This is a genomic window from Nocardia sp. NPDC102475 (genome assembly GCF_055584605.1).
In genome coordinates, this window is sequence record NZ_JBVJLS010000028.1 from 60270 (window position 1) to 117940 (window position 57671).

The 57671-nt window shown below is 66.8% G+C and carries 27 protein-coding genes, 1 tRNA gene and 1 pseudogene (2 of these 29 cut by a window edge); 18 read left to right on the top strand and 11 right to left on the bottom strand.

Annotation, left to right across the window (positions count from 1 at the left end; translation table 11 throughout):
* From ACZ60G_RS36550 to ACZ60G_RS36575, 6 genes are all read left to right on the top strand, one after another.
* A protein-coding gene (locus ACZ60G_RS36550) for an MlaD family protein (protein ID WP_465816157.1) crosses the window boundary here: on the top strand, positions 1–176 show its 3' portion. 832 nt of this gene lie to the left of the window's left edge; 176 of the gene's 1008 nt are visible here — the last part of the coding sequence; its start codon lies beyond the left edge, outside the window; it ends in the stop codon at positions 174–176.
* Entirely contained in the window at positions 176–1264 is a 1089-nt protein-coding gene (locus tag ACZ60G_RS36555) for an MlaD family protein (protein ID WP_465816159.1), read from the top strand. Before ACZ60G_RS36550 ends, ACZ60G_RS36555 begins: the two co-directional genes overlap by 1 nt.
* Entirely contained in the window at positions 1261–2298 is a 1038-nt protein-coding gene (locus tag ACZ60G_RS36560; RefSeq protein WP_465816161.1) for an MlaD family protein, read from the top strand. Before ACZ60G_RS36555 ends, ACZ60G_RS36560 begins: the two co-directional genes overlap by 4 nt.
* Positions 2295–3251 (top strand): MlaD family protein, encoded by a 957-nt coding sequence (locus ACZ60G_RS36565; protein WP_465816163.1) that lies wholly within the window; start codon positions 2295–2297, stop codon positions 3249–3251. The genes ACZ60G_RS36560 and ACZ60G_RS36565 overlap by 4 nt, the downstream gene beginning before the upstream one ends.
* A gap of 116 nt (positions 3252–3367) precedes the next feature.
* Positions 3368–4087, top strand: coding sequence for a hypothetical protein (locus tag ACZ60G_RS36570; RefSeq protein WP_465816165.1), 720 nt, complete (start codon positions 3368–3370; stop codon positions 4085–4087).
* Between the two features lie 46 nt (positions 4088–4133).
* Positions 4134–5015, top strand: coding sequence for an aminoglycoside phosphotransferase family protein (locus tag ACZ60G_RS36575; RefSeq protein ID WP_465816167.1), 882 nt, complete (start codon positions 4134–4136; stop codon positions 5013–5015).
* A 133-nt stretch (positions 5016–5148) separates the two neighbouring features.
* Here the strand turns inward: ACZ60G_RS36575 and ACZ60G_RS36580 are convergent, their stop codons facing one another.
* Positions 5149–5706, bottom strand: a complete 558-nt coding sequence (locus ACZ60G_RS36580; protein ID WP_465816169.1) for a TetR/AcrR family transcriptional regulator — start codon at positions 5704–5706, stop codon at positions 5149–5151.
* A gap of 180 nt (positions 5707–5886) precedes the next feature.
* Between ACZ60G_RS36580 and ACZ60G_RS36585 the strand changes: the two genes are divergently transcribed.
* Positions 5887–7140 (top strand): cytochrome P450, encoded by a 1254-nt coding sequence (locus ACZ60G_RS36585; RefSeq protein WP_465816171.1) that lies wholly within the window; start codon positions 5887–5889, stop codon positions 7138–7140.
* A gap of 13 nt (positions 7141–7153) precedes the next feature.
* On the opposite strand, the gene ACZ60G_RS36590 is transcribed toward ACZ60G_RS36585, so the two are convergent.
* On the bottom strand, positions 7154–7522 hold the full coding sequence (locus ACZ60G_RS36590) for a DUF5313 family protein (RefSeq protein ID WP_465816173.1): 369 nt from the start codon (positions 7520–7522) through the stop codon (positions 7154–7156).
* On the bottom strand, positions 7519–7989 hold the full coding sequence (locus tag ACZ60G_RS36595; protein WP_465816175.1) for a MarR family winged helix-turn-helix transcriptional regulator: 471 nt from the start codon (positions 7987–7989) through the stop codon (positions 7519–7521). Before ACZ60G_RS36595 ends, ACZ60G_RS36590 begins: the two co-directional genes overlap by 4 nt.
* 263 nt (positions 7990–8252) lie before the next feature.
* On the opposite strand from ACZ60G_RS36595, the gene ACZ60G_RS36600 reads away from it, so the two are divergent.
* A complete protein-coding gene (locus ACZ60G_RS36600; RefSeq protein ID WP_465816176.1) occupies positions 8253–9200 on the top strand; it encodes a DUF418 domain-containing protein in 948 nt (315 codons plus the stop codon).
* A gap of 262 nt (positions 9201–9462) precedes the next feature.
* Here the strand turns inward: ACZ60G_RS36600 and ACZ60G_RS36605 are convergent, their stop codons facing one another.
* Complete coding sequence (locus ACZ60G_RS36605; RefSeq protein WP_465816178.1) at positions 9463–9654, bottom strand: hypothetical protein; 192 nt, start codon at positions 9652–9654, stop codon at positions 9463–9465.
* A 143-nt stretch (positions 9655–9797) separates the two neighbouring features.
* Between ACZ60G_RS36605 and ACZ60G_RS36610 the strand changes: the two genes are divergently transcribed.
* Positions 9798–10289, top strand: a complete 492-nt coding sequence (locus ACZ60G_RS36610; RefSeq protein WP_465816180.1) for an OPA3 family protein — start codon at positions 9798–9800, stop codon at positions 10287–10289.
* An 11-nt stretch (positions 10290–10300) separates the two neighbouring features.
* Positions 10301–10459 (top strand): DUF6131 family protein, encoded by a 159-nt coding sequence (locus ACZ60G_RS36615; protein WP_169814592.1) that lies wholly within the window; start codon positions 10301–10303, stop codon positions 10457–10459.
* A 51-nt stretch (positions 10460–10510) separates the two neighbouring features.
* Here ACZ60G_RS36615 and ACZ60G_RS36620 read toward each other — a convergent pair whose 3' ends face one another.
* From ACZ60G_RS36620 to ACZ60G_RS36635, 4 genes are all read right to left on the bottom strand, one after another.
* Positions 10511–11233, bottom strand: a complete 723-nt coding sequence (locus tag ACZ60G_RS36620; protein WP_465816182.1) for a VIT1/CCC1 transporter family protein — start codon at positions 11231–11233, stop codon at positions 10511–10513.
* A gap of 10 nt (positions 11234–11243) precedes the next feature.
* Positions 11244–12836 carry a GMC oxidoreductase gene (locus ACZ60G_RS36625; RefSeq protein WP_465816184.1) on the bottom strand — a complete coding sequence of 531 codons (1593 nt, stop codon included), beginning with the start codon at positions 12834–12836 and terminating at the stop codon, positions 11244–11246.
* 62 nt (positions 12837–12898) lie between these two features.
* A complete protein-coding gene (locus ACZ60G_RS36630; protein ID WP_465816186.1) occupies positions 12899–13471 on the bottom strand; it encodes a YdcF family protein in 573 nt (190 codons plus the stop codon).
* A 490-nt stretch (positions 13472–13961) separates the two neighbouring features.
* On the bottom strand, positions 13962–16847 hold the full coding sequence (locus ACZ60G_RS36635; RefSeq protein ID WP_465816188.1) for an AfsR/SARP family transcriptional regulator: 2886 nt from the start codon (positions 16845–16847) through the stop codon (positions 13962–13964).
* Between the two features lie 304 nt (positions 16848–17151).
* On the opposite strand from ACZ60G_RS36635, the gene bla reads away from it, so the two are divergent.
* Positions 17152–18060, top strand: coding sequence for a class A beta-lactamase (gene bla, locus ACZ60G_RS36640; RefSeq protein ID WP_465816190.1), 909 nt, complete (start codon positions 17152–17154; stop codon positions 18058–18060).
* Here bla and ACZ60G_RS36645 read toward each other — a convergent pair.
* On the bottom strand, positions 18049–19071 hold the full coding sequence (locus tag ACZ60G_RS36645; RefSeq protein ID WP_465816192.1) for an AraC family transcriptional regulator: 1023 nt from the start codon (positions 19069–19071) through the stop codon (positions 18049–18051). The two genes, bla and ACZ60G_RS36645, sit on opposite strands and share 12 nt — an antisense overlap.
* A gap of 96 nt (positions 19072–19167) precedes the next feature.
* On the opposite strand from ACZ60G_RS36645, the gene ACZ60G_RS36650 reads away from it, so the two are divergent.
* Positions 19168–20706 carry a flavin-containing monooxygenase gene (locus ACZ60G_RS36650; protein WP_465816212.1) on the top strand — a complete coding sequence of 513 codons (1539 nt, stop codon included), beginning with the start codon at positions 19168–19170 and terminating at the stop codon, positions 20704–20706.
* Between the two features lie 19 nt (positions 20707–20725).
* Here ACZ60G_RS36650 and ACZ60G_RS36655 read toward each other — a convergent pair whose 3' ends face one another.
* Complete coding sequence (locus ACZ60G_RS36655) at positions 20726–21910, bottom strand: FAD-dependent oxidoreductase (protein WP_465816194.1); 1185 nt, start codon at positions 21908–21910, stop codon at positions 20726–20728.
* An 80-nt stretch (positions 21911–21990) separates the two neighbouring features.
* On the opposite strand from ACZ60G_RS36655, the gene ACZ60G_RS36660 reads away from it, so the two are divergent.
* Both ACZ60G_RS36660 and ACZ60G_RS36665 read left to right on the top strand, forming a co-directional pair.
* The gene (locus ACZ60G_RS36660) at positions 21991–22458 is read left to right on the top strand and encodes a MarR family winged helix-turn-helix transcriptional regulator (RefSeq protein ID WP_465816196.1); all 468 of its coding nucleotides are present in this window, start codon (positions 21991–21993) and stop codon (positions 22456–22458) included.
* A gap of 50 nt (positions 22459–22508) precedes the next feature.
* Positions 22509–23222 carry a hypothetical protein gene (locus ACZ60G_RS36665; protein WP_465816198.1) on the top strand — a complete coding sequence of 238 codons (714 nt, stop codon included), beginning with the start codon at positions 22509–22511 and terminating at the stop codon, positions 23220–23222.
* Position 23223: 1 nt separating this feature from the next.
* On the opposite strand, the gene ACZ60G_RS36670 is transcribed toward ACZ60G_RS36665, so the two are convergent.
* Positions 23224–23637: a VOC family protein gene (locus ACZ60G_RS36670; protein WP_465816200.1), complete on the bottom strand. Its 414-nt coding sequence runs from the start codon at positions 23635–23637 to the stop codon at positions 23224–23226.
* 100 nt (positions 23638–23737) lie between these two features.
* On the opposite strand from ACZ60G_RS36670, the gene ACZ60G_RS36675 reads away from it, so the two are divergent.
* From ACZ60G_RS36675 to ACZ60G_RS36690, 4 genes and pseudogenes are all read left to right on the top strand, one after another.
* A tRNA-Met gene (locus ACZ60G_RS36675) sits at positions 23738–23811 on the top strand.
* Positions 23812–24645: 834 nt separating this feature from the next.
* Positions 24646–39183: pseudogene (locus tag ACZ60G_RS36680) on the top strand (SDR family NAD(P)-dependent oxidoreductase); the annotation flags it as partial.
* A gap of 52 nt (positions 39184–39235) precedes the next feature.
* The gene (locus ACZ60G_RS36685) at positions 39236–50110 is read left to right on the top strand and encodes a type I polyketide synthase (RefSeq protein WP_465816202.1); all 10875 of its coding nucleotides are present in this window, start codon (positions 39236–39238) and stop codon (positions 50108–50110) included.
* Positions 50107–57671: part of a type I polyketide synthase coding region (locus ACZ60G_RS36690; protein WP_465816204.1), annotated on the top strand (this coding region is incomplete at its 3' end). 2010 nt of the annotated region lie beyond the right edge of the window; the window shows 7565 of its 9575 annotated nt. The genes ACZ60G_RS36685 and ACZ60G_RS36690, both read left to right, overlap by 4 nt.

Here is a 57671-nt window from a genome sequence, read left to right on the forward strand (position 1 = left end):
AGCAGTTGGCCGATGCGCTGCCGCGGCTGGAACAGATGGGCGTTCAGTTGGAGCCGATCATCTCCTCCGCACATGACCTGAGCCAGAAGTTGCAGGGCCTGGTTATTCCTGAGGCCGGGGTCGTGGTGGACCAGTCCGATGCAGTGTGCGTGCCGCTCCCCGGGAAGGCGTGCTGATGCTGAATCGGGTGCTCGGCTCGCAGGCGTTCATGTCGATCGCCGGTGCCGTTGTTATCGCCGCGCTTGCGGTCGGCGGGTATTTCATCGCCTGCGATCCGTTGCGGAAGACGGAATCCTATTGCGCCATAATGCCCGACAGCATCGGACTGTATCCGGGCAATCAGGTGACGATGCGCGGCATCACGGTCGGCACGGTGACCTCGGTGCGGAACCAGGGCAAGAGCGTGCGGGTCGAATTCGATGTCGATGCCGACTATCCGGTGTACGCCGATGCCTCGGCCACCACCGTGTCCGACACCGTGGTCGCCGATCGCAATCTGGCCGTGCTGTTCAGCGGTAAGAACATGCAGCGCTGGGACAGTGGTCAGTGCATCACCAAAACGCTCACCCCGAAGAGCCTCACCGAAACGTTGATCGCGCTGTCCTCGCTTTCCGATCAGCTCAATGGATCCGATCAGAATTCGCTGGCCAAGGGACTCGCCTCGATCGACGCGGCGACCGCGGGCACCGGACCTCAGGTCAGCGAGCTGATTCGTAAACTCGGCTCCGCACTGAGCTCCCCCGATGCCGATATCGGTCATCTGGCAGGCATTTTCGATGCGTTCGCCTCGGTATCGCAGAAGGTGAACCAGTATTGGGGCGACCTGCAATCCATGCTGGTTCGTATCGGCCCCGCACTGGATCAGGCGAGTACCGAATTGCTCGGTCCGGCAGTTCAACTCTTCGACGGACTGCGCCAGATCCTGCCCATGCTCAATGACATCACCACCATGTTCGGTGATCCGATGATGCGCGCGCTCGACGCCAGTGTGCCGCTGATCAAGCTCTTGCGCGCCGATGTCGGTTCGCTGCGCGATGTCGTGCTCATGACGCCCGCGCTCACCTCGGCATTCCGCACGGTGGTTTCCGATGGTGCGCCGGGCATCAGCTACGCGCCGCCGAAGGTGGCCATTGCGCAGCAGAACGCCGAAGAGGTCTGTGCCGCGGTCAATGCCGTCACGCCGGGCAAATGCATGGGTGCCGCGGACGGCATGGTCGATATGCAACTCGTCCCGCTGGTACTGGGATTGGCAGGTGGACGATGAGAAAGCGCCTCGTGGTGACGGTGCTGACGGCCGGAATCGCCTTGGGCGGCTGTGCTTTCGATCCGTCATCGGTGCCGGTCCCCGGCACATCGGTATCCGGAGCCACCTATCGCGTCAAGATCGAATTCGCGAATGTCTTGAACCTGCCCGCCAAGGCCAAGGTGATCGCCAATGGTGCGCAGATCGGCACGGTAGACAAGGTGACCGTGGTCCCCGCGGCCGACGCGCCCGCGGGCCGCGGCGGATTCGTGGTAGTCGACGTCGAGATCGCGCATTCGGTGCAACTGCCCACCACGACCATTGCGGAGCTGCGGCAGAACACCGTGCTCGGCGATATCCACATCGCATTGACTACGCCGCCCAATGGTTTCGGTTCGCTGCTCGGACCAGACGGCACGATTCCGGTCGAGCGGACCAAACCGCCGGTACAGCTCGAGGACACCATGGCCGCCATGGCCTTCTTCGTCCAGGGCGGTGCGATCGGCCAGCTGCAGGACATCATCACTCGGTTCAACTCCGTACTGCCGCAGGATCCTCGGGAGACCGCGCGCATTTCGAAGGTGATGGGCGGCGATGCCGCGGATCTGGCGGCGAATCTCGACCGGGTGGATTCGCTGCTGTACGGCCTGCTCGCCAATTCCGAAGTGCTGTGTGATATTCGGCCCGAACTGGACAATATCCTCAGCGCGGAGTCGGTACAGCAGGTGAATGCGGCGACGAATTCATTTGCCGGAGTTGCGAATATCTTCGGCGTACTCGGCCCGGTCGGTCGCTCGATGACCTGGCTGGCGCCGCTGATGCAGGCCGACGACGCGATGCTGCAGGCCTTCGTGCCGATGCTGACCGGCGGTCCGCTGGACCTGCGGTCGCCCTCGAATATGGCGATGCTCGTCGCGTTATTGCGCGACAAGATCATTCCGTTCGTGGAGCGCGGGCCGAAGCTGAATATCAGGACCGATGGCACTGCGGTGTCCGAACCCGAGCAGGTGGATCGGATCATCCAAACGTTGCGCATGATCGGAGCGGTCCGATGAAGCCGGGTTCGCTGGTCTCACTCGGCGGCATCGCCGCCATCCTGATCCTCGGCGCGGGCTATCTGACCTTCGGCGTGGTGCGGTTCGATCCGCTCGCCGATCACACCGATGTGTCCATGGTGCTGCGGAATTCGGGGAGTTTGGGAGTGGGTTCCCCGATTCTGCTCACCGGTATCCCGGTCGGCAAGGTTACCTCGGTGGAGAATACGGCCGCGGGCGTCGAGATCGGCTTCCGCGTCGACAAGGGCCAGCAGGTGCCGACCGACAGCACCGTCACCATCGAACAGCTCTCCGCGCTCGGCGAGCCCTATGTGCAGTTCGTGCCGAATACCGACGGCGGGCCGTATCTGAAGGACGGACAGCGGCTCGATACCAAGGACATCCGCACACCGTTATCGATTCCGGAGGTGGCGCGGCTGGTCACCAAGACCATGAACCAGCTGGATCCCACTGTGGTCGGCTCGATCGTGGATACGCTCGGCAAGTCGATCTCCGGCACGTCCGCGGTAATGCCGGAACTGGCACGCTCGGGCGATCTGCTCGCCGCCACCATCATGACCAGGGCCCCGAAAATCGCCGAACTGCTCAATAGCTTTCAGCTGGCCGCGAGCGATATCGAATGGGCCGGACCGGCCACCTCGATCGGTGCGCCCGATCTGGTGCGGTTCGGTCAGTCGCTGGATGATCTCGTCGAGGCGGTCGGTCGGTTGGTCACGGCAGGGAACAGTCCGGAGATGTATCTGGAGGGCGACGGTCTGGTGCCGTTCCTGCAGCGGGTGACCGAATGGATGGACAGGGTCGGGCCGGAGCTGAAATCGCTCATTCCGGGGTTGCGGCCGCTGGCCGACGCGGTCACCGCGAGTGCGCCGCGCATCGATCTCAGCAGTCTGATCGGTCAGGCGCTGCACGAAACCGGCGACGACGCCGTCAAGGTGCGCGTCGGCATCAAATAAGGCACTACCTGCGCAAACGCAGGTCGCAAAAGTTGATATTTCGCACTGCGATCTTCGGTAGCCTGCCAGCAGAGCTTTTCGTGAAGGTAGTCCCTACTCGGCACGAAGGCGGTGTGATGGTGGAATCCGGCGGCGGTACGACACCGGGAAACGATAGCGGGCGCGTCCTGACGATCGCGGCCGTTATCGCCGCCGCGCTCGCGCTGGTGGTCGCGATCGCGCTGCTGCGGTCGAATCAGGATTCGAACAACGACGCACCGACATCGGGCACGTCGAGCGTCAAAGCCAGCACCGCCCGTCCCGCGCCCCGGCTCGTGCCGCAGTCGAACCGCGCGACGACCTCCGCGGGGCAACCGGCGCGCAAGCGTGGTGACGATTGCTCGCACGACGGGGTCGTCGCGCAATGGGATCAGCGCAACGGCCTGTGGGTCTGCGCGCCGCAGGAACAGGCGCGCGAAGCGCACCGGATCGGCGACGACTGCTCCCACGATGGGATCGTCGCGCAATGGGGGCAGTCGCCGGATGGCCGCTGGACCTGCATACCACAAGGTCAGGGCGTCGCGGAACCGCCGCCGGTCCCGCAGAACCAGGTCCCGCAGAATCCGGTTCCGCAGAACCAGGTGCCGCAGAACCCGGTTCCGCAGAACCAGGCGCCGCAGAACCAGCCGCAGAACCCGGTGCCACAGAACCCGGTGCCGCAGAATCCAGTGCCGGAGAATCCAGTGCCGGAGAATCCGGTCCCGCAGAACCCGAATCCCAACCCGGTTCCCAACCCGATGCCGGAGAATCCGTTCCCCTTCCTGCCGCCACTGCCACCGCTGCCCGGATTCCCGTAGCCGATCGCCGGCGAAATTCGTTCGACACGGCTGAGATGCTCGATTGGTGATCGTTGTCCCCGAATACTTCGCCGATCGTCTCGTCAAGATGGAGCCTGCGGCTCGGGCTTGGCTGGATGGTCTGCCCGAACTCGCGGGTCGGTTCGCCGAGCACTGGGAGCTTCGGTTCGAGGGCGCACCCATGTATGGCTACGGCGGCTTGGTGCTGCCCGCCGTGCGCGCGGATGGCAGTCGGGTTGTGCTCAAACTCGGCCATCTCACCCCCGAGACTCGCGACGAACCGGTCGCATTGACCGCTTGGGCGGGCAATGGCGCGGTGCGATTGCTCGACAGCGACGCCGAGCACGGCGCGCTCCTGCTGGAACGACTCGATCCCACCCGGTCATTGGACTTCGAGCCCATAGACGACGCGGTTCGCATCATCTCCGTCCTGCTGCGTCGGCTCGCCATCCCCGCTCCGCCGGGAATCTCTCGCGACCTGCGTACCGAGGCCGAGCGCCTGGCCGAGCAACTGCCGAAGAACTGGCAGCGACTCGGCGGACCCTTCGCGCGCAAGATGCTCGACGCGGCCGTCGACGTCTGCGTTCAGCTCGGTCCGAGTGCGGACCGGCTGCTGGTGAATGAGGATCTGCACTACGAGAACGTCCTCGGCGGCACCCGCGAACCATGGCTGGTCATCGATCCGCAGCCCCTGGCGGGCGATCTCGAATTCACTACGCTGTCGCTGCTGTGGAACCGGCGCAGTGAATCCGCCCTCGACGATCGCTTTGCCGCCGTCGTCGATATCGCCGGACTCGATCCGGATCGCGCCCGCGCCTGGACGCTGGTCCGCGCCGTGCAGAACTGGCTGTGGTTCGTCGAAGACGAGGACACCGAGGACTTCGGCTGGCCCGCCGTCCAGGCCATTGCCCCGTGGGCCCTGCGCTGACGCTCCCGGCTATGCGAAAGAAGCGACTCCACGCCACCCGCCCCGCAGACGCCCCATGGCGAAACCGTCGGCGTGCCAGGCCGACCGAGACCAGGCCGCCCAACTTCACCGCTCGCCGCTCCGCGCGTCGTCGCTACTGGTGAATCGTGAAGGCCGGCAGGACGTAGCGTTCGACGAGTGCCCGCTCGGCGCTGGGATCGGTTGCGGGCCAGAACAATAGCGAGAGGACGACGCGGACGATCCACTGCCCGGCGAGCGGGTCACCGCCGGTTCCGGTGAGTTCCGTTGCGGTATCGGCCAATCGGGGGTTGCCCGCGAGATAGGTGTCGACTTCGTTCGGGCTGGTCGTTGTCAGGAAGGCCGTGGCGACCGGGTCGGCGCGGACCGCTGCGAGTGCGGCGAGGATCGCGTGGGTGATGCGGTCGGGGCCGGTGTGGGCGGCGACGGCGCGCCGGATGGTCTCGGCGTTGCGGGCGGTGGCTCCGGTCAATACGGCCTCGCGCAATGCCGACTTCCCGCCGACGTAGCGGTAGACCGTGGCGCGCGAGCATCCGGCCGCGGCGGCGACGTGGTCGATATTCAGTCCGGCCATGCCCTTGCGGGCGATGAGGTCGGCCGCGGCGGCGTGGATGCGTTCGATCGCGAGGTCGCGGCGGTGGCCGCCGGCGAGCCAGTCGGGGTGTCCGGTCATCGCGGCCTCCAGATACGGTTCCGGAAATTTGTCTCAGAATGAGACATTCTAGGCATGGATTCGCAGTGCGTCAGCAGGTGGGCGGCAGGCGCCGAGATATGGTCCGACCTGCGGATTCGGTATCGGAATCTCAGTTTTCCGAGGCTATTGACGAGGGCTGGTGGCACCGCGAAATCTGGTGTGTGGAAACCGAAACCGTGCCGGAGAGGCGAGCGAAGGACCCAAGTTGAAATCGACCTCTTCGACCCCGGGGTACTCGACGATCCGTATCCGCTCTACGACCGGCTGCGCACCGAATCGCCGGTGCACCGCATCGCCGACACCGATTTCTACCTGGTCAGCCGCTGGGATCTGGTCATGGCGGCGGCCACCCGCCCCGCCGACTTCTCCTCCAACCTCACCGCCGCCCTGGTGCGCCAACCCGATGGTTCGGCGGCGGTCTTCGATCTGGACGGCGGGGGACAGGCCATCCACGTCCTGGCCACCGGTGACGATCCGACCCACCAGGCGCACCGCAAACTGGTGCTGGCCGCGCTTGTCGCGAAACGCATTCGCGCACTGGAACCCACCATTACCGCTGCGGCGGATCGACTGTGGGAGGAGGGTTTCCGTGACGGACACATCGAGTGGATGTCGGCCATGGGCGACCGATTGCCGATGACCTTGGTGGCCGAGTTGATCGGCCTGCCCGATGCGGACATTACACAGTTGCTGGTCTGGGGCTATACGAGTAATGAACTGCTCGACGGCGTGGTCACCACCGACCGGCTGGTCGTCGTCGTAACCGCCGCAACCGAACTCGCCGGCTATCTGCGCCGACAACTCGTCCAAGCCTGCGACCATCCGGGCGACAACCTTCTCGGTGATCTGGCAAAAGCCTGTGCCGCAGGTGAACTCACCCGCGATGTCGCCGTCCTGATCCTCATCCAACTCGTCGGCGCGGGCGGCGAATCCACCGCGGGCCTCATCGGCAATGCGACCCGCATCCTCGCCACCGCTCCCGCGCTCCAGACCCGTCTCCGCGCCGAACCCGACATGCTCGTCACGTTCCTCGAAGAGGTCTTGCGCCTGGAGTCTCCGTTCCGCGCCCACCACCGCCACGTCGTCCGTGACACCGCCCTCGGCGACACCGATCTCCCCGCGGGCAGCCACCTCCTCCTACTGTGGTCGGCCGCCAATCGCGATTCCGCAATCTTCCCCGCGCCCAATGAAATCCGCCTCGACCGCCCGGCTCAGCGCAATCACCTGGCCTTCGGCAAGGGCATCCACTTCTGCGTCGGCGCGGCCTTGGCCCGGTTGGAGGCCCGCGTTGCTCTGCAAACCCTCCTGACCCGCAGCGCGTCATTCGACCTGTCATTGAATCCCGATGCAGCCCAATGGGTTCCGAGCATTTTCGTGCGCCGCCACCGTCGTCTGGACCTCACCATCCGCTGACAGGATTGTCTGCTCAATGCGGATGCTGCGCCGCGTAGGTCGCGCGCTCCAGCGCCCGTCGCCGCGCCCGCTCCGGATTCTGCAAATCCGCAGGCAGGCCGTGTTTGGCGAGGCGATGCGCCCGATTCATCGGCATGAAGGCCGTTGTGTAGAACAGAGCGAGCAGTAACGCCAACAGCACCATCGACCCGCGCAACCACAATTCGCCTGGGAACAAAAGGAATACGGCGAACAGTGGGGTGAACGGCACCAGCCCGCGCGCGATATGACGTGGCGTCGCGTACTTGCCGGTGAGGTCGTTGCGCACCCACTCGCGCAACGAATCCGGCAGGCGCCGCCCGAAGGCGTAGCCGATCCACTGGATGGGATTGGGTCGGGTCATGCGTGCACTCCTCCTGAGGTGGCAGGGTCACCCGCGCGACGCGCGGCCTCGTTGACCCGGGTCAGCACTTCGCGCAGTTCCTCCAGATCCGCCAATGTCACGCCGAGTCGCTCCACCACGGCGGGCGGAATCTGCTCGGCCTGCTTGCGCAGCGCTCGCCCGGCCGGGGTCAGATCCACCACGAGGTTGCGCTCGTCACGACTATCGCGACCTCGCGTAATCAACCCGGCCGACTCCAGCCGCTTGAGCAGCGGCGACAGCGTCGGAGAATCCAACTGAATCGCCTCGGCAATTGCCTTCACCGACATCGGTGCCTCACCCCACAGCGCCAACATCACCAGATACTGCGGATGCGTGAGCCCGAGCGGTTCCAGCAGCGGCCGATATACCCCGAGTACCGACCGATTGGCCACGGCCAGCGCAAAACACACCTGCCGATCCAGCCGTAACGGATCGTCGATCTCCATGGAACCTCCTAGGGTCGACATCCAACTTAGCGCATGAATAGTTAATGCACGAAGTATTAGTGCTCGATCTCACCCGCATGGGCTGCGGCAGGCGAAGGACCTCGGCTGAGCGGCGTTGCCTTCACCGGATCTGGAGCGGGCCCTCGATAGCGTGGATGTATGGATCCCGCCGGTGCGCGCCCGCGCATCCTCGAGCTCGACGCCGTGCGTGGTTTCGCGCTGTGCGGGATTCTGGTGGTGAATAGCTGTGCGGGATTCTGGTGGTGAATATCTGGCAGATCACCGATATGCGGGCGATGGTCGGGCCCGGAACTGTGGATCCGACACGGCACGTGTTGTCCGTGCTGTTCGAGGGACGGTTCTTTCCGATCTTCTCGTTCCTGTTCGGGCTCAGCTTTTCGCTGTTCCTGGATCGCGCGGCCGAGTGCAGCGACCGGCCGCGGCTGGTACTTGCGCGGCGGCTCGTCGCGCTCGGTGTGTTCGGTCTGATCCACCATGTTTTCCAGCCGGGCGAGGCGTTGCTGCCGTATGCGATCGTCGGGTTGGTGGTTTTGCTGCCCGCTGCAGGGCTACCGCGCTATGGGATATTGCTCGGCGGGTTGGTCGCGACGATCGGGGTTCCGGTCACGATCGGCGGCGGGCTCGGCCTGGTGCCCGGTCTGTTCCTGCTCGGTCTGGCCGCCGACCGCTTCGGCCTCGCGGATAACCTGCGCTATCGCGGCTGGCGGATCGCGGTGGTGTTCGTGCTGGCCGTACCCGCGGCGGTGGCCGCCGGGGTGTGGGAGTACCGCACGCCGTACAGCGCTCTGTGGACCGGCAGTGTGGCTCCGGTCGCCGGACTGCTCGGCGCGCTCGCCTATCTCACCGGATTCCTGCTATTCCTGCGCACCGAGACCGGTGAGGTTTTCGCGGAGGTGCTCGAGCCGATGGGACGGATGGCGCTGACCAATTACGTCTCGGCAACCGGACTTGTCCTGGCCGCTGATCCGTGGCTCGGCCTATCCGATTCCAATCGCTACGGCGCACTACTCGGCTTGGCCGCCGCAATTATCGCGGTGCAGGCGCTGTGGAGTTATTACTGGTTGCGCTGGTTCCGCTACGGCCCGCTGGAATGGGTGTGGCGGTGTGTGACCTGGTGGCAGTTGGTGCCCAACCGTCTGACGCGACAGGAACGCCGGAAGCTCACAGTGCCGTATGGGCGCGGTCGCTAGGGAAATCTCAGCAACTCACCGCAGACTGGGGCGTCATGGAACCAGTTGGTGCTGATTGCCTTTCCATGCGCAGGTGGTGGTGGCGCGACGAGGACGCCGACGAGCCCTACACCTGGAAGGAAACGGTGGTCACCTGGTGGGCGGGCATGCGGGGTGTCGCGACTATCGCACTGGCACTGGCCATTCCGCTGCGTCTCGCGCACCACGCTCGCCAAGCGGTTCGCCGAACTGGTCGGCGAACCGCCGCTGGTCTGTCTTCCGCCTACTTCGCGCCGACGCCCACGGAGCGGATCGCGTCGAGTACTTCACCGTCGGAAAGGGTGGAATTTACGGTGATGGTTTCCGAGGTGCGGTCGACGTCGACCGACTGCACGCCGCCGAGGCTGTAGAGCGCGCGTTCGGCGACGACGGCGCGTTCGTCGGAGTAATCGGTCATATCGAAGGTATAGGTCATCACGATCTCCTTGTAGGTGGCTGTCCTTCGATTCGGCAGATAACCGAATCGGCAGTTTCCAAACGCCGCGCCGGTCGGGTGTTTGATTACGGAATTACCGGGCATAGCCAGAAGGTAATATCAACCAGCGCAACGGGATTGTCATGATCATTATCATCGGGCTCGTCGTTCTCATCGGCGCGGTAGTTATCGGCGTTGCCGGAGTGGCGGCCAATACGGGCGAAGTTCGTACGTCATCCAGCGATTTCGGGGTATTCGACTATCACTTCACCGCTTCCGCGGGGGAGCTTTTCCTCTACGGGATCGCGATCGGAGCGATCGGGATGCTCGGCCTGAGCCTGCTACTCGCGGGCGTCTGGCGTAGCTCCCGCCGCAACAGCGCCACACGGCGCGATCTGCGGCAGTCGCGCCGGGAGTTGGCGGCCCAGGAAAAGGCCAAGGCAAAGGACGCCGGGCAGCGTCGAAGCACGCCACCGGCGGCGGCAACACCGCCTGCCGCGACCAAACCCGCCGCGCAGGTCACCCCGCCGCAGGGCGGTAAGCCGGTGTGGAGCTGGAATCGGTTCAAGCGCCAGCCCAGCGGGTCGGCACCGGTCGAAACATCCGGCCGGACAACGGTCAAGACGACCAAGTAAAGGAAAGAACGATGATCATCCTCGGCTTGATACTCCTCATTGTCGGGTATCTACTCGGCATCGGTCTGCTCACCACGGCCGGAATCATATTGCTGATCATCGGTGCGGTACTGGCCCTCGCCGGGTCGGTGGGGCGGCACCCGGTCGGCGGTCGGCGGCACTACTACTGACGCCGCCGCGCTGAATACAGGACGGGCCGAGGGTTTCCCTTCGGCCCGTTCTCATATCCCGGCGACACCCGCCAATTGACCGATGCCATAGGTGACTGCCATCGCCAGTGCACCACCGATCACCACTCGCACCACCGCGCGCCCGCGATTACTACCGCCGAGCCGGGCACTGACCGACCCGGTGATCGCCAGCGCGATCAGCACCGCCGCGAATGTGACCGGAATGCGCGCCGTGGTCGGCGGCAGGATGATCGCCAACAGCGGCAGCAGCGCACCCACGGTGAACGCGACCGCCGAGGAGACGGCCGCGGCCCAGGGATTGGTCAACTCGTGCGGATCCAGACCGAGTTCGGCCTCGGCGTGGGCCAGGAAGGCGTCGTGCGCGGTCAGCTCTTCGGCCACTTTGCGCGCCGTCGCCGGTGTCAGACCCTTCGACTGATAGATATCGGCCAGTTCGGCCAGCTCGAAGTCCGGTTCTTCCTTGAGTTCCGTGCGTTCCTTGGCCAGTAGCGCCCGCTCGGAATCCCGCTGTGCGCTAACCGAAACGTATTCGCCGACAGCCATGGAGATCGCACCCGCGGAGAGTCCGGCGATGCCCGCGGTGAAAATGGCCGCGGCGCTGGTCGTCGCCGCGGCGACACCGACAACCAGACCCGCGGTCGAAACAATGCCGTCGTTCGCCCCGAGTACGCCCGCCCGCAACCAGTTCAGCCGAGAGGCCAGACCCTCGCGATGCGGTTCATGTGGGTGCGGCGAACCGGGCGTCTTGTCCATAAGCCGCAGACTATGCGAAAGTCCGCAAAGTATCAGCTAGCCGAACCGCCAGCGCAACGATCGTCAGGGTCGGATTCGCATGGCCGGTGGTCGGGAAAACCGAACTGCCCGCGACATATAGATTGGCCATTCCGTGCACCCGGCAGTCGGTGTCGACCACGCCGTCGCGCGGATCCGCGGACATCCGGGTGGTCCCGGTCGGATGTGCCCAATCGGTGAGCACCAGCGGCAGTTTGCTGTCCATCCGCGCCCAGTCGTACAGCGTTGGGGCAGGGAATCCCAGTCGCGCGAACTCCTCGACCGCCAAGGCCGCCGCCCGGCGCACGGTTGTGCCTTCCTGCGGATTCACCCGCCAATCGATCCGGGACAGCGGTACACCGAGCCGATCGGTGCGGTCGGTCAGCGTGACGCGGCTGTCCGGGTTCGGCAGCTGTTCGACCATGCAGCGCAATTCGATTCGATCGAGTTTGTGCGGCAGTCCGGCGTGTTTGATGAGTCTGGCCCGCGCGCCCGCGAGTAGCAATCCGGCGTGGCTCACCGCGACTCGCGCATCGTGCCGATCGCCGCGTCCGCGCAGCAATTGCTTCACCGACTCCCATGGATCGTCCTCGGCGGGCACCTCCTGTAGCCACAGTGCGCAATTGAGCAGGCCCTCGGCCTCCTGGATCTTCGGCGACAGCGCGACGCCGTGCAGGAAGGTGTGCTTACCGTGCGGCGTCTTCACCACGTACTTGCCGAACCGTTCCAGCGCGCCGTCCACCATGGCCGGATCCAATGCGCCGACCGCACCGCAGCGGTGATCCATCAGATAGCGCCCGACCATGTCGTGCCGGTTGCCGATGCCACCGGGCACAATTTGCCGAGATGCCAACAGTAGCCGCGGGTTTCCGATGCCGCCGGTGGCCAGGACGAAGGCTTGTGCGCGCACAGGCCGCGGCTGCGGATCCGCACCGGCGACCTGGACTGAAACCACCCGGGTGCCTTCGGGATCGGTGTCGATATGGGTGACCGTCGCATCGACGAGCACCCGGACATTCGGCGCGACAAGATCTTTCACGTGCGCACCGAAGCGCTTGCAGTCGAATGGGTCCACTGGATCCCGGCTGATCTGCCAGAAGTACGGACGCAAGCGCGTCGGATCGAGGGCATCCGCGGGTTGGGGCCGACCGGCCAGCTGCCAGAACGCGTCATCGGTGAAGCCACTGCCGTAGCCGATGCCGATGTGTTCGGCCGCGCGCACCAGATACGGCTCGAGGTCGGCCGCGCCGATCGGCCAGCCCGAGCCGGAAACCCAAGGGCGGCAAGTGAAATCGAGATCGTCGAGCAGACCGCAGCGACCGCTCCAGGTATGGGATGCACCGCCGAGGATCCGGTCGCCCGCGACCCGATCCGACTGCGCCCGGCGCGCGCCCACGTTCTCGATATCGGCTAGTGCGTCGACCTCTTCGGTCGCGGTCAGCCCGCCGCTTTCCAGCACCAGGACGCGTAGTGGTGTTCCGGCCAGTTCGGTCGCGATGGTCAGCCCGGCGGGCCCGGATCCGATAATGACGATATCGGCGCTCAGCTCGTCGTCACCGACCGTGCGCAGCTCATCGATTCGCAACGGCGGTCCTCTCCCAACAACCGTGTCCAGGGTATGAGACCCGACATCGGTGCGTTCGCGGTTCAACAACCTCGGTTGAAGAATGCCCGCACATAGCCCGCGGACTGCCTGATGTACATCCAGGTCCAGAACTTCGGGCCGCTGTCGCTGGGACTGGCCACCATGGTCAACTCGCCGTGGAAGCATTTGCCGACGATGTACCTGGCCCGCGACACATGCGGGGTATAGGTCACCACGATGATGTGGTGCCAGCCGTAAAGGCTTGTCCGCCGGGCGATCTCACGCGCCTCACCGTCGGTCGTCCACGGATCGGGTACGAAACAGCTGACGGTGAACTCGAATCGGGGCGCGCAATACCGATCCATCACCGAATCGTTCTCGCCGGTCGATCGGGAGATCAGCAGTTGCGGTGCGTATCCGCGTTCGGCGAGATCGAGGCCGACATCGAAACGTTCATAGGCGGTGCCGCCCAGCACAACGATCGCATCGGCGCGGCGCAACGGGTCGGTCTGCGGATACACATACACCGGCAGACCCGCCACACCGAGGACCGCGACCAGGGCGAGCAGTGCACCGAGAAACAAACCAGCTCGTCGTAGGCCGGGCACCGTTCCGACGATACCCGTGTCTGACATCGGCGCAGTTCACACCGTTCATTGCCGAATCCCAGTGTGCCACAGGATGACCGCTGATCAGGACGGCGGAAACGCATCGAGCTCCTCCAATGTGATCCGTACGATCAGATGCTCGGCTCCGGTTCCGCAAATGGTTCAGTGTTCACGACTCTCTCGCTCTTCGTCAGACCTGGTGATTGCGACTCGGCGTTCTTTCAGAAAGGTGCTGGACCGGGCGCACCGGCAACCGGTGCTGCCGGGGCGACCACGGCGTGCGCGGACTGCGTGGACCGGACCCGGCGGGCCCGCAGCCGCTGTCGATGCGACGCCCACCATCGGGTGAACCTGTCGATCAGGAACCGCGGTTGGACATGTCGATACGCCTTGCGTACCCCTCGCACACAAGTCGATACTTAGCGCGCCCGCACGGTGACACCCGCGACGGCGATCGCATCGCCCCAGAGAATTCCAGGCAACCATCAGCGTCCGATAAACGTTGAATAAACGCCGCCTAATCCGCGACGTCGGCGGTCGGCGCGGCACTGAAGAGCCGGTCGATGGTGGGCGGCGCCAGCCCCGCGCGCCGGAAGATCTCGGCGGCCTCGCCGAACTCCGCCGCGGCCGGACCGGTGCGTCCCTGTGCCGCCAACGCGCTCGCGTGCAAAGCCAGGGCACGCGCCCGATCGATCGGATCGGCGGCCTTGGTGAGCAGCCGAACCGCCTCTGCGGCTTGGCTTTCCGCATCCGCCACATTGCCGGCGCGCAGCTGGATCTGCGCCAATCTTGTTCGCGCCCAACCCTCCCAGAGTCGCACACCATTGCGCTGCGCGATCCGCACGGCATCGCGGCCGAGTTCGAGTGCGCGCTCGTGCTCTTCGCGCATCGATAGCGTGGCGGCTAATTCGTGGGTGGCCCAACCGAGTGCGACCGGATTCGACGACGCCTGCGCCAGCGCGACGGCCCGGTTCGCGATATCGATCGCCTCGTCGTATCGTCCTGCCTCGCAATAGGTTCGGGTGGCCAAGGCCAGACACCAGGCCTGCATCGACCGGTCACCGAGTGCACGGGCGAAGCGCATCGCATTCTCGAAATGCCGACGCGATGTTTCGACATTGCCGAGTCGCCGATCGGCAATGCCGAGCAGTACCTCCGAAAGCACCGCGATCCGGCGATCGGCGTCGTCGGTGGGTGGCCCGGCCGCCGCGTCGAGATATTTCAGACTCGCCTCGACCTCGCCGAGCCCGACCTGCAGCAGCGCGCCGAGCGCGACCCGGATGCGGCGTTCGCTCGCGTGCGACTCGCGAATCGCGGTGTCCAGCAAAGCTGTCAGCGCCTCGGACAGTTCCCTGGCGCGGGTGCCCGCGTCCATCATCTCGGCCATCACCCAGGCCAGATCCGCCGCCACCTGCAGTGCGCGCCCACCGACCCTGGCGGCCTGCCGGTGCAGCGCGATCACCACCGGTCGCTCGACGTCGTTCCAGACCTGTCCCTCGGCGCCGCTGGTGAACTGTCGCCCTGGCACCGTGGTCGGGATCAACAGGCGCGTGATGTTGCTGTAGTCGATGGCGCTCAACAGGTTCTTCGCACCCGCGAGGTAGTAGTCCAGCAGCCGGACCAGCACCGCCGGCTCGTGCTCGTCGGCGACGCTCTGGGCGAAAAGGCGCAGCAAATCGTGGAATCGGTAGCGGCCGGGCACCGTTGTCTCGAGCAGGCTCAGGTCGACCAGCGATTCGCATATCCGCTCGGCCTCGGACTCCGTGATGCCGAGCACCGCGGCTACGCCGTCGACCGGCAGATCCGGGAAGTCGACGAGCGCGAGTGTGCGAAAAGCCTTGGCCTGCTGCTCGTTCAACTGCCCGTAGCCGAGCCGGAACGCCGCCTCGACACCGAGTTCACCGGTCTCCAGCACCGCGAGACGACCCTTCTCGTCGGCCAGTCGCGCCGCGAACGATCCGATCGTCCATTGCGGCCGCACCGCAAGTCGCGCGCCGACAATGCGCACCGCCAACGGCAGGCAGCCGCACAGCGCCACGACCTGCCGTGCCGCGTCTTCCTCGGCCGCAACGCGTTCCGGGCCGAGGATGCGGATCAGCAATGCCATCGCCTCGTCGCGCTCCAGTACATCGAGGCGAGTCCTGCGCACGGCGGGCATCTCGGTGAGCGCCGAACGACTGGTGATCAGCACGGCGGTGCCAGGTGTTCCGGCGAGCAGCGGCGTCAATTGCGCACTGCCACGGGCATTGTCGAGGACGATCAGCATGCGCTTACCAGAGAGGCGGGTGCGCAGTTCGGCCGCGCGATCGTCGACGGCGCCCGGAATCTCGCCCTCCGCGATGCCGAGCGCACGCAGGAACCCGCCGAGCGCGTCACCGGGTGAGGTCGGCACCGGATCGACGCCGCGCAGGTTCACATACAGCTGTCCGTCCGGGAAGCGATCGCGCACGTGATGGGCCACATGCAGGGCCAATGTGGTCTTGCCGACACCGCCCATGCCGCCGACCGCGGAGATGGCGACCGCACTGCCGCCGCCGGTCAACTGCTCGGCAATGTGCTCGACCAGTTGCTCGCGGCCGGTGAAATCGGCGATATCCGGCGGCAGTTGCGCGGGCACGACCGGCTCCGGACCGTAGCCGTTCGGTCGCGGTGTCGGCATTTCGGCGCGCAGGATGCGTTCGTGCATCGCGGTCAGCTCCGGACCGGGTTCGACACCGATTCCGTCCACGAGATCGCGGCGCGCCCGTGCGAACACCTCGAGTGCCTCGGCTTGGCGGCCGCAGTGATACAGCGCGGCCATGAGCAGTGCGCGGAACCTTTCGCGCAACGGATGCTCATCGATCAGCGGACCCAGTTCGGCGACCGCGTCGGCGGCGCGGCCGACCTCGATATCGAGAGCGAGCCGGTCTTCGAGAATCGCCAAGTGCCACTGCTCGAGGCGGGTGCGGTGCCGCTCGGCGAAAGGTCCGGCCAATCCGCTCAGCGCGGGACCACGCCAGCGGTCGAGTGCGTCGATCAACGCTTCGCGTGCCGCGTCCGGCGTTTCGCCGCGCACTCGTCCGGCCATGGCAACCAGGGCCTCGACCTCCTCGATATCGGTCGAGCCCGGCGGGATCCGCAATGCGTAACCGTCACCGACCGAGACCAGCACCGTCGAGGGTGCCCGCGAAATCCGCTCCGGTTCCAGCACCCGGCGCAATTGCGCGACATGGGTGCGCAGCGCGGCAATGGCGCGCGGCACCGGATCCTCGCCCCAGATGCCCTCCACCAATTCCGCTGCGGTGACCGACTTTCCGGCACGCAGCAATAGCGCGGCCAGTACCGCGCGACGTTGCGGAGGTCCCAATTCGAGCGGCGTCTCCCCGCGCCACCCGCAGACCTCACCCAATACGGAAAACTGCACTGACCCGACCTCCCGGACCAGGGAGCTTACGCGCGCATCCGGCGAACGGCTCGTTCATTCCTTGACTATCTGGCGTTCATCGATCCCTGCTGGAGCGGTTGCATCTCTGCTGCGGCGGATTGGGTGGCCGAACGTGCGAGGGTTCTCACGGATCCGGCCGAACAATCCTCGGCATTACGCCGTGATCCTCGGTGCATCCGAGTCCGCGTTCGGGCCGCTACGCTGCGACGATATCGGTTCTGATATCGGCTTTGGGCCACGTCGGTCTTGGACAGGCCGATCAGCACTGTGCTGTCGTGTCGCCATGACAAAGATCGGTAGACGCGGGCGGGGCTCGGCTCGCATGGGGCTCGTCCTGGTGACGACGGTGCTGCTCGGTGCGTGTGGGACCGAGTCGAAAGATCCGGACCCGACGCCGACTCCGGTGGGCCAGTTGGCCGCTATCGAGCAGCAGCATCAGGCCAGGCTCGGGGTCTTCGCCGTCGATACCGGTTCGGGCAGAACCGTCGGTTTCCGCCAGGACGAGCGGTTCGCGATGATGTCGACATTCAAGACGCTCGCATGTGCCGCGCTTTTGCACGAACATCCGCTTGCCACAGGGTATTTCGATCAGATCATCCATTTCACCGAGGCGGATGCGGCGGCCGCGGGCGGTTCGGCGGTCACCGGCACCCGGATCGACAGCGGTATGTCGGTTTCGGAACTGTGTGATGCGGCGATTACCCGCAGCGACAATGCCGCGGGCAATGAGCTGCTGAAACTGCTCGGCGGCCCGCAGGCGCTGACGCAGTTCCTGCGGTCCATCGGCGATCAGGTCTCCCGGCTGGACCGCACGGAGCCCACGCTCAATACCGCCATCCCCGGCGACGAGCGCGACACCACCACACCCGCCGCAATCGCGGCCGACTACCGGGCACTGACAGTCGGCGACGCACTCGCCGCACCTGAGCGCGAGCAGTTGACATCCTGGCTGATCGCCACCACCACCGGCGGCGCTCGCATTCGCGCCGGCCTGCCCAATGATTGGAAGACCGGCGACAAGACCGGAACCGGCGACTACGGCTCGGCCAACGATGTCGCCGTCACCTGGCCCGCCGCAAGCGCCGCACCGATCGTGATCGCGGTGCTGACCACCCATTCCAGCCCAGATGCCCAGGCGGACAATGCATTGGTCGCGGCGGCGGCCAAAGAGGCGGTCGGTCTACTGCGGTAGCCGGTGCTGCGCGCCCTCGCGCCGAACCGCGGTAGGCGTTGTGCCCCACCACCTTCGGCAGCATCGGGTGAAGGTGGCCTGTTCGGACAGTCCGATCAGCGAGGCCACCTGACTCATCGGCATATCGGTGGTGGTCAGGTAGCGGCGGGCTTCGTCGCGGCGGACCGTATCGAGGATGGTGGCGAAGGAGGTGTCCTCGGCTGCGAGGCGACGTTGCAGGGTGCGCGGGTGGATCGTCAAAAGTCTTGCCACAGCGGTGATTTCCGGCGGGGTAGTACCCAATAGTTGCTGTACGGCGGCGCGGACCTTCGGTGCGATGGCGGCATCCGCGCCGACGGACTGTTCGGCCAGGAAGGCCATGGCCAAGCGGTGCAGATTCTCGTCGCCGCCGCTCAGCGGCCGGGTCGCCAGGCTGATCGGTACTCGCAACGCCGCTGCGGGACGCCCGACTCGCACGGGTGCGCCGAAGAACTCCTCATAGATACGGATCGGCGCGGGCGGCCGGTACGGCAGTTCGACCGAGCGCAGCCCGTAGCGCGCGTCCACCAGTCGTTGAAATGTGCGGTGCACGAAGGCGAGTCCGAGATCGGTGCCTTGGACGGGTGTCGGCCCGCCGGGCTGGACGCCATAGCGCAAGGCGGTCACGCTGCGGTCGCCGTATGGGTCGGGTTCGATCGTCAGGCTGAGCGACCGCGCGTGCAGGAACAGATAGCGCGAACAGCATTCGAGGGCGTCGGCGAGCGTCGGCGAATTGCGGATGGCCAGGGCCAGCGGGCCGAGCATATCCAGATCCTGCCGATGCGAAATGCGCAGTCCGAGGTCGGGGCAGTCGAGCCGCTGCGCGGCCAGCTCCAGCGCCGCAGCGAGTGCCTGATCCGGTACCAGCAGATCATCGGCATCCAGAGCGGCGATCGGCAGCCCGACGGCGGTGGCGAACTCCTCGGCGTTCCCGCCCAGCTCGGCCACCGTCGCGCGAAATCCGCGCAACCCCGCGGACCGAATCACCGACATGTCGCTCAGAATCAAATACTTGTCGTGCAAAGTCAAGAATCTGGTCCACTGGCCTCGCAGACTGGAACGATGAGGCCAGCATCGCGCAGCGATTCGATGAGGGGCGGTGGTCGGGTGACGGGTGGGCCCGAGACCGCCGTAGTTCCGGACCACCTCGATGTCGTGATCGTCGGCGCCGGGTTATCCGGCATCGGCGCGGCGTATCGGCTGCAGACCGAATGCCCGGGCAAAACCTATGCCGTGCTGGAGGCGCGCGAGTCGCTGGGTGGGACGTGGGATCTGTTCCGCTATCCCGGAATTCGCTCGGATTCGGATATGTTCACCCTCGGCTATCCGTTCAAGCCGTGGCGGGATGCGAAGTCGATCGCCGACGGTCCGTCCATTCTGCGCTACGTCGAGGAGACGGCCGCGGAATTCGGCATCGACCGGCACATCCGCTACGGCACCAAGGTGGTCGGGGCCGACTGGTCCACCGCATCGGCGCGCTGGACGCTCACCCTCGAGCAGCGCGATGCTACCGGCGGCACCACGCAGCGCACGCTGACCTGCAATTTCCTCTACGCCTGCGCCGGGTACTACAACTACGACCAGGGCCACTCCCCGGATTTCCCGGGCATCGACTCCTTCGCTGGACAGGTGGTGCATCCGCAGTTCTGGCCCGAGGATCTCGACTACGCGGGCAAACGCGTCGTGGTGATCGGCAGTGGTGCGACGGCGGTCACACTGGTGCCCGCGATGGCCGATCAGGCCGAATCGGTGACGATGCTGCAGCGCTCGCCGACCTGGATCAGCGCTGTTCCCGGCCGGGACAAGCAGGCCGACAAGATCCGCGAGCTGCTGCCGCCGCAGTTGGCGCACCGCGTGATCCGCACCAAGAACATCCTGTTCAGCATCGGTTTCTATCAGTACTGCCGTCGCCGTCCGGAGGCCGCGCGCAAACTGCTCACCGGTCTGACGGCACGAATCCTGAAGGATGAGAAGGCCGTTGCCGAGCACTTCACGCCGAAGTACGACCCGTGGGATCAGCGGTTGTGTGCCGTACCCGACGCCGATTTCTTCAGGGCGATGAAGAAGGGGAAGGCGCAGGTCGTCACCGACCACATCGAATCCTTTGTGCCCGAGGGAATTCGGCTGAAGTCCGGTCGAATCCTGGAGGCGGACATCGTGGTCACCGCGACCGGGCTGCAATTGCTGGCCTTCGGCGGCATCGCGCCGCAGGTCGACGGAGCAGCGGTGAACCTGTCGGAACAATTCGTCTGGCAGGGTGCGATGCTCACCGGCGTACCGAATTTCGCGGTCTGTATCGGGTACACGAATGCCTCATGGACGTTGCGCGCCGACCTGACCTCGCGGTTGGTCTGCAAGGTCATCAACCACCTGGACCGCAATGACTATGCGGCCGTGGTGCCGAAGCCGGAAGGCGAGCTCGGCGAGCGCCCGCTGCTCGATCTGGCGTCGGGCTACATCCAGCGCTCGATCGGCGACTTCCCACGTCAGGGTGACCGGCATCCGTGGAAGGTGCGGCAGAACTATCTGCTCGACTCGGCCACGACCATGCGCACCAGTTTGCACAAGACGCTTTCCACCACGCCACGCGCGGCCGTCCGTCAAGCCGACCTCTCGGTTACCCGCTGAGCCCGTGGCACCGGCTGGGTCAGTCGATCCGGTAGTCGAACATCCAGTTCAGCGGGGTGACACCGGCTTTGGCCGCCTTCTTCAGGAAGTAGGGCGTGAGCAGGCGGACCAGTAGGCGGGCGACTCCGTTCGACGCCTTGTCGCTACTGGTTTCCGCGCCATAGGCGACCACCCTCTCGACCCGCTCGCGGCGACGGTCCTCGAAGGCGGCCAAGGCCGCGGCGGTATCCGGGATATCGCGCAGGCAGATCGCCAGTGTCAGGGCATCTTCCACCGCCATGGATACGCCCTGGCCGGATGAGGATGCCACGGCGTGCGCGGCGTCGCCGACGATGACCATATTGTCGTTGTGCCACTTGGTGACCGTCGGCATGTCGTACTGGTTGAAGGCGGGGACGAAGGTGTCATCCGTTGTGGCGGCGACGATCGGGGCGGCCGGGCCGCGATCCGCCGACAGCAATTCGACGAGTCGCGCTCGCCAGTCCACCGATTCCGTCGGTGAAAGTTCCTGTGTCCTGGGCATATTGGCGAACCACCAGATCTCGCCGTCCGGTGCGACGAAGTAGCCGAAGAATGCCCTCTTCCCGAAGATCATGCTGTACACACCGGGCCGCAACCCGAGTTCGCGATGCAGCCCCCGATCGGTGACGAATCCACCGAGCCCGTAGATGCCGAGGAAGTGCGCCTTCGGGGCGGATGGATCGATGATTTCCCTTGTGCGAGAACGTATTCCATCGGCACCGATCAGTACATCGGCGTCCATCGTGGTGCCGTCGGCGAAGGTCACACGCACGCCGTTCTCGGTCGATGTCGCATCCACCAGCCGCTTGTTGTACTCGAACCGCACGCCGCGTCGCACCGCTTCGGCATTCAGCGCTCGATACATATCGCGCCGTTTGATGCTGTGCGTGACGGTGCCGTCGGGCAGTGTGCCGCCGATCGGCATATCGGTGATGTGCTTGCCGCCGCTGGTCGCGAACGACAGTGTGGCGGTCGGGTGCCCGATCTCGGTGACCACCTGATGCGCGTCCAACAGCGCCAGCGCCGACAATCCGTTCACCGCCACCGTCAGATACGCGCCGATCTGCTCGGCCGCCGCCTCCGCGTATGCCTCGCACACAATCGGCTCCAGTCCAGCCCGCTGCAATGCCATCGCGGTGACCGGCCCGGCGATCCCGCCCCCGATGATCAGCGCCTTCTTCATGGTGTGCCTCCGAAATCTCTCTTGGCTCTGCTGTATCTTGATTATCAAGACATAAGTAGTTTGATGATCAAGAGGCTTGAATGTCAAGAGAAAAGTTGGAGCTAGCCGAACTGCGCGTCGAGCTCGGCCGCGAAGCGCAGGCGCTACAGGCCGCGGTCGACGCCGTCGACCAAGCCGCCGCGACCAATCTCGGCGTCAACCGCACCGACCTGCGCTGTCTGGAAATCCTGTGGCACGGCGAATCCACCCCTGGTGCTCTCGCCGCCGAACTGGGCCTGACCAGCGGCAGCGTGACCACCATGCTGGACCGCCTCGCCAAACTCGACTACGTCGTCCGCCATCCGGAACCGGGGGACCGCCGCAAGGTCGTCATCCGCATTACCGACGCCGCGATGGCCAAGGTCATGCGGATCTACGGGCCGATCGCCGAGGAGGGTGCGGGCGAGGTCTCGCGCTACAGCGCAGCGGAACTGCGCCTCGTCCTCGACTATCTGCGTCGCTCGCGCGAGTTGCAGGAGCGCCACCGCACCCGGATCACGGAGCTCTGAAATACCTTCCGCAAGTGGGTGCTCATGGCGACAGCTGACATGATCACCCCATGATCGAATTGCGTAACGCACGGTGGGCAGTGGCAATGGCGGCGGGCGCGGTACTCGTCGCGGGCTGCAGCAGCAAGGACGACTCGGCGGATCACCGGAATTCCTCGCCGACCACGCCTCGCGAACAGTTGGTGCTGACCCCGGAGGAATTCCCCGCGGGCACAAAGAAACTCGATCTGCCGCCGGAGCAGCTGCAGTCGACGGTCGGCGATCTCACCGCAACCCAGCAGAACGCCACCTTCACACCGGCGGAGTGCGGTTCCACCCAGCAGGATCTCGGGGCGGCGACCAAGGAACTGCTCGCGCAGTCATCCATCTCCGCGGCGACCGGTAAGTCGGGCCAGATCTTTGTCGAATTCGTCTCCGGGCGGACCGGGGATCTGCAACGGATCGCCGACGGCAACAAGCGCTGCGGTTCGGTCGAGGTGGTCGCGACCTACGATGGCCATCAGGTCACCGCATCGGAGCGCGTCACGAGTCAGCCTGTGCCCCAGGGACTGAATGGCGCGAACGCAATCGCCTACCACGCGACCAGCACCGCCACGACAGATGCCAGCGACAAACCGCTGACCCAGAACGCATACCTGGGCTACGCCGAGGTCCGGGGCATCACGGTCGCGGTTCGCGTTGCCGCGCTGGATGATTCGCTCGACCAGGCGGCCTTCGATCAGTTCTTCGTAGCCGCGGTGCAGAAGGTGGTGAAGGCGGCCTAGCCTACTTGCGGACGATCAGTTCCAACGCGATATTGTCCGGATCCCGGAACTCGAGGATATAGCTGAACCCGATGTCCTTGATGTCTCCGCGCGCGACCCCGCAGTCATCGAGATGCGCTGCGGCAGCCTCCAATTCGGCCAGTGAGTTCAGCGGGAACGCGAGATGATCGAGCCCGACCCGATCTTCGTCGAAGCTGTCGGTGCCGACCGGCCGCAACCCGATCATCCCGTGCTCCATCCGATAGATCACCCCGCCGAACAGAAACCCGAGCTGCTCCCGCGTCGCCTCATCCGCATCAGCGGGCACCTCCAGCGCGACCGGCCATCCGAACACCCTCTCGTAGAACGCCCGCGACCGATCGATATCGCAGACCGTCAGTCGCGCATGGGCAATGGCACTAGTGGTAATCGGCATACCCTCATGCTCGCACCCACCGCCGATTACCCGCTGGTTAACCCCTCCCACCTGCCGTTTAGGTAAGCGCCGACCCATGCTGTAGCGTTGTCTCTACCGACGCGGGGTGGAGCAGCTCGGTAGCTCGCTGGGCTCATAACCCAGAGGTCGCAGGTTCAAATCCTGTCCCCGCTACTAGGGAAATGGCCCGGAACACTTTGTTCCGGGCCATTTTTCGTTTTCGACCCGGCGAACAGCATCTTCGGTGGAGGTCCGGGTCGCAGCAAACGATCAGAACGCGGACTGGTTCGCCTTCCCATATTTGGAAAGTTCACTCGGACGCGGTCTGCTATTTCTGGTGTAGCGATGCCCTGAGGAGACCAATGCTTTACACCGCACAACCACGCTGGAGCCGTCTGGTGATCACCGCCTCGGGCCCGTTGCTCGTCGTCGGTCGCGGTAACCACCGGGAAGCTACTGGCCGGTTGACAAGGTCAAGATCGTCAAATTACTGTTCAGTACGATGAATCGCGTTCTACTGTTCGAAAATTTGAAGGATCATTGTGCTGATCCACATCGCTGCGGCATAGGTGCTGTGTACGCATCTCGCGGCGGATGTTTCGGGCATCACCCCCTCTTGTCCGCGCCTGGACATTCTGGCGTGCCCACGTAGCGCCTCAATCTTCAGCGTCGTTCGCTGATTATTTGCCCTACTGAGCCCGGCGGTACACCGTGTCCAGTTCTGGGCCTAGCCTGTGCCGTCTCCTCGGGCCCCGGGTCGCTTGCGGAAGACGCTCCGCATCATTCAAGGCCCCTCGCTGATCCTCGACCGCGTCGAAATCCGTTATGTCCGAAGCGGGAATCGCCTGATTCCTCTGCTGTAGACAACAAACACACTCGTCAGAAGCTTTTACGGCGGGTCCCAGCCTGCCTTGGGAAGGATGTTCAGAGGTGACCGGATCGGCGTTCGAGGTCGCTATCGTCGGCATGTCCTGCAGAATGCCGGGCGCGGCCGATCTCGACAGTTTCTGGCAGCTGCTCAGAGAGGGGCGCGCCGCGATCGGCACGGCTCCCCCGGGGCGGGAGAGCATCACAGAGCGGGCCGGATTCGTCGACACCGTAGGGGAGTTCGACGCGGACTTCTTCGGGGTCTCGCCCAATGAGGCGCGCGCAATCGATCCGCAACAGTTGCTGGCACTGGAATTGAGCTGGGAGGCGCTCGAGGACGCGGGCCTGGCCGCCACGGCGCGCGAGGCCCGGCGGTGCGGTGTGTGCCTCGGTGGCACCGGAAGCGATTCCGCCGAAATCGCGAACCGCGTCTCGAACTACTTCGGTTTCAGCGGCCCGAGCATCCTGGTCGACAGCGACCAGGCATCCTCGCTGGTCGCGGTTCATCTGGCCTGTGAGAGTCTGCGCAGCGGCGAGAGCGACATGGCCCTGGCCGGTGGGTTCGTGCGCGGCGAGAGCGGCGGCATTGTGGTGCTGAAACCCTTGGCGCAGGCGGTCGCCGACGGCGACCGGATTCATGCCGTGATCCGCGGCAGTGCGGTCGACACCGGCGGCGAACGCCGAGTGCCGAGCGCCCCGAGTCGCGATGCGCAGGCGGCGGCGATCCACTCTGCCCTGACCGCGGCAGGTGTCGAGGCGTCGTCGGTGCAGTACGTCGAATTGCACGGCACCGGGACACCCGCCGGTGATCTGGCGGAAGCCGCTGCGCTCGGCGAGACCTACGGTGTGCACCGGGCGCAGGAAGCGCCGCTGGCCGTCGGATCGGTCAAGACGAATATCGGGCATCTGGAAGGTGCTTCCGGTATCGCGGGTCTCATCAAGACCGTGCTCTGTCTGCGCCGCCGAGAACTGGTGGCCGGCCTGGACTTCGAGACGCCGAATCCACGAATTCCGCTCGCGGACTTGGGTTTACGGGTGCTGACGGGCACCGAGGACTGGCCCGTCGCCGACGTGCACAGGGCAGGTGTGTCGTCGTTCGGCATGGGGGGATCGAACGCCCACGTGATCGTGGAGGAGGCGCCCGCCGTGGAGTCCGCCGCGACCACGGGGGACAGCAAGGCCGCCGCGGTGCCGTGGGTGGTCTCGGCGCGCAGCGAGGGCGGCGTGCGTGCACAGGCGGCCCGGCTGCGGGAGTGGCTACTGCGTCATCCGGAGCTGGATGTGGTCGATGTGGCGCATTCGCTGCTGGCCACGCGCGCCCAAATGGAGTGGCGCGGAGCCGTTGTCGGGCTGGATCGAGCCGAGCTGCTGGCCGGTTTGGCAGCTTTGGCCGACCCGACCGTCCCCGCTACGGCGATCGAGCCGACCACCGGGCGGGCCGAGCAGCGGCGGGTCGCATTCGTCTTCCCGGGGAATGGCAGCCAGTGGGAGGGTATGGCGCTGGGCCTGCTGGATTCGGGTGGTGCGTTCGCGGAGTCCATCGCGGAATGTGAAGCGGCGCTTGCACCGTACGTGGACTGGTCGCTGACGGCGGTGCTGCGCCGCGAAGTCGATGCCCCCTCGCTGGATCGCGTGGATGTGGTGCAGCCGGTGCTGTTCGCGGTGATGGTGTCACTGGCCCGGATGTGGCGTGCGGCCGGTGTGGAGCCGGACGTGGTGATCGGCCATTCCCACGGTGAGGTCGCCGCCGCGCATGTTGCCGGTGGACTGTCGCTGTCCGATGCGGCGCGTGTGGTGGCGCTCCGGTCCCGGGCGCTGGCCGATGAGCTGGCCGGACATGGCGCTATGGCCTCGATCGGGCTCGGCGCGGATGCGGTCCGAGTACGTCTTTCGGCGTATGGGGATCGGCTGTCGTTGGGGGCGGTGAACGGACCGGCGCAAAGTGTGATTTCCGGTGACGTTTCGGCGGTGGAGGGATTCCTCGCCGACTGCGCCCGCGACAGTGTGTGGGCCCGCCGGGTTCCGATCGACTACGCGTCGCATTCGAAGGCGATCGAGCGGATCCGCGATCGGCTGCTCGCGGAACTGGAGCCGATCCGCCCACAATCCGGATCGGTGCCGTTCTTCTCCACGGTATTCGCCGACCGGTTGGATACGGCTGAACTGGACGCCGAATATTGGTATCGGTCGGAGCGGGAACCGATTCGATTCGCCGACGCTGTTACGGCGCTGATCGGCGACGGCATCACCGGATTCATCGAGGTCGGCCCGCATCCGGTGCTCACGATGGGTATCGCCCTGACCGCCGAGGCCGCCGGTGCGGCCGAGGGCGTATCCGTTGTCGGATCGTTGCGGCGCGGTGCGGGCGGCCCGGAACAGTTCATCGCGTCGCTGGCACAGGCCTACTGCGCCGGTGTGCCGGTGGATCCGCGCGCGCTGGTCTCCGGTGGGGCGCGGGTCGATCTGCCGCCATACGCGTTCGAGCGCCGTAACTTCTGGTCCGGTGCGCTGGTCACTTCCGGTGGCTTCCCCGAAATTTCCGAGAGCCGAATTTCCGAAGACCGGGAGCGGACCGATGCGTTGGGCGACAGTCCGCTGGCCCGCAAACTGCTGGCAGCCCCCGAATATCAGCGTGACACAGTAGTTCTCGATATCGTTCGTGAGCATGCCGCCGCCGTACTAGGCCACGATTCGGCCCGATCAATCGACCCCGACCTGCCGTTCACCGAGTTCGGCATTGATTCGGTCAGTGGGGTGCGGCTGCGGGACCGGCTGATACGGGCCACCGGTGTGCCGCTGCCGGCGTCACTCATCTTCGACCATCCGACCGCGAGTGCGGTCGCGACACTGTTGCGGGCCCGGGTCACCGGAAACGACCGGGGCGAGCATCGGGTATCGCGACGCACGACCACAGACGAACCGATCGCGATCGTCGGCATGGGCGCCCGATTCCCCGGTGGTGTGCGGTCCCCCGAGGACCTGTGGGACCTCATGACCGCGGGTCGGGACGTGATCGGCGAATTTCCGACCGACCGGGGTTGGGACCTGGACCGACTGTTCGACCCCGACCCCGACAAACCGGGCACGGTCTACACCCGCCACGGTGGATTCCTCAGCAGCGCAGGCGATTTCGACCCCGGCTTCTTCGGTATCAGCCCACGCGAAGCGTTGGCGATGGATCCGCAGCAGCGGCTGCTGCTCGAGACATCGTGGGAAGCCCTGGAGGACGCGGGTATCGACCCGATGTCGTTGCGGGGCAGCGATACCGGCGTATTCGCCGGTGCCTGCTCATCGGGTTACTCGCGCCGGGTGACCGGCGACCTGGAGGGCTTCCGGCTGACCGGTACGTCACACAGCGTCATCTCGGGCCGTGTCGCGTATGTGTTCGGCCTGGAAGGCCCGGCGGTGACGGTGGATACGGCGTGCTCGTCATCGCTGGTGGCATTGCACCTGGCGTGCCAGGCGCTGCGCCAGGGGGACAGCTCGCTGGCTCTCGCCGGTGGCGTGACCGTCGCGGCCAGCCCATATCTGTTCGTGGACTTCGCCCGCCAGCGCGGCCTGGCACCGGATGGCCGCTGCAAGGCGTTCTCCGCTGCCGCCGACGGTGTGGCGTGGTCGGAGGGCTCGGGCGTCCTTGTGCTGGAGCGGCTTTCGGATGCGCAGCGGCTCGGACACAACGTCCTGGCCGTTATTCGCGGCAGTGCGGTGAACCAGGACGGCGCGAGCAACGGTCTGACCGCGCCGAACGGTCCGTCGCAGGAGCGGTTGATCGCGCAGGCCCTCGCCAATGCGGGGATCTCGGCGGTCGATGTGGACGCCGTTGAGGCGCACGGGACCGGCACGGCCCTGGGTGATCCGATCGAAGCACAGGCCTTGATCGCCGCCTACGGACAGGATCGCGGCGATCGGGAACCGGTGCGGATCGGTTCCTTGAAATCGAATATCGGCCATACCGTGGCCGCCGCCGGTGTGGCCGGTGTGATCAAGATGGTGCAGGCCATGCGGCACGAGCGGTTGCCGCGGACGCTGCACGCCGAAACGCCGTCGCCGCATGTGGATTGGGCCGCGGGCGCGGTGCGTCTGCTGACCGAAGCCGAACCGTGGATCGCCGGAGATCGGGTGCGCCGGGCGGGTGTGTCGTCGTTCGGGATCAGTGGCACCAACGCGCATGTGATCCTCGAAGAAGCGCCTGCAGCCCCGGTAGCGGCCGCCGGGGAAGACACCGAAATCACCGTGCCGGTCACCGCATTGTTGGTGTCGGGTAAGGGCGAGGCGGGTCTGCGTGCGCAGGCCGAGCGGCTGCGGGCCTGGTTGTCGGAGCGGCCGGAGGTCGACATCGCGGATGCGGCCTATGCGCTGGCGACGTCGCGGGCGCAGCTGGATTCGCGGAGTGTGGTCCTCGGTCGCGATCGGGACGAGTTGCTCGAGCGGTTGGCGGATCTCGCCGAATCGGGGACCGGTACCGGTGTGATCGGCGGCGTCGTTGGTCCGGGGCAGACGGCCTTCTTGTTCACCGGTCAGGGTGCACAGCGGATCGGTATGGGCGCAGGCTTGTACGAGGCGTTCCCGGTATTCGCGGACGCGTTGGATTCGGTGTGCGCCCAGTTCGATCCGGTGTTGGAGTGCTCGCTCAAAGAGGTCATGTTCAGCGGCGTCGCCGGTGGCGATAACGGTGTGGCGGTGCTGGATCGGACGGAGTTCACCCAGCCCGCGTTGTTCGCCTTCGAGGTGGCGCTGTATCGCTTGCTGGAGTCGTTCGGCGTCACCCCGAATGTGTTGATCGGCCATTCGATCGGAGAAGTCGCGGCCGCGTACCTCGCGGGCCTGTGGTCGCTCGCGGACGCGTGCCGGTTGGTGGCGGCGCGCGGCCGTCTCATGGGTGCGTTGCCCGAGGGCGGAGCGATGCTGGCCATCGCAGCGTCCGAAACCGAAGTGAATGATGTTGTCGCCCGGTATGCCGGCCGAGTGTCGGTCGCCGCGGTGAACGCGCCGTCGGCTCTGGTGATCTCGGGTGACGAGGACGCGGTCGGCGAGATCGAGGCCCGATTCGCCGAGCATGGCGCGAAGACGTCGCGGCTGCGGGTCAGCCATGCCTTCCACTCGCATCGGATGGAGCCGATGCTGGCCGAATTCGAGACTGTCGCAAAGGATTTGACGTACAACCGGCTACGCCTGCCGGTGGTGTCGAATGTGTCCGGTCGGCTTGCCGGGGACGAAGTGACCGAACCCGCCTACTGGGTTCGGCAGGTACGGGCCGCGGTGCGATTCGCGCCGGGCATCGAGACGTTGCTCGCCTCGGGTGTGCGTCGATTCCTGGAAGTGGGGCCCGACGCGGTGCTGGCGGCGATGACCCGGCAGACCCTTCCCGAGGACGCGGAGTCGGCCTCGGTGGTGGCCGCGGCCGCGCGCCGGGATCACGATGAGCCCCAACAGTTCTCGATGATGCTGGCGCACGCGCACACATCCGGTATGCGGGTGGATTGGACGCCATTGCTGCGTCGCCGGGCGATACGACGAGTTCCCCTGCCCACGTACGCCTTCCAACACCAGCGCTTCTGGTTGCCGCCGCGCCCCGAAGCCATCGGCGACACCCTTGCCCACCCGTTGCTCACCGGTGTGGTGCCGGTGGCCGGTAAGGACGAGTTCGTCTTCACCGGCCGGTTCTCGCTGGCGACCCACCCGTGGGTCGCCGACCATATGACCTACGGCACTGTGGTCTTGCCGAGCGCGGCCCTCGTCGAGTTCCTGCTCGTCGCGGGCGGCAGCATAGATTGCGGCGTCGTCGAGGAGCTGACCCTGGAGGCTCCGATTCCGCCGTCGGAAGACGACGAGGTCGAACTCCAGGTGTCGGTGCAGGAGCCGGACCAGGCCGGGCGACGTCAGTTCAGCTTCTACTTCCGGCAGGGGAGCGAATGGATGCGCAACGCCAGCGGTGTGCTGGCACCCTCCTGGGACGGCGATGACGCGCTGCTGGACCAGCTGCGGGACGAGGCCTGGCCGCCGATCGACGCCGAAACTCTCGACCCGGCATGGATTCCCGAGCGGATCGCCACAGTATCCGGACTCGAATACGGCCCGGCGTTGCTCGGTGTCAGTGCCGCATGGCAGCGGGGTGAGACCGTCTTCTCCGAGGTCACCCTGGATACGGCGGCCGCGCCCGAACCGGAGCGGTTCGATCTGCATCCGGCTCTGCTCGACCTGGTGATACACGCCGGGCTGGCCGGGCTCCTCTGGCGCGATCAGGACGGCGATCCGGACACCGGCCGGTTGCTGTTCCGCTGGGGCGGAGCGCGACTACACCAGCCGCCTGCCCAGGCGACGACGCTGCGCGTCATCGCCACGGCGCGCGGACCCGAGACGATTTCCATTGCGGCCATTGATGATTCGGGACGGCCGGTGGTCTCCGTCGACGCGGTCGTCATGCGGCCCTATGACGTGAAACAGATGCGCGGCACCCTGGCCTCGGATGCCGCCGACCTCTACGAGGTCCAGTGGACGCCCGCGCCGACGGCGACACCGAGTGCGTCCACGGACCGGATGACCGTACTCGGTTCGGAGCCGGTTGCCGGAATCGGCACCTCCTATCCGAGCCCAACGGAACTCGCTGCGGCACAAGAGATTCCAGATGTCGCGATCTGGCATCCGGAGGACAGCGCCGCAGCCGACGATCCGGCCGTCGTACGAGGCCACCTGGAAATGGTGTTGGCGACGGTGCAGGCCTGGCTGGCCGAGGATCGTCTGGCCGACACCCGCCTGGTCGTGGTGACCGCGAACGGTGCCGCGCTGCCGGGTGAGGCACCGGATCTCGCCGCGTCGGCCGTCTGGGGCCTGATGCGCAGCGCCCAATCCGAATATCCGGGCCGGTTCATTCTCCTCGATTCCGACCCGTCGGCCGTTGCGCCCATGGATGACTCGACACTCGTCGGTGCGGTGCTCGCGGCGGGCGAACCACAGGCGGCGGTGCGTGCCGGAGCATTGCTCGTGCCCAGACTGGTGCGAGCGCGAGCGGAGCACCAGGCCGAGCCGGGAGAACCGTTCGGCGCAGGCACCGTCCTGATCACCGGCGGCACCGGCGGCCTCGGCGCACTGGTGGCTCGACATCTGGTCACCGCACACGGAGTCCGTCATCTGCTGCTGGTGTCCAGGCGTGGCGAAACAGCCGATGGCGCAAGAGAACTGGTGTCCGAGCTGTCGGAATCCGGCGCTGCCGTCGCAGTGGCGGCCTGCGACGTGGGCGATCGAGAAGCCCTGCGTTCCCTGCTCGATTCGATAGCGGCCGATCATCCGCTGACCGGTGTGGTCCATGCGGCCGGCGTCCTCGACGATGGCACCCTCGCGGGCCTGACCACTGCGCAACTGCGGCGGGTGTTCAGCTCGAAGGCCGCGGCCGCATGGCACCTGCACGAACTCACTCGCGACCGCGCCCTGTCGGGCTTCGTGCTGTTCTCGTCTATCGCAGCAACGATCGGATCGGCGGGACAGAGCAACTACGCGGCAGCCAATGCCTTCCTCGACGCGCTGGCGCACCGTCGCCGTGCCGACGGGTTGCCCGCGATCTCACTGGGCTGGGGGCCCTGGAACTCCGCTGGCGGCATGACCGGTGGCTTGGACCGCAGTGCCGTCGCCCGCTGGGAAAGGCTCGGTCTCCACGCACTCGGGAACGACGAAGGTCTGCGGCTGTTCGATGCGGCCACCGGTCGCGCCGCCGCGCACTTGGCGGCGATTCGGTTCGACCCGGCCGAGTTGCGGCGCGAAGCGGGCAACGGCGCGGTGCCGACGGTGCTGCGCGGTTTCCTGCCCCGCACCACGGACCGGACCGCGGCCGCGTCGAGTTCACTGGCCACACGACTGAGCCGGGTACCGGAGGCCCAACGCGCCGAGGTGGTGCTCGACCTGGTCCGGGAGCACGCGGCGGCCGTGCTGGGGCACGGTTGCGCCGAAGACATCGGCCCCGGCGAGCGATTCGACGCACTGGGATTCGACTCGCTCGGCGGCGTCGAATTCCGCAACCGGCTGGCGAAGGCCACCGGTGTCCAGTTGCCGTCCACCCTGGTCTTCGACCACCCCACCGCCGCGGCCGTCGCCACCCTCTTGCACTCCACGATCGAGGGAACGGATTCTGGTTCCAGGACGGCACGGGTGTCGCGCCGGGTACGCGTGGACGAACCCATCGCGATCGTGGGCATGGCCTGCCGGTTCCCCGGCGGCGTCGAATCGCCGGATGCGCTGTGGGATCTGGTTGCTTCCGGCAGGGATGCGACCGGTGAGTTCCCGGCCGATCGTGGCTGGGATCTGGAGCGGCTGTTCGACCCGGATCCGGACAAGCCGGGGACGGTCTATGCCCGGCGCGGTGGATTCCTTTATGACGCAGGTGATTTCGATCCGGGCTTTTTCGGGATCGGCCCGCGCGAGGCGACGGCGATGGATCCGCAGCAGCGGTTGCTGCTGGAGGTGTCCTGGGAAGCGCTGGAGCACGCGGGGATCGACCCGACGTCGTTGCGCGGCACCGACACCGGTGTCTACACGGGCGTGATGTACCAGGACTACGAGGCTGTGACGGGTAAGGCCGGGCCCGAGGTCGAGGGGTATGTCCTCACCGGCGGCCTGGGGAGTGTGGCTTCCGGACGGGTGGCCTACGCGCTGGGTCTGGAAGGACCGGCGATGACGGTGGATACCGCCTGCTCGTCGTCGCTGGTGGCGCTGCATCTGGCCTGCCAGGCGCTGCGCCAGGGGGAGAGTTCGCTGGCGTTGGTCGGTGGCGCGACGGTAATGGCGACACCGATGGTGTTCCAGGAGTTTTCGCGGCAGCGCGGTCTGGCTCGAGACGGCCGGTGCAAGTCGTTCTCGGCCGCGGCCGACGGTGTCGCGTGGTCCGAGGGCGCAGCGGTGCTGATCGTGGAGCGCCTGTCGGATGCACGTCGGCTGGGCCACGACGTATTGGCGGTGGTGCGTGGCAGTGCGATCAATCAGGACGGCGCGAGCAATGGTTTGACGGCGCCGAATGGTCCGTCGCAGCAGCGGGTGATCGCGGCGGCGTTGGCGAATGCCGGGTTGAATCCGCGGGATGTGGATGCGGTCGAGGCGCACGGAACGGGAACGGCGCTGGGCGACCCGATCGAAGCGCAGGCGTTGCTCGCCACCTACGGGCAGGATCGTGCGGGAGAACCGCTGCGTCTTGGTTCGCTCAAGTCGAATATCGGTCACGCGCAGGCGGCGGCGGGTGTCGGCGGTGTGATCAAGATGGTGCAGGCGTTGCGGCACCGAACTCTGCCGACGACGCTGCATGCGGACGAGCCGAGCCCGCACGTGGACTGGTCTGCGGGCGATGTCCAGCTGCTGACCGAGGCGCGGGCGTGGCCGGTCGGCGACAGGGTGCGCCGGGCCGGTGTGTCGTCGTTCGGGATCAGCGGCACCAATGCGCACGTGATCATCGAAGAGGCACCGGCCCAGGCGGTTTCGGTGCCTGAGCGTGCTGTGGCCGGGCCGGACATCGATGTCGCCGTGGTGCCGTGGACGGTGTCGGCCAAGTCGGAGGAGGGCCTGCGGGCGCAGTCGGAGCGGTTGCGGGCGTGGTTGGCCGATCGCCCGGAGGTCGACATCTGGTCGGCGGCACGGTCATTGGCGGACTCGCGAGCATTGCTGGACCGTCGGGGCGTCGTCGTCGGCCGGGATCGTGACGAATTGCTGGCGGGCTTGGCCGATTTGGCGGCGGGTGCGCCGGGCACGATCGAGGGGTCGGCGGGTTCGGGGAAGACGACGTTCCTGTTCACGGGGCAGGGTGCGCAGCGAGTTGGTATGGGCGTGGGTCTGTATCGGGCGTTTCCGGTGTTCGCGGCGGCGTTGGATGAGGTGTGTGCGCAGGTCGATCCGTTGTTGGGGCGGTCGCTGAAGGAGTTGATGTTCGTCGATGCCGAGGGGGTGTTGGATCGGACGGAGTTCACTCAGCCGGCGTTGTTCGCGTTCGAGGTGGCGTTGTTCCGGTTGATCGAATCGTTCGGTGTCGTACCGGATCTGTTGATCGGGCATTCGATCGGTGAGTTGGCTGCGGCGTATGTGGCGGGGGTGTGGTCGCTCGAGGATGCGTGTGCGCTGGTTGTGGCGCGTGGTCGGTTGATGGGCGCCTTGCCCGAGGGCGGGGCGATGCTCGCGGTCGCGGTGCCGGAGGCCGAGGCGGCGCAGGTGCTCGCCGCGTACGGCGGACGGGTGTCGTTGGCGGCGGTGAACGGCCCGTCGTCGGTGGTGCTGTCCGGGGCAGCGTCCGCGCTGGACGAGATCGGTGATCGGTTTGCCGAGGAGGGAATGAAGACCTCCCGGCTACGTGTCAGTCACGCGTTCCACTCGGTTCTGATGGAGCCGATGCTCGATGAATTCCGCTCTGTCGCCGCAGGATTGACGTATCGGGAGCCGCTGTTGCCGATCGTGTCGAACGTTTCGGCGGTCATGGTCGCTGCGGAGCTGACCGATCCCGAGTACTGGGTCGAGCAGGTGCGGGGGTGCGTCCGGTTCGCGCCGGGGATCGACGTTCTGGTCGAGGCAGGTGCGCGTCGGTTCGTGGAGATCGGACCGGATGCGGTGCTGTCCGCGATGACTCGGCAATGTCTGGCCGAGACTCCGGCCGTCGAGGCCAAGTCGACGGTCGTCGCGGCCGCCCGGCGCTCGATCGACGAGCCGACACAGTTCGTGTCCGCGCTGGCACAGGCCGCCGTCGTCGGCGTAGCGGTGGACTGGACGCCGCTGTATGCGGGCCGCTCCACGTCTCGAATGACGTTGCCTACCTATGCGTTCCAGCATCGACGCTACTGGGCGCGGCCGGTCGACGCGCCGGACCTGTGGCAGTCGGGCCTGGACGATGCGGGACATCCGCTGTTGGGCGCGATGCTGCGGTTGCCGGACTCCCAGGATGTGGTGTTCACCGGGAGGCTGTCGCGAGCCGCTCATCCTTGGCTGGCCGATCATGCCGTCACCGGGGTGGTGTTGCTGCCCGGCGCCGCGCTCGTGGAGCTGGCCCTGCACGTGGGAACGGTGCTGGACTGCCCGCGACTGGCGGAGCTGGTGATCGAGGCACCCCTCCCGATCCCGGCAGCCGGGGCCGTCGACCTGCGGGTGGTAGCGGGCGGACCGGATGACACCGGCGCACGGACGGTGTCGATGTACTCGCGGTCGAACGGCGATGCTTCGGACTCGCCCAACGACGCTGCGGGACAATGGATTCGCCACGCGGTCGCGACGGTCACCGTCGGGTCGAACACACCACCGGTCGACTCCGTTCCGGTGAGCTGGCCGCCCGCAGGGGCGACGGCGATAGCGATCGATCACGCCTACGCGGATCTGGCCGCGCGGGGCTACGAGTACGGACCGGCGTTCCGCGGACTGACCGCCCTGTGGGGCCGCGACGGTGAGGTGTTCGCCGAGGTCGTACTGCCGGAGTCCGCACGATCGGACGGCTCGACATTCGGTGTGCATCCGGCATTGTTGGATGCCGCGCTGCACGTGGTCCTGCTCGGTGGGCTGGTTCCCGACACCGGGGCCGGTGCGATCGCGGTCCCGTTCTCATGGGAGAACATCGCCCTGTACGCGACGGGCGCGACCACGGTGCGGGTCCGTGCTGCCGTGACCGGCTCCGGGCCGGGGGGTGAGCGAATCACCGTATCCCTCGCCGATCCGGCAGGCATGGCCGTGGCCGACGTGGAAGCACTGACGCTGCGGACCTTGTCCGCCGATGCGCTCGGCTCGGCGCACCGTCGCACCGACGGTGTCGGCTACGAGCTGAACTGGGTCGTGCTACCCGAGCCTGCGGCCGCGCTCACCGCGGCCGACGCCTGGAGTCCCGACGATGACGGTGAAACCGTGACGATCGCGGGACGGGAGGCGACGGTGTTGCGGCTCGACGCGCACCGATGGAATGAGCTGTCGCGCACCGACTCTCCGGCCGTCGACGGCAATCTCCCCGTGGCAGTACGGGATCTGGTCACCGACCTCGCGGCGCAGGTGCGGCGGCTGCTGACCCGGGACCGGCTCATCGTCGTGGTGACCCGGCAGGCGGTCGCGGTACATCCGCACGAGCCGGTGGACCTGTCCACGGCAGCCGTGTGGGGTCTGCTGCGTACCGCACAGAGTGAGAACCCGGACCGGATTCTCCTCGTCGATGTCGAAGACTGGGCGGACTATCGGCCCGCTGTGGTCCTGGCTTCGGCTACGGGCGACGAACCCCAGCTGGCCCTGCGGCACGGGAAGGCATACGTGCCGCGCCTGAACCGCGGTGATTCGAACGCTCTCGACGTCGCGTCGCGAAATACCCCGGTCTGTGCGGTCAGGCCCGGAGGCGGTAGCGCAGCGTCACCACGTAGGGCTCCGCACAGACCGCATCAGACACAAGCATGGGCGCTGACTCTGCGCGACAAGGGCACGTTGACCGCGGACAACTTCGCCTTCAGCGACCATCCAACCGCGTTGGAACCGCTTGCACCAGGCCAGGTCCGGGTGAGTATGCGGTCGGTCGGCCTCAACTTCCGGGATGTGCTGATGGCGCTCGGCACCTACCCCGACAAGGCTGGTCGGCCCGGCGGTGAGGGAGCCGGTGTCGTCGTGGAGGTCGCACCGGACGTGACCGAATTCGCGCCTGGCGACCGGGTTTTCGGGTTGATCCCGGGTGTCGGATCGGTGGCGGTGGTCGATCGCCGACTGCTTGCGCCGATGCCGCGTGGCTGGTCGTTCACCCAGGCCGCGGCGATTCCGATCGTCTACGCGACCGCCTACTACGGCCTGGTCGACCTGGCCGATGCGCGACCGGGTGAGACGCTGTTGCTGCATGCGGCGACCGGTGGCGTCGGTTTGGCGGCCGTGCAACTCGCGCGACACCTGGGCCTGCGCTTGTTGGTCACCGCCAGTGAGCCGAAGTGGAATGTGTTGCGCGATTCGGGGTTCGGCGAGGCTGAAATCGGCAACTCGCGCACGTTGGATTTCGAGCAGAAGTTCCTCGACGCCACCGACGGTCGCGGTGTGGACATCGTATTGGATTCGCTGGCAGGCGAATTCGTGGACGCGTCGTTGCGGCTGCTGCCGCGCGGTGGTCGGTTCGTCGAGATGGGCATGCTCGACCGGCGTGACCCGGTCGAGGTGGCCGCCGAGCATCCGGGGGTGGACTACCACAGCTTCATGCTGATGGAGGTGGGTCCCGATCGGCTGCACGAGATTCTGACCACGCTGGTCGAGCTTTTCGAGGCCGGGACCTTGGCGCCGTATCCGACCGTCGCGTGGGATATGCGGCAGGCGCCGCAGGCCTACCGGTACCTGAGCCAGGCCCGGCATATCGGCAAGAACGTGCTCACCGTGCCGGTGCCATTGCGGCCCGAGGGCACTGTTCTCATCACCGGCGGTACCGGAGGATTGGGCGCGGTGGCCGCACGACACCTGATCACCGTCCATGGTGTGCGCAGGCTGGTGTTGGCGGGAAGGCGTGGTCCGCAAACCCCCGGCGCGGCCGAACTCGTCGCCGAGCTGACCGCGCTCGGTGCGCATGTGGACGTGGTCGCGTGCGACGCGGCCGATCGAGCCGCACTGGACGCGGTGTTGGCGGCCATACCGTCGCAGCATCCGTTGACCGCTGTCGTGCATGCGGCGGGTGTGCTGGCCGACGGTCTGCTCGCCGCCATGACACCGGAGCAGATCGCGAAAGTGTTGCGGCCCAAGGTGAATGCGGCCTGGAATCTGCACGAGGCGACCAAGGACCTGGATCTGTCGGCGTTCGTGCTGTACTCCTCGATCGCGGGCGTGATCGGCAATCCGGGCCAGGCGAACTATGCGGCCGCCAATGTCTTCCTCGATGCGCTGGCACAACACCGGCACGTGACCGGTCTGCCCGCGACGTCGGTGGTATGGGGGCCATGGGAGCAGAGCGGCGGTATGACCAGCACGCTCGGCGCGGCCGACCTCGCCCGTTTGCGGCGCGAAGGTCTCCTTCCGCTGGGCGACGCGGACGGCATGGAGCTGTTCGACGCCGCGCTGGCGGGCGGCCGGTCGGCGTTCGTGGCGGTCCGGATCGACCGGACCGCTCTGGGCGAAGCACATCCCGATGATGTGCGCGCGGTCATGCGTGGCCTGTCGCGGCCATCGCACCGCCGGGTGGTCGATACGACGAGCGCGCCGTCGGCAACATCGAATGGCTCCGCGTCTTTGTCGGCGCAACTGCTCGGCCGCTCGACCGCCGAACAGGAACGCGTCATCCTTGGCGTGATCCGGGCCCAGGCCGCGGCCGTGCTGGGACACACCAGTGCGGACTCGACCCCGCCGGACAAGCCGTTCAGCGATATCGGGTTCGACTCGCTCGGCGTGATGGAATTCCGTAACCGGCTGAAATCGGCTGTCGGCGTGCAGTTGTCCGCGACCGCGATGTTCGACTATCCCACCCCGGAGGCGCTTGCCGATTACCTCCGGCAGGAGATCGTTCCGGTCGACGACCCCGCGGAACGTATTGCGGCCGAGCTCGAGTCGCTGGCGCGCAGTTGTGCCACGGCCGAGCTGTCGGCTGCGGATCGGTCGGATATCGCAAGCAGGTTGACCGCACTGTTGCGTGAGCTCGAAGACGAGGACACCGGCGAATTCGACCTGGGCGGTGGTGCCGACAGTCTCGAATCCGCGGATGACCGCGAGCTATTCGAATTCATCGACCAAATCAGTTGAAGCAAGTTCCGCGACCACCTGAGCTGAGCAAACACGATCTGGAGTTCCACCGATGGCCGACAACGACGAGCTGCGCCGGTATCTGAAGAAGACCGCGAAGGAGCTCTACGAGACCAAACAGCAACTGCGCGCGCTCACCGACCGGTCGCGGGAGCCGATCGCGATCGTCGGTATGGCTTGCCGGTATCCCGGTGGCGTCCGCTCCGCCGAAGACCTGTGGCGCATGACGGCGGACGGTGTGGATGCCATCGGCGACTACCCGACCGATCGAGGGTGGGACCTGGAACGGCTGTTCAACCCGGATCCCGATGTGCCGAACGCCATTTACACCCGTGACGGTGGGTTCCTCGACGCCATAGGCGAGTTCGACGCGGCCTTCTTCGGGATCGGCCCGCGTGAGGCCGCGGCGATGGATCCACAGCAGCGCCTGATGTTGGAGGCGTCATGGGAAGCGTTGGAGGATGCGGGAATCGACCCGGTGTCGTTGCGCGGCAGCGACACCGGTGTCTTCGCCGGAGTAATCCATCAGAACTACGGTCCACGCATCGGCTCACCGAATATCACCGCCGAGACCGAAGGCCATGCCTACCTGGGTGTTTCGAACGCGGTGCTATCCGGTCGGATCGCGTACACGTTCGGCTTCAAAGGCCCGGCCATCTCGGTCGATACCGCCTGCTCGTCGTCGCTGGTGGCGTTGCATCTGGCGTGCCAGGCGCTACGGCAGGGCGATACGTCGCTGGCGGTGGCGGGTGGGGTGACCGTCATGTCGGATCCGGCATTGCTGATCGCGTTCGCGCGTCAGCGTGCGTTGTCGCCCGATGCGCGCTGTAAGGCATTCGCGGCGGCTGCTGATGGAACCGGATTCTCCGAGGGTCTCGGAGTGCTTGTACTGGAGCGTCTTTCGGACGCGCAGCGGCTCGGTCACACCGTGCTGGCGGTGGTGCGTGGTAGTGCTGTCAATCAGGATGGGGCGAGCAACGGCTTGACTGCGCCGAACGGTCCGTCGCAGGAACGAGTGATCGCGGCCGCGTTGGCGAACGCGGGTCTGGCCCCGTCGGATATCGACGCGGTAGAGGCGCACGGCACCGGCACGATGCTCGGGGATCCGATCGAGGCGCGGGCACTGATCAGCGCATATAGCACGCGTCGCGAGAACGCGCCGTTGCGTTTGGGGTCGTTGAAGTCGAATGTCGGTCACACCTCGGCTGCCGCGGGGGTGGGCGGAGTGATCAAGATGGTTCAAGCTATGCGGCACGGCGTGCTGCCGAAGACGTTGCATGTGGATGCGCCGACCCCGCACGTCGATTGGTCCGCGGGCACGGTGCGGCTCCTGCAGGACAACGAGCCGTGGCCGGTGGGGGACCGGACCCGGCGAGCCGGGGTGTCGTCGTTCGGGGCCAGCGGCACCAACGCCCACCTCATCCTCGAGGAGGCACCGGTCCATCCGGTCACCGTGGCGTCGGTGGACGGATCCGAGCCGGAATCGGCCGCGAAACCCATTGTGGCCGATATCGTTCCGTTGCTGATATCGGCCAAGTCCGACGAAGCCCTCCGCGCCCAGGCAGATCGACTGCGGCAGTGGTTGATCGACGATCCCGACGTCGATGTCCGGGATATGGCGTATTCCTTGGCGACGTCGAGGGCACAGTTGGACCGGCGCGGTGCGGTCGTGGGGCATGACCGGCACGAACTGCTCGCCGGTCTGGCCGATCTGGCCGCGGGTTCGCACGGCACGATCGAAGGGAATGCCGGTTCCGATAGGACCGCGTTCCTGTTCACGGGGCAGGGTGCGCAGCGAGTTGGTATGGGCGTGGGTCTGTATCGGGCGTTTCCGGTGTTCGCGGCGGCGTTGGATGAGGTGTGTGCGCAGGTCGATCCGTTGTTGGGGCGGTCGCTGAAGGAGTTGATGTTCGTCGATGCCGAGGGGGTGTTGGATCGGACGGAGTTCACTCAGCCGGCGTTGTTCGCGTTCGAGGTGGCGTTGTTCCGGTTGATCGAATCGTTCGGTGTCGTACCGGATCTGTTGATCGGGCATTCGATCGGTGAGTTGGCTGCGGCGTATGTGGCGGGGGTGTGGTCGCTCGAGGATGCGTGTGCGCTGGTTGTGGCGCGTGGTCGGTTGATGGGCGCCTTGCCCGAGGGCGGGGCGATGCTCGCGGTGGCGATCGGCGAAGGACGAGCTGTCGATATCGTCGCCGATTTCGCCGACCGTGTGTCGATCGCGGCGGTGAACGGTCCGTCGTCGACGGTGTTGTCCGGGGACGTCGATGCCATCGGTGAGATCGAGCGGCTGCTGTCCGCCGAGGGTGTGAAGACGAATCGGTTGCGGGTGAGTCATGCGTTCCACTCGGCGCGGATGGATCCGATGTTGGCCGAGTTCCGTTCTGTCGCCGCAGGATTGACGTATCGAGAGCCGCTGTTGCCGATCGTGTCGAACGTTTCTGCGGTTATGGTCGCTGCGGAGCTGACCGATCCTGAGTACTGGGTCGAGCAGGTGCGGGGGTGCGTCCGGTTCGCGCCGGGGATCGACGTTCTGGTTGATGCTGGTGTGCGGCGGTTCGTGGAGATCGGACCGGATGCGGTGCTGGCGGCAATGACGCGCGGCTGTCTGGCCGAGCACCCGGAAATCGAGTCGGCGTCTTCGGTGGCGGCGGCTGCTCGGCGGTCGGTCGATGAGGTGGAGCAGTTCGTTACTGTCCTGGCGCAGGTTCATGTCGCGGGTGCGCGGGTGGACTGGCGTTCGTGGTTCGCGGGGTATGCGGCGCGTCGGATTCCGTTGCCCACCTATGCCTTCCAACGGCGCCGGTTCTGGTTGTCGGGTGCCCTCGACGCGTCGCCGTCGTCGGCGGATCATCCGATCCTGACGGGTGTAGTCGGGTTGGCGGGTACCGACGAATGGTTGTTGACCGGCCGGTTCTCGTTGCGGACGCATCCGTGGATCGCTGATCACATGACCTACAGTGTGGTGGTCGTGCCGAGCGCGACGTTCATCGAGTTCCTCCTCGTCGCGGGCCGCCGGATCGGTTGCGGGGTGGTGGAGGAGCTCACCTTGCAGGCGCCGATTCTGCCGACCGCGGACGACGAGGTCGAGTTGCAGGTGCTGGTGCAGGCGGCGGACGAGTCCGGGCGGCGTCCGTTCGAGTTCTATTTCCGCAAGTCCTCCGACGCCGAATGGATCCACAACGCCACCGGTGTGCTCGGGGCCCAGTGGGATGGTGATTCGGCGCTGGTGTCGCGGCTGCGGGAGGAGCAATGGCCGCCGGTCGATACCGAGGTCGTGGACAGTGCGGGGCTGCCGGAGCGGATTGCGAAGCTCGCGGGGCTCGAGTACGGTCCGGCGTTCGTCGGTGTGCGTGCCGCGTGGCAACGCGACGACACGGTTTTCTCCGAGATCGTCCTGGACACCGATGCGGCGCCGGAGCCGGGACGGCACGACCTGCACCCTGCCCTGCTGGATATGGTGATGCACGCGGGATTCTCCGGGTTGCTGTGGCGCGATGGGGATTCCGATCCCGATACCGGCAGGTTGTTGTTCCGGTGGGGTGGTGCGCGTTTCCACGAGTCGTCGACGGATGAGGTGACTTCGCTTCGGGTCATCGCGGTCGCGACCGGACCCGAGACCGTGTCGGTCGCGGCTGTCGATCCGGACGGCAATCCGATCGTGTCGGTCGACGCGGTGGTGATGCGTCCCTATGACGTGAAGGAATTCCGGAGCAGTCTCGTCGGTGACGGGGCGGGCCTGTACCAGGTGCGCTGGGAGCCCACTGCGGAATCGGGTGCCGGAGACGGCCGACCGGCCCTGGCGATGCTCGGGCACACGACGGTGGCGGGGATCGACACGGAATACGCGTCGATCGCCGATGTCGTTGCGGCCGAGGGCATTCCCGGTGTGGTGGTGTGGCGAGCGACCGAGCCTCTCGCAGCAGATTCGGACGTCGATGGTCCGGGATCCGTGCGGGCTCGCGTGCACGGCGCGTTGGCGATGGTGCAGTCCCTGCTCGGCGAGCAATGTCTGTCCGATGTCCGAGTGGTCGTGGTGACGACGGGCGCCGTTGGCGTGGCCGACGAGACTCCGGATCCGGCCGCGGCGGCGGTGTGGGGGCTGGTGCGCAGCGCGCAGTCGGAGCATCCGGAACGGTTCGTCCTCGTCGACGAGGATCCGGACCGGCCACTCGATGCCGACCGCATCGCGGCGGTCCTGCGGTCGGGCGAGCCGCAGATCGCGGTCCGTGGTGCGCAGCTTCTCGTTCCCCGGATGGTGCGCGCGTCCGCTTCCGCGGATCCGGGCCTGCGGCCGTCGTTCGGGGATGGGACCGTGCTGATTACGGGCGGAACGGGTGGACTGGGTGCGTTGTTCGCCCGCCATCTCGTTGCCGAACACGGTGTGCGCAGTCTCGTATTGACCTCGCGCCGGGGCCCCGATGCGCCCGGCGCCGCCGAGCTGGTTGCCGAATTGGCGCACGCCGGGGCCGAGGTCCGGGCCGTCGCATGCGATGTCGCCGACCGCGACGCGGTGCGGAACCTCCTGGAGACAATCGAGCTCCCCCACAGGAATCTGACCGCTGTCGTGCACACCGCGGGAATTCTGGACGACGGCACCGTCGAGTCGCTGACCGCTGACCAGATGGATCGCGTGCTGGCGCCGAAGGTCGACGGCGCATGGCATCTGGACGAGCTCACTCGTGGTCTGAATCTGTCCGCGTTCGTGGTGTTCTCATCGATCGCCACGGTGCTGGGGTCGTCGGGGCAGGGCAATTACGCCGCGGCGAACGGTTTCCTGGACGCGTTGGCGCAGCGACGTCGGGCCGCCGGTTCGGCCGCCACATCGCTGGCGTGGGGTCCGTGGAACCAGGCCGGCGGTATGACCGGTGGCTTGAACCGCGCCGCCCTCGCTCGATGGGACCGCCTGGGGCTGGGCCCGCTCGAAAATGTCGAAGGGACGCGACTTTTCGACGATGCGCTCGCGCACTCGGAGGCGCGTCTGGTTCCGATCCGGTTCGACGCGAGTGTCTTGCGTCGCGAGTCCGACGTCGATGCCGTTCCGGCGGTGCTGCGCGGATTCGTGCGGCGTTCGACGCGCCCGACGCAGCAGGTGGCGGTCGCCGCGGCGGCGGGCTCGCTGGCCGCCCGGTTGGCGGATGTGCCGCAAGCGCGGCGTGCCGAGGTGGTGCTGGAGGTCGTGCTCACCCAGGCGGCGGCAGTGCTCGGGCACGACTCGGCCGCGGACATCCGGCCCGACCAGCGCTTCGACGAGATCGGTTTCGATTCGCTGGGCGGCGTGGAATTCCGGAACAGGCTCGGCAAGGCCACCGGCCTGCAGTTGCCGTCGACGCTGGTGTTCGATCATCCGACCCCGGCGGCGGTGGCGAAGCTGGTGCAGTCCCGCGTCGAGCCGACGGTGGGCGCACCCGTCAAGAAGGTTGCCCGCCGCGTCCGGGCCGACGAGCCGATCGCGATCGTGGGTATGGCCTGCCAGTTCCCCGGCGGCGTCGAATCACCGGATCAGCTGTGGGATCTCGTTGCTTCCGGAACCGACGCGACCGGCGATTTCCCGTCGGATCGGGGCTGGGATCTGGAGCGGCTGTTCGACGCGAATCCGGACAAGCCCGGTACCGTCTACACCCGACGCGGCGGATTCCTCTACAACGCAGGCGATTTCGACCCGGGATTCTTCGGGATCGGTCCACGGGAGGCGTCCGCGATGGACCCGCAGCAACGTCTGCTGCTGGAGGTGTCCTGGGAAGCTCTGGAGGACGCGGGCATCGATCCGACGTTGTTGCGGGGCAGCGACACCGGGGTATATGTCGGAGCGGGCTACTCGGGCTACATCGATCGGGTGGCCGGTGACCTGGAGGGCTACCGGCTCACCGGCACCACGAGCAGCGTGATGTCCGGACGGGTGGCCTATGTCCTCGGTCTCGAAGGCCCGGCGGTCACTGTGGACACCGCATGCTCGTCCTCGCTGGTCTCGCTGCATCTGGCCTGCCAAGCGCTGCGCCAGGGGGAGAGTTCGCTGGCGCTGGCGAGCGGTGTGACGGTCGCGGCCAGTCCTTACCTTTACGTCGATTTCGCGCGGCAGCGTGGTCTTTCGCCCGATGGCCGTTGCAAGGCCTTCTCCGCCGGGGCCGACGGCGTCGCCTTCTCCGAGGGCGTCGGTGTGCTGGTGCTCGAGCGGCTCTCCGACGCAAAGCGCTTGGGGCACAACGTCCTCGCCCTCGTGCGCGGTACGGCGGTGAACCAGGACGGTGCGAGCAACGGCTTGACCGCGCCGAACGGTCCGTCGCAGGAGCGGGTGATCGCGGCGGCGTTGGCGAATGCCGGACTCGAGCCGTCCGATATCGACGCCGTCGAGGCGCACGGCACCGGCACGAGGTTGGGTGATCCGATCGAAGCTCAGGCGCTGATCGCGGCGTATGGGCAGGACCGTGCGGGACAACCGCTGCGGATCGGATCGATCAAGTCGAATATCGGCCATACCGTGGCCGCGGCAGGTGTCGGTGGCGTGATCAAGATGGTGCAGGCGCTGCGCCACGAAACCCTGCCGAAGACACTGCATGCGGACGAGCCGAGCCCACACGTGGACTGGTCCGCGGGCGATGTCCAGCTGCTGACCGAGGCCCAGCCGTGGCCGACCGGCGGACGGGTCCGCCGAGCCGGGGTGTCGTCGTTCGGTGTCAGCGGCACCAACGCACACGCGATCCTCGAGGAAGCGCCCGCCCCACAGTCGGTCGTCTCGCCACCGGTTACCGACCGTCCACGCACGGTGGTGCCGTGGCTGGTGTCGGCCAAGAATGAGACCGCCCTGCGGGGACAGGCGGCGAAACTGCAGCAGTGGCTGATCGATCACCCCGACGCCGATCCGAGGCAGGTGGCGTATTCACTCGTGACGACACGTGCGCAGCACGAGTCGCGGGCGGCGATCCTGGGCGGTGATCGCGACGAACTGCTGGCGCGGCTGGCGCGGCTGGCCGCCGGATCCGGCTCGGCCGGAGTGGTTTCCGGCACGGTGGGCTCCGGGAAGACCGCCTTCCTGTTCACCGGTCAGGGCGCGCAGCGGGTCGGTATGGGTGCGGGTCTCTCCGTGGCCTTCCCGGTATTCGCCGCAGCACTGGACGAGGTGTGTGCCCAGTTCGATCCGCTGCTCGGATGTTCACTGAAGCAAGCGATGTTCACCGGACACCTGATCGACGATCAGGGCGTCACCGCTAGCGACTGCTTGTCAGGTCGCTCGAAAGGATCAGCGGGTACCGGCATCCTGGATCGCACACGATTGACCCAGCCCGCGCTGTTCGCATTCGAAGTGGCGCTGTATCGCCTGCTGGAGTCGTTCGGAGTTGTCCCGGATGTGTTGATCGGGCACTCGATCGGTGAACTGGCCGCGGCGTATGTGGCCGGTGTGTGGTCACTGGAAGACGCCTGCGAGCTGGTCGCGGCACGCGGACGGCTGATGGAGGCGCTGCCGGAGGGCGGCGCGATGCTCGCGATCGCCGCGTCCGAAGCCGAAGTCGGCACGACGATCGCCGGATTCGATGGTCGGGTGTCGGTGGCGGCGGTGAATGCGCCTGCGGCCGTGGTGATCTCGGGCGACGAGGACGCCGTCGACGAGATCGATCGGCAGTTCGCCGAACGGGGTCGCAAGACGAGCCGGTTGCGGGTGTCGCATGCGTTCCATTCCCATCGGATGGAGCCGATGCTGGCCGAGTTCGAGACCGTAGTTGCGCGAGTAACCTGCAACGCCCCACAGATTCCATTGGTGTCCAACATTTCTGGCCGGATCGCCGGCGACGAGATCCTGGATCCCGGGTACTGGGTGGCGCAGGTGCGTGCGGCGGTGCGTTTCGCGCCCGGTGTCGAGACGCTGGTGGCGTCGGGCGTGCGCCGGTTCCTCGAGGTCGGACCCGACGCGGTGCTGGCGGCGATGACGCGGCACACGCTTGCCGAGGACGTCGAGGCTCGATCTGTGGTGGCCGCGGCGGCCCGCCGGGATCACGACGAGGTCGAGCAGTTCCTGACGATGCTCGGCCAGGCGCACACCGCGGGGGTGGCCGTCGACTGGGACGGGTTGTTCACCACCCTCCAGGTATCCCGAATCGCCTTGCCCACCTATGCCTTCGAACATCGGCGGTACTGGCTCGAACCCGGCCTCGGGGAGTCCCGGAACGCGTCGGAACATTCGCTGCTCACCGACGTGGTGCGCGTGGCCGACCGTGACGAGTGGCTGTTCACGGGACGGCTCTCGCTGCGCACCCATCCATGGATCGCCGACCACACCACCTACGGTGTGGTGCTCGTTCCGAGCGCCGCGCTCATGGAGATGCTGCTGGTCGCAGGTCGGCGAATCGGTTGCGGCACCGTCGAAGAGCTCACCCTCGAGGCGCCGATCCTCCCGCCGGCGGACGGCGATGTCGAACTCCAGGTACTGGTGCGGGAACCGGATCCCACGGGACGCCGATCGTTCACGTTCCACTACCGCCTGACCGGCGCCGCCGACGGCGAGTGGACGCGCAATGCCAGCGGCGTGATGAGCGGTCAACAGCTGCTCGATATCGGACTCGTGGACATGCTGCGCAACGGGCCGTGGCCGCCGATCGACGCCGAACCGGTGGACGCCGACTGGATTCCGGCCCAGGTGGCGCGTGTCGCCGGACTGGAATACGGTGCCTCGTTCATCGGCATCGACGCCGCATGGCGCAGCGGCGACACGATGTTCTCCGAGGTTACCCTGAATCAGGAAGTTTCGACCGAACGGTTCCAGCTGCATCCGGCGTTGTTCGATATGGCACTACATGCCGGACTCGTCGGCTTGATCTGGTCGGACGACAAGGGCAATCCCGCCGAGGGCAAACTCTTGTTCCGCTGGGGCGCGACGCAATTCCACACCACGTCCAAGGTCACGACCTTGCGCGTGATGGCCATCCAGCGCAGCGGTGAGGCGATTACCGTCGTTGCGGTCGACCAGGACGGAAATCCGGTGGTTTCGGTCGACGAAGTTGTCATGCGCTCCTACGACGTCCAGCAGTTCCGCGCCACGCTGTCGGGTGGGCGTGCGGCCCGGTACGGGTTGCGCTGGGCCGAGGTCGGGGCGTCCGGGGGACTCGCCCCGACCGGGAGCGCAGCCGTGCTCGGAACCGCGCAGGTGCCCGGAATCGACGAGCGGTATCCGGATCTGGCGGCGCTCGCTTCGGCCGCGACTGTCCCGGATGTCGTTGTTTGGTCCGAATCCACTGCGCCGCACGGTGATTCGCAGCCGTCCGCGAGTGATCGGGTGAAGACTGCCCTGCAGATGGTGCGCGGCTGGCTGGCTGACGAGCGATTCGCGCGGTCGCAGCTGGTTGTGGTGACCGGACGTGCGGTGGCCCTGCCCGATGAGGTGCCGGATACCGCGTCGGCCGCGGTAGCGGGTCTGATACGTAGCGCTCAGACCGAATACCCGGAGCGGATCGTGCTGCTCGATGCAATCGAATCCGTTGGCGCGCAGCATATTTCGGTCGACTCGATCCGAGCCGCGATCGCGACCGGAGAGCCGCAGCTGGCATTGCGGGGCGACCGTGTCCTGGCGCCGCGGCTGGACGCGGTGACATCCGGTGCGGCCGAGCAGGTTTCGTTCGGGACCGGCACCGTGCTGATCACCGGCGGGACCGGGGGGCTGGGCGCGCTGCTGGCCCGGCACCTGGTCACCGCGCACGGTGTGCGACGGCTACTGCTGGTATCGCGCCGTGGCGAGCATGCGGACGGCGCGGTGGAACTCGCGGCGGAACTGTCCGGACTCGGCGCCGAGGTGCGAATCGCCGCCTGCGATGTCACCGACCGCGACGCGCTTGCGGAGCTGCTGGCGGAGCACCCGCTCACCGGTGTCGTGCACGCCGCGGGCGTGCTCGACGACGCCACGTTCCACACGCTCACCGCCGGCCAGGTCGATCGGGTGTTCGCGCCCAAGGCCGATGCGGCGTGGCATCTGCACGAGCTCACCCGGGACATGAATCTGTCGGCATTCGTGCTGTTCTCCTCGATCGCCGGAATGATCGGTTCGGCGGGGCAGGCGAATTACGCCGCCGCGAACAGCTTCCTGGACGCCCTCGCGCTGCAACGCCGCGCCGAAGGACTACCGGCACTCGCACTCGCCTGGGGTCCGTGGCAGCAGGACATCGGCATGACCGGCGCTTTGGATCGCACCGCCATGAGCCGATTGGAGCGACTGGGCCTGGCCCCGCTGGACCGCACCGACGGCCTGCGGTTGTTCGATGAATCGCTGACCATCGCGGAACCGGTGTCGGCGCTGTTGTACTTGGATACCGACAAACTGCGACTGGAAGCGCATACCGGTCCGGTCCCGGCAGCGCTGCGCGGGTTCGTTCGCGCCCGCGGCCGGTCGGCCACGGCGTCGAGTGATGGACCCTCGCTCGCGGAGCGTCTGCACGGTGTGGCGGAGGCGAAGCGACGCGGGGTCGTCCTGGACCTGGTGCGCGAACACGTGGCGGCGGTGCTGGGTTACGGGTCGATCGACGACATCGGACCCGATCGCGGCTTCGACGAACTCGGCTTCGATTCCCTTGGCGGAGTGGAGTTCCGCAACCGGCTGTCGAAGGTGACGGGGCTCTCGCTGCCCTCGACCCTGGTGTTCGACTACCCCACCGCGGGCGATATCGCCGACTACTTGCTGGCGCAGACCGTGGTGACGGCACCCGCGCAACCCACGCAACCGACATCAACGGTGCCCGACGACATCGCGCAGCTCGAGGCGATGCTCGAGCGGATTATCGCGGGCGGTAGCGACACCGACGAGACCGTCGCCGGATTGCGGGGCGTCAACGAGCGCCTCCGCGCCTACCTGACCGGCAAGTCGCCGGAGGGTGACTACGACGACCTCGAATTCCATTCCGACAGTGAGCTTTTCGACTTGATCGACGAGGAGTTTGGCCCAGCATGAGCAACCCCGACACCAGCAACGAGGAACGGCTCAGCCGGTATCTGCGCAAGCTCACCGGAGATCTCCGCGCCGCCAAGAAGCACATCCAGCACTTGGAAGACCGTGCCGGCGAACCGATCGCGATCGTGGGCATGAGCTGTCGGTATCCAGGCGGCGTCGACACTCCGGCGCGGCTGTGGGAGTTGGTCGCTTCCGGCACCGACGCCGTCGGTCCTTTTCCGGCCGATCGAGGCTGGGACCTCGAGCGTCTGTTCGACACCGACCCCGAAACGCCGGGCACCATCTACACCCGGGAAGGCGGATTCCTGGATGCGGCAGGCGATTTCGATCCAGGATTCTTCGGAATCGCTCCGCGCGAGGCGGCGGCGATGGATCCGCAGCAACGCCTGTTTCTGGAAGCGGCCTGGGAGGCATTGGAGGACGCCGGTATCGATCCGGCCTCGCTGCGCGGCGGTGACACCAGTGTGTTCGCCGGCGTGATCCACCAGGACTACGGCCCCCGCGTGGGTTCGCCGGGCCTGACCGCCGAGTCGGAAGGCCATGCCTACCCGGGTGTTTCGGCCAGTGTCCTGTCCGGGCGCGTCGCCTTCACCTTCGGTTTCAAAGGTCCGGCGCTCTCGGTGGACACCGCGTGCTCGTCGTCGCTGGTTGCCCTGCACCTCGCCTGTCAGTCATTGCGTCAGGGCGAGACTTCGCTCGCCCTGGTCGGTGGCGTCACCGTGATGTCCGACCCCACCCTGCTGATCGCCTTCGGCCGGCAGGGGGCGCTGTCCCCCGACGCACGGTGCAAGGCCTTCGCGGCGGCGGCCAACGGTACCGGATTCTCCGAGGGCCTCGGCATGCTCGCGGTCGAGCGGTTGTCGGACGCACGCCGTCACGGCCACCGGGTTCTCGCGGTCATCCGCGGCAGCGCGGTCAACCAGGACGGCGCCAGCAACCGGCTGACCGCGCCGAACGGTCCTTCGCAGGAAAAGGTGATCGCGCAGGCCCTCGCCAGCGCCGGTCTGACGCCCGCCGACGTCGATGCGGTCGAAGCGCACGGCACCGGAACCAGCCTCGGAGACCCTATCGAGGCACAGGCGCTGATCGCCGCCTATGGCCGTGATCGCGCCGGAGATCCGCTGCGTATCGGTTCGCTCAAGTCGAATATCGGACACACCTCCGCCGCGGCCGGTGTCGGCGGTGTGATCAAGATGGTGCAGGCGCTGCGCCACGAAATGCTGCCCGCGACACTGCATGTCGATGCCCCGACCCCGCATGTGGACTGGTCGGCGGGAACGGTGCGGCTGCTCACCACGGCGGAACCGTGGCCCGCGGGGGAGCGGGTGCGTCGCGCGGGCGTGTCCTCGTTCGGCGCCAGCGGCACCAACGCGCATGTGATTCTGGAGGAGGCTTCGGCTCCGGCGGAGGTCCCTGCCGAACCGGCGGACGATGCCGCCGAGCGTGGCGCGCAGGCCGTGGCGTCCGGTGTCTCCCCGTGGCTGCTATCGGCGAAAACCGAGGACGGCGTGCGTGCGCAGGCAGCCAAACTGCTGACGTGGGTGACCGAAAACCCCGACCTGACAATCGATGACATCGGCTATTCCCTGTCGACGACCCGCGCCCGGCTCGATTGGCGGGGCGCGGTAGTGTCCGACGACCGGGACACGATGCTCGCCGGACTGGCAGCGCTTGCCGAACACGGATCGGCGAGCTCCGCCAATGGCGTGGCGACGGGGCGAGCGGTCACGCGTAAGGCCGCCTTCCTGTGCACCGGGCAGGGCGCGCAGCGGGTCGGCATGGGAAGTGAACTGTACGAGGCGTTCCCGGTGTTCGCTGCCGCGTTGGACGAGATCTGCGAGCAGTTCGATCCACTACTCGGCGGTTCGCTCAAAGAGTTGATGTTCACCGGTCAGCCGGACGAGGGCGGCCCCGCTGATGCGAGTGTTCTGAATCGGACAGAGTTCACCCAGCCCGCGCTGTTCGCATACGAAGTCGCGCTGTGCCGACTCTTGGACTCGTTCGGTGTGACACCGGATGTCCTGATCGGACATTCGATCGGTGAGCTGGCTGCCGCGTACATCGCTGGTGTGTGGTCGCTACCGGACGCGTGCCGGCTGGTCGCGGCGCGCGGTCGCCTCATGGGACAGCTGCCGGAAGGCGGCGCGATGCTGGCTGTCGCCGCGAGCGAGCGCGAGGTGTCCGAGGCGCTCGTCGACGGAGTGTCCATTGCTGCGGTGAATTCGCCTGTGGCCGTTGTTGTTTCCGGCGACGAGGACGCGGTGGCCGCGCTCGAGCAGTGGTTCGCCGACCGCGGGCGGAAGACATCGCGGTTGCGGGTGTCGCATGCGTTCCATTCACACCGGATGGAACCGATGCTGGCCGAGTTCGAAGCTGTCGCACGGGATGTGACCTACCATCGCCCACAGATTCCACTCGTCTCGAATCTCTCCGGCCGGATCGCCGGTGACGAAGTGCTGGAACCCATCTACTGGGTTCGGCAGGTGCGGGCGGCCGTTCAGTTCGCTCGGGGCATAGACACTCTGGTGGCCTCGGGTGTGCGCCGATTCCTGGAAATCGGTCCGGATGCCGTGCTGACGGCCATGACCCGGCAAAGCCTGCCGGAAGATATCGAATCGCAGTCGCTGGTGGTGGCCGGAGCACGTCGAGGACGTGCCGAGGTCGAGCAGCTCGTGAACTGCCTGGCGCACGCGCACACGGTCGGTGTCGAGGTCGACTGGAGCGCGTTCTTCGCTGCCCGCTCGGTCTCGCGAGTGTCGTTGCCCACCTATGCTTTCCAGCGCCGTCGCTACTGGCTCGAGACCTCGGTCGGCACCGCCGGCGTCGAATCCGTGGGATTGGGTGCGGTGGAGCATCCGTTGCTCGGTGCGGTGCTGTCGGTACCGGAATCCGGTGACGTGCTGCTGACCGGCCGGTTGTCGGTAGCGACACAACCCTGGCTGGCCGACCACGCGGTTGCCGGGTCGGTGTTGTTGCCGGGGACCGGATTCGTGGAATTGGCGTTGCGTGCCGGTGCCGTGGCCGGATGCCCGGTGATCGAGGAGTTGACGCTGCAGGCACCGCTGGTACTGCCCGCGGCGGGCGGCATACAGGTCCAGGTCGTCGTCGGCGGACCCGGACACGATGTCGCACAGCGGCCGGTATCGATCTACTCGCGCGGTGAACACGACGGCGACGAGTGGGTACTGAACGCGCGGGGCCTGTTGACGCCCCGCGACGAGACGACCGAACCCGACCTCGGGGCATGGCCGCCGGACGCGGCGAGTGGTACCGATGTCGCGGCCGCGTACACGGACCTGCTGGCGCGAGGTTACGACTACGGTCCGGCGTTCCAGGGTGTGCGGGCGTTGTGGCGGCGCGGCGCGGAGGTGTTCGCCGAGATCGCCGTCGATGCGGACGCCGGGGTGCGAGCCGAAGGATTCGGGATCCACCCGGCACTGCTGGATGCGGCCATGCACGCGGGTCTGCTGGCGGGTGTGCTCGAAGACGATGCGGAACAGTCGGATTCACCGTTCACTATCGGGGCGGGGCAGGTGGTGCTGCCGTTCTCGTGGGAGTCGGTGTCGCTGTACGCGGCCGAAGCGTCGGGGCTGCGTGTTCGTCTGACCACGACCGGATCGTCGGTATCGGTGTCGGCGGCCGATGAGCAGGGAAAACCGGTGTTGTCGGGATCGCTGACGACCCGGTCGATGCCGCTCGAACAGCTCGCCGCGGCCACCGCGGGTGCCGGTGGCTCGGTTGCTCCGGTGCTGGAACTGGTGTGGTCGCCGACGTCGGAGTCCGCGGTGGTGGATACGGGTGTGGGTTGGTGGGACCGGTTGGATTCGGAGTCGGCGGTACCTCCGGTGGTGGTGGTCGAGGCCGGATCCGGGTGGAACCAACACACCGGCACCGACGTGGTGACCGCCACTCATAGCGAGGTCGCGCGGATACTCGAGGTGGTGCAGGCGTGGCTGGGGGACGACCGGTTCGCCGCGAGCACCCTGCTGATCGCCACGCGCGGCGCGGTCGCGCTGCCCGGTGACGACCTCGCCGACCTCCCCGGTGCCGCGGTATGGGGCCTGGTTCGTGCGGCGCAGTCGGAAGATCCGGGCCGGATTGTCTTGGCCGACACGGACACTGACATCGACGAGCAGCTTGCGGCCACGATCGTGGCCGTGAACGAACCCCAGGTAGTCGTGCGCGACGGCGTCACCCACACCGCTCGGCTCACTCGACCCGCGACCACGGTGTCTGCCGGGACGGGCGATGATCTTTCCGCCTTCGGTGCTGGGACGGTGCTGATCACCGGCGGCACCGGCGCTTTGGGCGCGGTGGCGGCCCGGCACGTGGTGGCCGAGCACGGTGTGCGTTCGTTGCTGCTGGCGAGCCGCAGCGGTCCGCGGGCCGCGGGTGTGGCGCAGCTGTGTGTCGAGCTGGAGCAGTTGGGTGCACAGGTGAAAGTGGTGGCCTGTGATGTCACCGATGCCGGTGCGGTGGCCGGGTTGCCGGCCGAAGCGCCCGCGCAACTGCCATTGACGGGGGTGATCCATGCCGCAGGTGTGCTCGACGACGGAATCATCGCGTCGCTGACCGCGCAGCGGGTGGACGCGGTCCTGGCGCCGAAGGCGGATGCTGCTTGGCATCTGCACGAAGCGACCGCGGATCTGAATCTGGCTGCGTTCGTGGTGTTCTCGTCGGTGTCGGGCACCGTCGGCGGACCCGGGCAAGGCAACTACGCGGCCGCGAACACCTTCCTCGACGCGCTGGTGGCACACCGGCGAGCACGCGGGCTGGCCGGCCAGTCGCTGGCGTGGGGTCCGTGGGCACGCTCGAGCGGCATGACCGGCGACCTGGATGCCGCCGATGTGGCTCGGATGAGTCGCGGCGGATTCACCGCGATCTCCGATGAACTGGCGTTGGCGGGCTGGGACGCGGTGCTCGAACGGAGCACGGCCTACGCGGTGATCGCCGCGCTGGACACCGTCGCGATCCGCGCCCGATCCGAGGCCGGACTCCTGCCACCGCTGCTGCGGGAACTGGCACCGACAGCGGTTCGGCGCCAGGCGGCGACCTCGGCGGCAGTATCCGGTCTCCGGCAACGGCTTTCGGGTCTGGACGCCGATCGGCGGCGCCAGGCAGTACTCGATACCGTGCGCACCCACATCGCGGCTGTGCTCGGCCACGACAGTGCATCCGCGATCGATCCCGATCGCGCGTTCCAGGACCTCGGGTTCGATTCCCTGAGCGGGGTCGAGCTGCGCAACCGGCTCAAAACCGTCACCGGTCTATCACTTTCGGCCGCAGTTGTTTTCGACTACCCGACACCGCAGGCACTGGCCGCCCACCTGGCAGACGAGCTCACCGGCACCGGGCAGGACGTCGCGGTCACCGCCGTCAAGGCCGTCGACCACGAACCGATCGCGATCGTCGGCATGGCATGTCGGTATCCGGGTGGTGTCAGTTCTCCCGAGGATCTCTGGAAGTTGGTCTCCGACGGGATCGACGCGACGTCGGAATTCCCCGTCAATCGGGGCTGGGATACCGAACGCCTCTACGATCCCACCGGCGAAACACCGCACACCACTTACACGCGCGAGGGCGGATTCCTGCATTCCGCGGGCGAATTCGATCCCGCGTTCTTCGGTATCAGCCCGAATGAAGCCGCAACGATGGATCCGCAGCAGTTCCTGCTGCTGGAGACCTCATGGGAGGCATTGGAGCGGGCCGGTGTCGATCCGGTGGTGCTGCGTGGCAGTTCGACCGGGGTTTTCGCGGGCATGATGTACCACGACTACCCGGCCAGCGCGAACTCGGGATCCATTGCCTCGGGCCGGGTTTCGTATGTGTTCGGTCTGGAAGGGCCGTCGGTCACCGTGGATACGGCGTGTTCGTCGTCGCTGGTGGCGATGCATCTTGCCGCGCAGTCGCTGCGGTCGGGCGAGTCCGATCTGGCATTGGCCGGTGGCGTGGCTGTGATGGCGACGCCGGAAGTTTTTGTGGAGTTCAGCCGCCAGCGGGGGTTGTCGCCGGACGGGCGGAGTAAGTCCTTCGCCGATGCCGCCGATGGTGTCGCTTGGTCCGAGGGTGCCGGTGTGTTGGTGTTGGAGCGGTTGTCCGATGCCCAGCGCAATGGGCATCAGATTCTTGCGGTGATCGCTGGTTCGGCGGTGAATCAGGATGGTGCGTCGAATGGTCTGACCGCACCCAACGGCCCCTCGCAACGGCGGGTTATCCGGCAGGCGTTGGCCAACGCCGGGGTCTCGCCGGTCGAGGTGGATGTTGTGGAAGCCCATGGCACCGGTACTACTTTGGGTGACCCGATCGAGGCGGAGGCGTTGCTGGCGACTTACGGGCAGGATCGGGATGCGGATCGTCCGTTGTGGTTGGGGTCGTTGAAGTCGAACATCGGTCACGCTCAGGCTGCCGCGGGTGTGGGTGGTGTGATCAAGATGGTGATGGCGATGCAGCACGGGCTGCTGCCGCAGACCCTTCATGTTGATCAGCCCAGCACCAAGGTCGACTGGTCCGAGGGGCATGTGCGGTTGCTGACCGAGCCGCAATCATGGCCGGTGGTGGATCGGCCGCGTCGTGCTGGTGTGTCCTCGTTCGGTATCAGTGGCACCAACGCGCACGTCATCATCGAGCAGGCTCCGGTCGTGGAACCGGCTCAGGTGCCTGCGGCCGAGACCGTTCCGGTCGGCGGGTTGCTGCCGTGGGTGGTTTCGGCGCGCAATCGTGAGGCTCTCGCCGGTCAGGCCAGGCGACTGGCCTTGTCTGTGGCCGATCATGACCTGGATCCGGTGGATGTCGGTTTTTCTTTGGCGTCCACGCGTGCTGTGTTCGAGCATCGCGCTGTTGTGTTGGCCGATAACCGTGACGGTCTGCTCGCGGGAGTGCGGGTGCTGGCCGAGGGTGCGCAGGGACCGGGTGTGGTGACCGGCCGTGCGGTGTCCGGGTCGACGGGTCTGGTGTTCTCCGGTCAGGGTGCGCAGTGGGCGGGTATGGCTACTGAGCTGTGTGTGGCGTATCCGGTGTTCGCCGGGCATTTCGATGCGATCGTCGCTGAGTTGGATCCGCTTTTGGGACAGCAGATTTCGCTGAGTCTTGCCTTGTCCGACGAGGGTTCGGTGGATGCGACTGTGTTCGCGCAGGCGGGGTTGTTCGCGTTCGAGGTGGCGTTGTTTCGCCTGCTGGAGTCCTGGGGAGTGCGGCCCGACGTGGTGTCCGGTCATTCGATCGGCGAGGTCGCGGCCGCGCATGTGGCGGGTGTGTTGTCGTTGGTGGATGCGTGTGTGCTGGTGGCGGCGCGTGGCCGGTTGATGCAGGCGCTGCCTACGGGTGGGGCGATGGTCGCCGTCGGCGCTTCGGAACTCGATGTGCTGCCATTGCTGGTTGGTGGGGTGTCGATCGCGGCGGTCAATGGTCCGTCGTCGGTGGTGCTTTCCGGTGTCGAGGACGCGGTCCTGGCTGTTGTCGAGGCGTGTGTCGAGCGTGGTTGGCGCACACATCGGTTGCGGGTCTCCCACGCTTTCCACTCGGCGCTCATGGAGTCCATGCTGGCCGAATTCGCCACGGCGAT

Excerpts from the sequence above, each read along its gene's own strand:
- ACZ60G_RS36555 (WP_465816159.1), top strand. The coding sequence starts at position 176 with ATGCTGAATCGGGTGCTCGGCTCGCAGGCGTTCATGTCGATCGCCGGT.
- ACZ60G_RS36560 (WP_465816161.1), top strand. The coding sequence starts at position 1,261 with ATGAGAAAGCGCCTCGTGGTGACGGTGCTGACGGCCGGAATCGCCTTG.
- ACZ60G_RS36565 (WP_465816163.1), top strand. The coding sequence starts at position 2,295 with ATGAAGCCGGGTTCGCTGGTCTCACTCGGCGGCATCGCCGCCATCCTG.
- ACZ60G_RS36570 (WP_465816165.1), top strand. The coding sequence starts at position 3,368 with ATGGTGGAATCCGGCGGCGGTACGACACCGGGAAACGATAGCGGGCGC.
- ACZ60G_RS36580 (WP_465816169.1), bottom strand. The coding sequence starts at position 5,706 with ATGACCGGACACCCCGACTGGCTCGCCGGCGGCCACCGCCGCGACCTC.
- ACZ60G_RS36590 (WP_465816173.1), bottom strand. The coding sequence starts at position 7,522 with ATGACCCGACCCAATCCCATCCAGTGGATCGGCTACGCCTTCGGGCGG.
- ACZ60G_RS36595 (WP_465816175.1), bottom strand. The coding sequence starts at position 7,989 with ATGGAGATCGACGATCCGTTACGGCTGGATCGGCAGGTGTGTTTTGCG.
- ACZ60G_RS36605 (WP_465816178.1), bottom strand. The coding sequence starts at position 9,654 with ATGACCTATACCTTCGATATGACCGATTACTCCGACGAACGCGCCGTC.
- ACZ60G_RS36610 (WP_465816180.1), top strand. The coding sequence starts at position 9,798 with ATGATCATTATCATCGGGCTCGTCGTTCTCATCGGCGCGGTAGTTATC.
- ACZ60G_RS36615 (WP_169814592.1), top strand. The coding sequence starts at position 10,301 with ATGATCATCCTCGGCTTGATACTCCTCATTGTCGGGTATCTACTCGGC.
- ACZ60G_RS36620 (WP_465816182.1), bottom strand. The coding sequence starts at position 11,233 with ATGGACAAGACGCCCGGTTCGCCGCACCCACATGAACCGCATCGCGAG.
- ACZ60G_RS36630 (WP_465816186.1), bottom strand. The coding sequence starts at position 13,471 with ATGTCAGACACGGGTATCGTCGGAACGGTGCCCGGCCTACGACGAGCT.
- bla (WP_465816190.1), top strand. The coding sequence starts at position 17,152 with ATGACAAAGATCGGTAGACGCGGGCGGGGCTCGGCTCGCATGGGGCTC.
- ACZ60G_RS36645 (WP_465816192.1), bottom strand. The coding sequence starts at position 19,071 with ATGTCGGTGATTCGGTCCGCGGGGTTGCGCGGATTTCGCGCGACGGTG.
- ACZ60G_RS36650 (WP_465816212.1), top strand. The coding sequence starts at position 19,168 with ATGAGGGGCGGTGGTCGGGTGACGGGTGGGCCCGAGACCGCCGTAGTT.
- ACZ60G_RS36655 (WP_465816194.1), bottom strand. The coding sequence starts at position 21,910 with ATGAAGAAGGCGCTGATCATCGGGGGCGGGATCGCCGGGCCGGTCACC.
- ACZ60G_RS36660 (WP_465816196.1), top strand. The coding sequence starts at position 21,991 with ATGTCAAGAGAAAAGTTGGAGCTAGCCGAACTGCGCGTCGAGCTCGGC.
- ACZ60G_RS36665 (WP_465816198.1), top strand. The coding sequence starts at position 22,509 with ATGATCGAATTGCGTAACGCACGGTGGGCAGTGGCAATGGCGGCGGGC.
- ACZ60G_RS36670 (WP_465816200.1), bottom strand. The coding sequence starts at position 23,637 with ATGCCGATTACCACTAGTGCCATTGCCCATGCGCGACTGACGGTCTGC.
- ACZ60G_RS36685 (WP_465816202.1), top strand. The coding sequence starts at position 39,236 with ATGGCCGACAACGACGAGCTGCGCCGGTATCTGAAGAAGACCGCGAAG.